Genomic DNA, 54741 nt, shown 5'->3' with positions numbered 1-54741 from the left:
CGGGCCCCGCGGCCCGCCCCCGACGGCTCAGTCGCCGAATCTCACGTTGCCGGAGGCCTCGAAGCGTTCGATGTCCTCGTCGTCGAACCCGGCTCGCCTCAGGACGTCGCGCGTGTCGTACCCGAGGGGAGGGGTAGGCCGCCAGAAGGCGCCGGGGTTGCGCGAGAACTTGGGGAAGGTGTTCAGGCCTCTGACCTTCCTGCCGTCCGCGTTCTCCCATTCGATGAAGCACTCTCGCTTGTCCACGTGGTCTTCGGCGAGGATGTCGGCGAACTCGTTGACGGCCTGGGCGGCGATCCTGTGGGCGGTGAAGTCGCGTTGCACGTCCGCCTTGTTCTGGGTGGCGAGGTACTCTTCAAGCTTCCGTTCGATCAGCTGGGCCTTGGGGCCGTCGAGCCACAGGGCGGAGGTGTCCTCCGGGTAGTCCTCGGTTCCCCACAGGTCGCCGAGCCCGATGGTCTCGAGCAGGTACTTGTTCTGCGGGACGCCGTAGACGCACAGCCCGATGTACCCGTCCTTGCACTTGTACTCGCCGATGGCGCACAGGTTCTGGTGCCTGGCTCCGGGGCGGGGGTAGAGGGTTCCCTCGTTGAGGTAGTCCATCATGTAGTAGGTGCCCACTCGCAGGAGGGTCTCGTACATCGCCAAGTCGATGCTCTCCCCTCTCCCGGTGGCCTTGGCCTTGTGGAGGGCCGCCAGCGCCGAGGAGACGATCATGAGGGAGTTGAAGTAGTCGCCGGAGTAGGGGGCGATGTTGGTGGGCTGTTCGGGGGTGCCGTTCTGCGCGATGATTCCCGCGTACGCCGCCACCGTCAGGTCGTAGGCGGCGCTGTTGACCCGTTCGGGGTCCCCCCATTGTCCGAACCCGGAGACGTGGACGATGACGAGCTTCGGATTCGCCTCCCACAGCATGTCGTCGGTGATGCCCTTGCGGGCGAACGTCGGGCCCTTCGAGGCCTCGATGAAGATGTCGGCGTCCCCGACGAGGCGCAGGAGGATCTCTTTGCCCTCGTCGGAGAAGGTGTTGATCGAGATCGAGCGCTGGTTGCGCCGCTCCATCTCCTTGGTCCACGTGGTGTCCCGCATCGAGTCGCCCGTCCACGTGTTCTCGATCCACGTGACGTCGGCTCCCCATTCGGCCATGATCTCCGCCGCGGTCGGGGCCGCGATCTCGACGGCCGAGTAGACGACCTTGACGTCGTCGAGGGGGCCGAACGACGGCTTCGTCGTTTCCATGTTCAGCCTTTCTGCTTTTCCGTTGTGGTTTGCTCTTCGCTTCCGGGCGCCGCAGCGCGCAGGGCCCGCCCGTTCGCCGGCTCGGGCCGCCTCGCGCCCCGGGCCGGCGGATCGCGCCTCAGCGGTACTCCTTGAGGGCCGCGCGTCCCGCGGTCAGGAGCATCACCTCGTCGGTTCCCCCCGACACCCGGTCCACGCGCAGGTCGCGGTAGAAGCGCTGGACGCGGTGCTCGCCGGTGATGCCGATGCCCGCGAGGACTTGGAGCGCGTCGTCGACGACGTCGAAGGCGGCGTGGGAGCAGTAGTACTTGGCCATGGAGCAGTCGCCCCGGCCGAGCCGGTCGTTGTCGGCCTTCCAGGCGATCTCGAAGAGCATGTTGCGCATGTTGGTCAGGCGGACCTTCATGTTCGCGAACTTCTCCTGGATGAGCTGATGCCGGGCGATCGCCTTGCCCCCCTGGACGCGCTGGTTGGCGTAGACGGCGGCGTCCTCGAAGGCGCAGTAGGCCTGTCCGTAGTTGGTCAGGGCCACCAGGAAGCGCTCCAGGTCGAAGTCCTTGACCCCGCGCATAAAGCCGTTGCCCTCGGTGCCGAAGAGGTCGGATTCGTCGAGCTCGACGTCGTCGAAGTAGATCTCCGCGCAGGAGTCCATTCGCAGCCCGAGCTTGTGGAGGGGCTCCTTGGTGATCCCGGATTTGGACATGTCGACGAACCACTCGGAGTACACGCTCATGTCGTCGGCGTTCCTGGCCATGACGACCATGTAGGGGACCCTCATGCCCGACGTCTGGAAGGTCTTGTGCCCGTTGAGGTAGACCTTGCCGTCGCGGCGCGTGTAGGTCGTGCGCATGTCGTCCCACGAGGATCCGGCGCTGGGCTCGGTCATCGCGTAGTTGAGGACCTGCTCGCCGGTGCCCACGTAGGCGAGGACGGCCTTCTTCTGCTCTTCGGTGCCCTCGCGGAGCACGGTGTCGAAGCACGGCAGCTGGTAGAGGACGTAGGTCGGGCCTCCCATGCGGCCGAGCACTTCGTAGGCGGCGGCGAGCGTCGACCAGTCCAGTCCGAGCCCGTCGTGCTCTTCGGGCAGGAGGATCCGGTCGAATCCGATCTCGCAGACGGCCTTGACCCATTCGACGGGGTACTCCGACTTCTCGTCGCATTCGTGGAAGTACTTCTCCCACGGACGCGAGCGCATGACCTCGGCGAACCCCTCGACCATGAGGGCCTGGTCTTCGTTGAATGAAAAGTCCATTGAATTGGTTCCTCAATCCTTAATCGTTTGTCGTCGTAGTGGCGATCGCTCGGGCGTGCGATCGATGGAATTCCGCGGCGTGCGCGAGGGCCTCCCGCGCGGAGTCGAGCAGTCGGCTGTGGTGGAGGAAGCCATGGATCACCCCCGGGAACTCCTCGTAGCGCACGTCGACGCCGGCCAGCTTGAGCATAGTGGTCAGGGTGCGCGAATCGTCCCTGAGCGGGTCGAATTCGGCCGCCGCGACGTAGCAGGCGGGCACGCCGAGCGAGAAGTCGCCCGCGAGGAGATCGAAGTAGGGGCTGGACTGGTCGGCTTCGTTCTCGAAGTAGAGCCCCCTGTACCAGGCGTAGTCCTCCTCGGTCAGCCCGTCCCACGGTCCGCCCAGCAGGCGCATGGACGTCGAGTCCCTCATGCCGTAGGAGCCGTAGAAGAGCAGCAGGCAGGCGATGCCGTCGGCGGCCCTCTCCTCGTCGCGCAAGTGCAGGAACGCGCCCAGGGCCAGGTTGGCTCCCCCCGAGTCGCCCGCTATCGACACTCCTGCGGGGTCGATCCCCCACTCGTCGCAGGATTCCCGCAGTGCCCGGATCGCGTCGACGCACTCCTCGAGCGCCTGCGGGAAGCGGGCCTCCGGGGAGAGCGTGTAGTCGACGGCCAGGACGGCGGCCCCCGTCTCGGCGGCCAGGGTGCGGGTGATCCGGTCGTGGGTGTCGAGGTTGCCGAGCACCCACCCGCCGCCGTGGATGTAGACGATCACCGGCAGCCTGGGGGCGTCGCTCGGGCGGTGCATCCGCACGGGCACCCGCCCGTGGCGCGTGGGCAGCGTCCCGTTCCGGGTGGAGGCGGGAGCCGGCCCCCCTTCGTTCCAGAAGGCCCGCTCGCGGTTGTACGCCTCGCGCATCTGCGCGAAGCTCTGGTCGGTCGAGTAGGCGTCGGCCGCGAGCTCGCGCTGTTTGGCCACGGCCGCTCCCATCTGCTCCGACCAGAGGGCCGGCACGTCGAGTTTGCGGCCCATCACTTCTCCGATTCCGAGAACGGAGAGGAGGAGACGGCGGCCGCCTCGCGCTCTTCGGCGTCGGCCTCGGCCGGGATCGGGGCCGAGTCCGGCCCGTCCTCGGCTGTGGAGGGCCGGCGGCGCACGTACCACAGCAGGAGCATGGCGAAGGCGGCCGCGAGGATCGCCGAGACCGCGAGGATGATGAAGATCATCTTGTAGGCGCTGGCTCCCAGCTTGTCGCCTCCCCGCTTGGCGTCGTCGATCATGGCGCCGAACCACGTGGAGGAGAAGGTGTCGGGGAGGAATCCGACGACTGAGAGGATCCCCGTCGCCGTTCCGAAGATGGTCAGGGGCACCTTGCCTTCCGTCAGCTGGGAGGAGACCACGCCGAATACGCCGTTGGCGATGAATCCGAGCAGGACGATGATCGCCGCGGCGACGTAGACCATGAAGGCCTTCGTCGGCAGGACGGTGAACACGAGGAGGCCGCCGGCGGCCACGACCGAGCCGTAGAGGATGACCCGGGACGGCGAGCCGACCGTCTTGGCCAGGAAGCCGAAAGCCGGCCCGGACAGGAGCGTGATGCCGTAGGTGCGGACGATGGAGATGAAGGTGACGACGCCGAGCGCCGCGCCCATGACGTCGCTGAGGTACGGAGTCGTGTAGGCGACGCCCGTGTAGTAGAAGTAGACGCAGAACATGCAGGCGGCCGACATCCACACGACGGGGTTCTTCAGGGCCTCGATGAGCTCGGCGGGGCTGAAGGAGCTCTTGTCCTTGTCGATCTCCCCCTCGAACTTCGGGATGAACAAGAAGGACAGGATGGCGAGGGCCAGGATGAAGGTTCCCAGGAAGATGAGGAGCGCGCGCACGCCTCCCTCGATCGAGTCGGCGAAGAGCTTGATGATCCACAGGTTGATGAATCCGACCACGAGCCCCGCGGCTCCGTAGATCCCGTAGGAGACGCCGATGTTGCGCGGGTAGGACTCCTCATCGGAGACGAGTCTGACCAGCTTGTAGCGGATGCCCCACCATATGAGGATGGTGGTTATCCCCATCCCGACGAAGACGAACATGAGGGTGTTGAAGGACGGCAGCAGCGCGTAGACGTAGGTGAGGACGGCGGTCAGTCCGAAGCCGACCCACGAAAGGGTGCGCACCCTGATCTTGTCGGCCACGATCCCCGATGGAAGGTAGCAGATCGTGGCCGTCAGGGCGTAGGCGCCCAGCAGCTTTCCCAGCCCGGCGTTGTCCGTTCCGATGGCCTTCATCAGCGGATCGTAGAAAACGTTCTTCAGGTAGGCGGGCGTGTAGATGATCGACGAGCCCATGGAGACGAGCACCAGGAGGAACCACCGTTGGAACCCCGTCAAGTCGCTCGTGCGGCGTTCGCCGCGGGTTATAGAAGGCATGGACGTCCCTTTCGTCATTGAAGGAATACGCGGCCGCGCCCATTGCGTCCGCGAGTGAAAAATTGGACGGGCAGTGTCCAAAAATGAGGTTCTGAGCGGCTGGGATCCGCCCCCGGAGGCGGTGAGCGGCCGGCCGGAGCACTTTTCGTCGTCGAGTGCGCCGAGCGGCCTGCGCTTCGCGCCAGACCATAGCTGAAAGGTAGCAGCGCGGCACGCCCTTCCTGCGACCAAAGGTCCCGAGGGCCGCCTTCCTACACCAGTGTGCGCTCGCCTGCGGACTCGGCGCACGAATTCTCAGTTCCCATAGCTCACCCGGCGGCTCTCAATTCCCACAGCTCACTCGGCGGCGTCGGCGCGGCCGTCGATCGGCGGGGACATGCATTCGACGCCGTCCTCGGGGTCTGCGATCTCGGCCTCCCCCACTTCGGGCGGCCGGAGCACGAGCCATGCGGCGAAGGCTGCGGCGAAGGCGATCATGCCGACGCCGGTCCACAGGTCGAGGTTGGCCCCGCCGGCCTTGGCGAGGTCTTCGTCCGTGACGAAGCACAGGCCGTAGCAGGAGAGCATGAGCCCGAAGACGAGGAACATGGCGGCGACCCAGGCACGGAGGTCCATGAGCGCGACGCGGGAGAACCGCGGATACCGCCCGGCCCGGTTCCGCCCGGGGTCCGGGAGCGGCTTCGCCGCGTTCCGCCCGCCACCGTCCGGGGCGGTGCCGGCGCCGGCCTCCACCGCTTCGCGCGGGGCGGTCTCGGCGGGTTTGCGGGTGTCGTCGGGCATCGGATTCCTCCTCCGTCAGCCTACCGTGAGATTGAGAATGACGAGAACGGCCATGACGGCGATTCCGAGCGGCCACGGGTTCTCCCACCACGTCAGCGGGCGCCCTTCGGCGACCCGCTCCCGCTCGGCTTGGATCGCCGCACGGTGCAGATCGGGCGCGGGGTAGCTGCCTTTGACCGCCATCTTCGTACGGCCCCACACGAGCCCGTCGAGTTCTTCGACGGGCTTGGGCGCCGTCCTCAGGGTCACGAGGACGGATACGGCGACATCGAACACGAAGGCCATGCCGCTGCCGGTGAACGAGGCCGCCTGCTGGGAGTTGAACTCCCACAGCCCGTTCGAGTAGGCGATCTGGACGCCGGCCGCGCCCGCCGCGCCGGCGACCAGGCCCCACAGGCCGGCCGGGCCGCTCATGCGCTTCCAGAACATGCCGAGCACGAACGTGGCGAAGAGCGGCGCATTGAAGATCGACTGGAGGAGCTGGATGTAGTCCTGGATGTTCCGGAATTCGGCGGCGATGAAGGCCGCGCCGACGGCCACGAGCACTCCCCCGACGGTGAGCTTGCGCCCGATCCGCAGATAGTACGCGTCGCTGCGGCCCTTCTTGACGTAGGTCTGCCACAGGTCGTAGGTGACCACCGTGTTGAAGGAGGAGACGTTGGCGGCCATGCCCGCCATGAAGGCCGCGATGAGGGCCGCCAGGGCCAGCCCCACGAGGCCGGTGGGCATGACACGCCCGATCAGGGCGGGCAGGGCTTCGTTGTACTCGAGCTCGCCCTCGGCGAGCTCCGGGACGAGGACGGCGGCCACGAGCCCCGGCATGATGATGATGGCCGGCAGGAGCATCTTCGGGATCGCGGCGATGATGGGCGTGCGCCGCGCCGCGGACATGTCTTTGGCCGACAGGGCGCGCTGGACCTCGGTGAAGTTGGTGGTCCAGTATCCGAAGGAGTTGACGAAGCCCATGCCCAGCAGCAGGGCGATCCAGTTGCCGTAGGGATTGGTGGTGTTCCTCAGCCCGGTTCCGCCCCACACCGACAGGCCGTTCTCCCCCAGAACGGCGTTGGTCCGCAGGGCCTCCAGCAGTCCGTCGATCCCGCCGACGCGGATGAGCCCGCCGACCGTGAGCGGGACGAGGAAGGCGACGATGATGAAGAACTGCAGCACCTCGTTGTACATGGTGGCGGTCAGGCCGCCCATCGTCGTGTAGAGGAGCACGACCCCGGCGGCCGCGATGATGGAGGCCCACAGGGGCCAGCCGATGAGCACGTTGATGAGGAGGGCGAGGGCGAACAGGTTGATCCCGGCCACGAGGATCGTCGCGACGGCGAAGACGACCGACTGGTACATGTGCGTGGGCCGGTTGAACCTCAGGCGGAGGTATTCGGGCACCGACCGGACCTTCGAGCCGTAATAGAAGGGCATCATGATCAGGCCGAGGAAGACCATCGCGGGCACGGCGCCGATCCAGTAGTAGTGGACCGTCGCCAGTCCGTACTGGGATCCGTTGGCCGCCATGCCGATCAGCTCGGTGGCGCCGATGTTGGCTGAGAGGAAGGCCAAGGCGCAGATCCAGGCGGGCAGGGAGCGCCCGGAGAGGAAGTAGTCCTCGCTCGTGAGCACCTTCCGCTTCGTCACGACTCCGATCGCGATGACGAAAAACAGGTAGACGACGACGAACGAGTAGTCGAACACCGTCGCGTCGAGCCGTAGATCCATCGGTAGATTCCCTTTCGGTGCGTGCCGTCGTGGAACGCACGCGCTACAGGCTACCAGCGCCGAGCGGCGCCGAGCCACCAAAGCGCAGGCTCGCAGGCCGAAGGCTAGGAGACGCGGACAGGCCGGCCCTCGCGCAGGGACGTCCCGCAGGCGATGGCGATGCGCAGGGATGCGAGGGCGTCGTCGATCGTGGCCGGAACCGGGGCCCGCCCGGAGACGACGTCGAGGAAGGCGTCGAGTTCCCGCTCGTAGCAGTCGGCGAAGCGGGCGATGAAGTCCGCCCACGGCTCTTGCCGGGGGTAGGCGACGCCCGGCTCGAGGGAGCGCACCGGCAGCCGTTCGTCCATTCCGACCACGTCGGTCCCCTTCGTGCCGTGCAGCTCCATCCGCACGTCGTATCCGGCGCCGTTGAAGCGGGACGAGTGCGCGGTGGCGAGCACGCCGCCGGTGAGCCTGAGGAGGACGACGGCCTCCGCCGCGTCTGCGAAGTCCGCGAAGTCGGGCAACCCGAGATCGGTGCCGTAGACGACGACCTCTTCGACCTCCAGGCCGGTCACCCAGCGCAGGGCGTCGAAGTCGTGGATGAGGCAGTCCTTGAAGATCCCGCCGCTGGCGGCGAGGAATTCGCGGGCGGCGGGCGCCTGGTCGAGCGTGCCCATGTGGACGCGGCGCAGGTCGCCGATCTCCCCTTCGGCCAGCCGCTCGCGCGCCGCGGAGTAGGCGGCGTCGAAACGACGCTGGAAGCCGACGTGGACGGGGATGTTCGCTTCCTTCGCGGCGGCGTTCGCGCGCCGGGTGGATTCGACGTCGAGGGCCACGGGCTTCTCGCAGAAGATCGGCACTCCCAGCCGAGCGGCTTCGCAGAGGAGGCCGGCGTGGGTGTCGGTCGGAGTGGCGAGGACGAGTCCGTCCAGATCCTCGGAGGCGAGCATGCCCTCGGGGGAGCGCACTTCGGCACCGTGCAGCTCCGCGACTCGCCGGGCGCGCCAGGAGGCTGGGTCGGCCACCACCAGCTTGCCCGCCTTCTTCGCGAGGATGCCCGCGTGCATGGCTCCGATGCGTCCCGCCCCGAGGAGGCCTATCGTCTTCCCTGACATGGTGTGCTCCTTTCCCAGAGGAAGCATGCACCGGAATCGAGCCGTGCGGCAACCGGTAGGGGCCCTCTCCACTGCTCGCATTCGTCGCATCGGCGCGGCTTTTCCCGATTCACCGCACCGGCATGCGTTTTCCCAGAATTTCGACGAAAGACAAAAGGGCTACGCTCCCCAGCCAACCGTTCGCCGACGCCGCCCCGCTCCCGTTAACCTTTGAAAGACCATTCCAGCGATTCACAGAAGGGGGACTTCGTGGCAGGCGAAGTGCGTTTCGACCGCGACGCGGTCGGCATCAAGGCCCAAGCGGCCTGGACGGACAACCAGATGTTCATCAATATCGCCGATGGAATCGGCGAACTCTCCTCGGATGCGGGAAACGACGTCACAACGCTGCCGATCGACACAGTCGGTGGCGAAGGGCGTACCGACAACGACGGCACCGCAACGCTCAAGGAAAGGGCCAAACTCCTCGTCAACACCATGAAATCGGTGACTCTCGAGCTTTCCGACGCATGCTCGACTCTGGGCTCGGGGGCGGAAACCGCTATCGGAAACATGGACGCCGCGGAATCGCAGGTCACACAGGATTTCGCGTTCATGATGTCCTCGAAGCCTCAGTAGAATCATTATTAATGCTTAAATGCAATTAAACGAAATGGATTGGAAAATATAATGGTTTATGATGTATCCGGCTCCAGCGCCTTACCACAGCCTGCTAAAGACACAACAATCGATCAGGTCGCAAACGCCTTACGCAACGCCGGTAGCGCAATGAGTGACACTCAGGTTATATCCCAAACAGCAGTAGTTGAAGGTTGGGTCGGCGAAAGCGCAAATCAATACGTCAGCGATGTAAACGAAATAAAAACAGCTGTCGAAGGTGCACAAACTTCAATTGAAAGCTCAGCGCAAGCATTAGTTACCTATCAAACGGAATTCACTAACCTAAAAGCGAAAATCACTGCTCATCAAACCACATGGGATGATGATTTGAAAACTTATAAAGAGGCTGTGGCGGCGCAGGAAGCTGATAGGGAAAATGCTCGCAATGAGTCTGCTCAGAATGACCCCGGAGGGACATTCGATTCGTCTTCGTGGGACAATGAAATCTCCAAACTCAAAACAAATATAGAGAATAAGCAGAAAGAGACTGCGAAGCTATACAATGCAGACGTCGAAGCGGTGGACAGCGCCGCTTCGACCGCCGCCAATTCGATCAACGCCGCACTCGAAGTCTATATCCCAGGCATCTCTTCGGGAGAGGCCGCCGCTGTCACACCGAACCGATCAGATTTGGGAGTGACGATGTTCGGAGGAGGCACTGGGCTACTCGCCGCGCAGACGAAGTGGGAAGATGCCATGACGGATGCGCCTCAAGCGGCGAGACTGCTCAATCAAACGGATCCAGATACAGGACTCCCCACAGAAGCTGCCCTCAAAAAATTCAACGAAAAATACGGCAACCGTTTAGCCAGCGATCCATATTTCGCTTCTGCTCTTCTGAACAAGATCGGTGCGGAGAAACTCTATTCGATTGCTGGAAAATCGACTGACCAAAACATCCCCGCATCTTATGTTTCCGCCTTGAAATCCTTCACCGAAAATGTCGGAGCTGGAATCATCCTCGCTACCGGAGGAAACTCAACTCAAAATACTGAAGCAATATCGAACTTCAATTCTGTGGATAAAGCGTTGAGCATTGACGGAAAAACCAGCGTAGAAAGTTGGCGATCCAAATTCCAAGGTGATCTCATTTCAAATGGCCAAAAGAAATATAGTCATGACGGAGAGGTCATCACAGAAAATCGTACGCAAATATCATATCTTGGATATGAGTTATTGGGTCAGTACATTGGACATGGCGCAAAAGCACACCCCGAGCTTTCCCTAGGCGACGACTTCCTCAACGGAGTCAACGGAGAGAATGCGGTGGGCAAGGCCATGGTGAAATGGGATGCCGAACACCCGAGAAACTTTGATCTCATAAATGCAAGCGCTGGTTCCGGTCCTTCTGGAACAGCAGAACTTAAATACGGAAAAAATGGAATGTTTAGAGATGGTCTTTCATGGGATTATCTACAAAACATGTATGAAGCCATGGATAATAATCCCGATGATACACCGGCGCAGAAATTTATGAATTCCACTTTGAAATGGGATGATGATCATAATGGCGATACTCCTGATAAAGAAATGAACATGACCCGTTATCTTGTGGGTAATCGAACTCAAGTAGGAAAGCCGGGCGATCTTACACTTTATTGGCCTGATGATAAAGGCGAAGCTCTTGGAAGGCTCATTAACGAAATATCCGGCGATAGATCGAATAAAGACTCAGTCAACATCGCTTCTAACTTTCTTGAAGGATATAATGATGGTATATCTAGAAACTATGACGACGATTGGGGATTCGGCAACCAAGATAAGGTCGAAGCACAAGACATATTCGGATACCGCAATTCTAATATGCGAAATTGGGCCGGGCAAATACTTTCACCGTATGCAGATGATATAGCACAATATTTGGATGATCCTTCTAATAAAAATGGTGTTCATTTACCTGAAAATTCAAATAGGTATCAACTTATGTTTGACAGTAAAATGCAATCGAGTTTACTCGCAAAAGATGGAATTATAGCCGATTTAGCTTGGGATAAAGGTGTCGATGGCCGTGCTCCAGCCCGGGAAGTGCTTCTAGCATCAACAATGGTGAAGTCTGATCAAGCATTTAGTGAGGGATTTGCATCTAACTCGCCTACTAAATACACCGATTTACGTGATAAAATTCAAAATTATAGCAAATTGTATGAAGCACTATATGAAGTTCCTGGAGCAAATGAAACAGCTTTGCATAATCATATTGCTGAGCGGAATAAAAATATACAAACTGTTATTAATGCAGGAGTTGGAATGATTCCTTGGGGTGACGTTATTACGGATAAGGGCGCTGAATATGTCTTCAATCAAGTCAAGGCAAACGGATTGTCACCTGCTTTAAATGAAGCATTTCCAACCAAGATAAAAGAATATGATCCCTCAAATGCAAATAACAGTGTAGAAAACTTAATGAGAGATCAATTGGAACGTATACGTTATGAAAATTATCAACACAGTCACCCCGAAGCTACTCCATGGAATGAGCTTTCAGCAGATGAAAGAGAATATTTCAAACAAGGAGCGACGAATCCTGAATCTAAATATTATGAAAATGGAACATATTCACAGTATAAATCAGAAATATGGAATAATTTAACAGGAGATATCAATGACGCTAAAGAAGAAAATGCCGAGGCAGGAAAATAACATTTGATAATACAATGTCTGAAATGTAAATAGAACACTCAAGGAATGGTTTTTAAACTTTTCCAAAATGCTCTAATGATAGCCGCGGATGAGTTCTATTCGATCTACTCCCACGGGCTCGTGCGGGTCGCGGCCTGCACGCTGCCCGTGGCCCCGGCGAACCCGATGGACAACGCCCGGCGCACGGCCGAGCTCATACGGGAATGCGACCTGGAAGGCGTCGCCGGCCGCATCCCCCGAGCCCGGCCGTGCGCTGAAGCGGCCGGGCTCGGGGGCGGACACCCGCTTTATCGTCCATCCGCTTCCTCTGGCAGACTGGTTTCCATGGATGAGTTCTATTCGATCTACTCCCACGGGCTCGTGCGGGTCGCGGCCTGCACGCTGCCCGTGGCCCCGGCGAACCCGATGGACAACGCCCGGCGCACGGCCGAGCTCATACGGGAATGCGACCTGGAAGGCGTCGCCCTGGCCGCATTCCCCGAGCTCGGCCTAACCGGCTACTCCATCGACGACCTCCTGCTCCAGGACGCCCTCCTGGACGCCGCCCTCCAGGCCATCGAGCACGTTCGCCAGGCCACCGTTGAACTCCAGCCCATCGTCGTCGTCGGAGCGCCGCTGGCGCACGCGAACCGCCTCTACAACTGCGCTGTGGTTATCCACGCCGGGCGGATCCTGGGGGTCGTCCCCAAGTCCTATCTGCCCAACTACCGCGAATTCTACGAAAAACGCCACTTCGCCCCCGGGGACGGGCTCGCCGGCGCCGCCATCCGCCTGCCCGGGGTCGCACTGCGCCCCGAGGCGCCCAGCACGCGTCGAGCCTCCCACCGGGTCGACGCCTTCGCCAACTACGGGGTCGCCCCCGACACCGTGCCCTTCGGCCCGGATCTCCTTTTCGACGCCAAAGACGTGCCCGGATTCACCTTCCACGTCGAAGTGTGCGAGGACATGTGGGTGCCGATCCCCCCGTCGGCGCGCGCAGCGCTCGCCGGGGCGACCGTGCTCGTCAACCTCTCCAGCTCGCCCATCACGGTCGGGCGCGCGGCCGATCGGGCGCTCATGGTCCAGTCGGCCTCGGCCCGCTGCAACGCGGCCTACGTCTACACCGCCTCGGGAGAGGGCGAATCCTCCACCGACCTGTCCTGGGACGGCCAGTCGATGGTCTACGAACTGGGGGTCAAACTCGCCGAATCCGAGCGCTTCGCCAGCGGGCGGCACGCCACCATCGCCGACGTGGACGTCGACGCCCTGCGCCAGGAGCGCCTGCGCCAAGGGTCCTTCGACGACAACCGCACCGCCTTCGGCGTCACCGCCTCACCCGCCGGTGCGCCCCCCGCATCGGTCGGGGGAGGCGCCGACGTCTTCCGCACCGTCACCCTCACGCTCAATCCCGACGCGGGAGGGGCCGTGGGCCTGCGCCGTCCGCTGGACCGCTTCCCCTTCGTCCCCGACGACGAGGCCCAGCTCAACCAGGACTGCTATGAGGCCTACAACATCCAGGTGTACGCAATCGCACAGCGGCTCAAGGCGATCGGCGACCCGAAAATCGTCATCGGCGTCTCGGGCGGGCTCGACTCCACCCACGCGCTCATCGTCGCCGCCAAGGCCATGGATCGGCTGGGGCGCCCGCGCACCGACGTGCTCGCCTACACGATGCCCGGCTTCGCCACCTCCGAGCGCACGAAGAAAAACGCCGAGGAGCTCTGCGAGAGGCTCGGCGTGACCTTCAGAGAGATCGACATCCAGCCCGCGGCCAGGCAGATCCTCGAAGACATCGACCACCCCTTCGCCCGGGGCGAGGAGACCTACGACGTGACCTTCGAGAACGTCCAGGCCGGCCTGCGCACCGACTTCCTGTTCCGCCTGGCGAACGCGAACGGGGGGATCGTGCTGGGAACCGGCGACCTCTCCGAACTCGCGCTCGGCTGGTGCACCTTCGGGGTGGGCGACCAGATGAGCCACTACAACGTCAATCCCGGCGTCCCCAAAACGCTCATGCAGCACCTCATCCGCTGGGTGATCTCCTCCGGGCAGTTCGACGAGCAGGTGAACCAGACACTCCGCTCGATCCTGGACACGGAGATCTCCCCCGAGCTCATCCCGGCCGCGAACGGGGAGGACATGCAGTCGACCCAGGAGAAGGTGGGGCCGTACGAACTGCAGGACTTCACGCTGTACTACCTGCTGCGCCGCGGACTGCGCCCTTCGAAGATCGCCTTCTACACCTGGCACGCCTGGAGCGACCGCGAGTCGGGGACGTGGCCGGCGGGTTTTCCCGAGGCCGAGCGCAACCAGTACACGATCGGCGAGATCCGCTCGTGGATGGAGCTCTTCTACAAGCGCTTCTTCGCCAATCAGTTCAAGCGCTCCACGCTGCCCAACGGGCCGAAGGTACTCGCGGGCGGGACGCTCTCGCCGCGCGGAGACTGGCGGATGCCCTCCGACGTCCCTGCTTCGGCGTGGCTCGACGAAATGTCTCGGATTCCTCGCGAATAGGGTGTACAGTCAGATGCGACGTGGCTCCATTCCGGAGCTGATCTGACCCCCCGAAAGGATCAAAGTGTCCGTTGAGATAGTGCGCGAATCCGGTGACGATCTTCTCGAAGCGATCAATGCGCTCGTCCCTCAACTGTCCTCCTCGACGCCTCCCCTGGCCGCCGAGGATCTCAACGGCCTCCTATCCCAGCAGGGCACGGTCCTGTTCGTCTATCGCGACGAAGGAAGCGGCGCCGTCCTGGGCATGCTCACCCTCGCGACATTCGACATCCCCACGGGAAAGCGCGCCTGGATCGAAGACGTCGTGGTGGATGGTGCGGCACGAGGGCAGGGCGCCGGGTACAAGCTCGTCGAGGCGGCAGTCCAGCACGCACTGGCCCTCGGCTGCAAGACGGTCGACCTGACGTCGCGGCCATCGCGCGAGACCGCCAACAGACTGTACCGGCGGGCCGGGTTCCAGCTTCGCGAAACAAACGTTTACCGCTACGTCGGATGACACCCCCGACGAAAGGACAATTGTGCGTTTCCGTCAATCGGTCATTGCGGGCCTCACCTGTCTGACGATGGTGGGATGCTCGGCATCGTCATCGGAGGCATCGGGCTCCGTGACGAAAACCCCGGCCATCGCCGCGGCAGAGGTCAAATGGCCCGAGCTGCCCGGCGCCTCGAGCGTCCAAGGCCTTCTCGTCGACAAGGGAAAAGCGGCCGGCAGCGCCAACACCTCGGTCATCAGCGTGAAGAACCCCCCGACGCTCGCCGAGGCCGTCAAGCCCTGGGTCGACAGGCAGAGCCAGGCCTTCGCCGCCGCAGTCAAGAAAACCCCCAACTCCGGCCAGCAGTCCCTGGCGATGGAATCGTCCGTATGCGGGGCCTCGGGCACGGTCCTGTGCTTCCTCGTCAACTCGACCTCGGCGGTGGGAAGCCAATCGAGGGAGACCAGCCAGTCGTGGTTCGTCGACTCGTCGGACAACTCGGTGACCCGCGGCGAGGAACTCTTCACCAAGGAGGGCGCGGCCCGGGTGCACAGCCTGGTCTCCTCCACGGTGAGGAAGGCCGAAGGCGGGTCTCCGTCGAGCCAGGCGAGCGCGACCAAGAGGAACTCGGCCAAGGCCGCGACCGGGACGCAGCGCGAATCGAGCGGCAAGGACTCACCGAGCGGGGGCGCCCAAGGCAAGAAGACGAAGAACGCGAAGAGCGCCAAGCCAACCGTCCCCGATAACGACTACCTCCACGGAGCCTACTTCGATACGGACGGTTCCCTCATACTCCTCGTGACGGACCCGTATTCGTCGGGGAACGCGAGCCTGTCCGCCTACCGGGTCAAGGGGAAGAAACTGGACGGCTTCCTGACCGATCGGGCGCGCAAGCTCCGCTCGACGATCATGGCGGGAACCGCGCCCAGCCCCCTGCCGACGCCGAGTCCCTCGGTCCAGGCCAACCCCAGCGGTTCGGGCGTGGACTGCTCGAAGGCGTCCTGCGTGGCGCTCACCTTCGACGACGGACCCGGACCGCAGACCCCCCAGCTCCTCGACACGCTCAAGGCCAAGGGCGTTCGAGCGACCTTCTTCACCATCGGCCCGCACGTACGGTCCTATCCGCACGTCGTGGCGCGCGCCGTGCAGGAAGGGCACGTCGTGGGCAACCACACGTGGAACCATCCGGTGCTCTCGAAGCTGGCCCCCCAGCAGGTCGCCAACGAGTTGACGAGCACGAACAACGAAATCGTCGCGGCGGGAGCCCCCTCCCCCATTCTCGTACGCCCTCCGTACGGCGCGAAGAACCCGAGCGTCATGTCCGTCATCGGACAGCACGGCATGGTCGCGGTCATATGGGACGTGGACACCGAAGACTGGAAGAACCGCAATTCCTCCATCTCCACGCAGCGGGCGCTGGCCGGAGTCAAGCGGGGGTCCATCATCCTCATGCACGACATCCATCCGTCGACCATCGCCGCCGCGGGCGGCCTGATCGACCAGCTCAAGGCCCGCGGCTACACGCTCGTGACCGTCCCCGAGCTGCTCGGCAACAACCCGTCCGGGTACGTCGGACGCGAAGTGTATACGCAGACGACCATCAGATAGACGCGTTGCGGTTGGCATGAGGTGCCCCCGGCGGATCGCCGGGGGCACCTCATCGTTCGGAGAGTCAGCGGAGCCGTCGCGCCCGCGGAAGGGCGCTCGCCCCGGGCTTACGCAGGGCACGGCAGCGCCTGGGATCATCGAGCACTGGCAGGCATGCGCCGTGTCCTTCTCGACAGACTGGGCGGAGACGGGGAAACCGACCGGGTCCGAGCATGCGTCGGGAGGATGGGAACGCGCTTCAGGCAGCTCGCGTTGCGCGAGCGGGAGTCAATCCGCGATGACCAGTTCGGCCCGTTGGAACTCCTTGATGTCCGTGTAGCCGTTGGCGGCCATGGCGTGGCGGAGGGCCCCCATGAAGTTCACGCGGCCCGCGGCCTCGCGTGAGGGGCCGTGAAGGATCTCTTCGAGCGTTCCGGCCGTCTCCACCCGCACCCGCTCGCCTCGCGGAAGGCTCGCGTGATGGGCCTCCTGCCCCCAGTGCCATCCGCTTCCGGGTGCCTCGGCGGCTCTGGCCAGGGCCGTTCCGAGCATGACGGCGTCCGCGCCGCACGCGATCGCCTTGACGAGGTCGCCCGTCGTGGACACCGAACCGTCGGCTATGACGTGCACGTACCGGCCACCCGACTCGTCGAGGTAGTCGCGGCGGGCGGCGGCGATGTCGGCGATCGTCGTCGCCATGGGCGCGGCGATGCCGACGGTGCGCCGAGTCGCCGAGGCGGCGCCGCCCCCGTAGCCCGCCAGAACCCCGGCGGCGCCGGTGCGCATGAGGTGGAGCGCGCCCGTGTAGGTCACGGCGCCCCCGACGATGACGGGCACGTCGAGTTCGTAGATGAAGCGTTTGAGGTTGAGCGGCTCCCGCGAACCCGAGACGTGTTCGGCGGACACCGTCGTGCCGCGGATGACGAAGAGGTCGACGCCCGCGTCGACGACCGTCTTCCACAGATCTTGGGTCCGCCCGGGCGACAGCGCTCCGGCCACCGGCACGCCCGCGGCGCGGATCCACTCCAGCCGCGCCGTGATGAGTTCGGGGATGATCGGGGCCGCGTAGATCTCCTGGAGGCGACGAGTCGCCCCCCTGCCTTCCAGTTCGGCTATCTCGCCGAACTGCGGCGAGGGATCCTCGTATCTGGTCCACAGCCCTTCCAAGTCCAGGACCCCGACGCCGCCCAGCCGGCCGATGGCGACGGCCGTCTGAGGAGAGCTCACGGAGTCCATCGGCGCGGAGAGCACCGGGATGTCGAGGTGGTAGGCGTCGAACTGCCACGAGGTCGAGACTTCGTCGGCATCCCGGGTTCGCCGGCGCGGCACCACCGCGATGTCGTCCAGTGTGTAGGCGCGCCGCGCCCTCTTGCCCCGTCCGATCTCGACTTCGCTCACGCCTCAAGCCTACCGTGCGGGCCCTCGCGTCCGACCGTGGGCGGTCAGGCGTGCCACGGCTCCCCGACGGCGGGACGGCAGGCAAAGTCACGGGACGGCGCGGGCGCGAGTCGAGCCGGCAGGGGTGTGGGACGGACGCGCGGCCCGTCGAACGCCGGAGCCACCGGATAGGGTGGAGACGTCCGGGATCCGGGCGGCCGGACCGCGTTCGGCCAGGCCCAGCGAACGCCGCCCGGCGAACCCATCGAAACCGCCGTTCAGCGAGGAGCCCCATGTGGAGTGAAGAGAGCATCATCGGATTCGATACGGAGACCACCGGGATCCGCCCCAAGAAGGACAGGCTCGTGACGTGCTCGATCGTCCTGGTCAGCCCGGAGGGCGTGGACAAGCACTACTGGCTCGCCGATCCGGGCGTGGAGATCCCCGAGCGCGCGTCGGCGATCCACGGGATCACCACCGCCCAGGCGCGCTCCCAGGGGCGGCCCATCGGCGAGGTACTGGAGGAGATCGCGACGACGCTGGCGGAGCACATGGCCGCCGGGCGGCCCGCCGTCGCCTTCAACGCGACCTACGACTTCACCCTGCTGGAGGCGGAGCTGGGACGCCACGGGCTCCAACCGCTGGTCGAACGGCTGGGCGGCGAGGTGTTCCCCGTCGTCGACCCGTACCTGCTCGACCGCTCGGTGGACCGCTATCGCAAAGGCAAGCGGCGCTTGGAAGACCTCTGCCGGCATTACGGCGTCCTGGCCGCAGACGACTTCCACAACGCCGAGGCGGACGTTCTGGCCACGCTGCGTGTCCTGGCGGCGATTCTGCGCGCCCACCCCGAACTCGCCGAGGCGGACCTGGAGGAGGTCCAGATGCGCGAATGCGACACCCACGCCGAGTCGATGCGGTGGTTCAAGAAGAAGGCCGAGGAAAGGGGACGGGCCTTCACCGACTCCTTCGAGTGGCCGATCGCCGACTGACCGGACGCGATCCGATCCGGACAGGCCGGGCGGACGGCTCGCCGAGGCCGCCCTCGCGGGCCGGGCGGCCGCTTCGCCCCATTCGGCTTATCCGCTGCCGACTGTCCGCGCTGCCGACCGGGGCCGTCTACGGGCCCGCCCGAGACGTCCGGCCGCCGTCCTCTCAGCGACCGGAGTAGTTCGGCGCCTCGACCGTCATCTGCACGTCGTGCGGATGGGACTCCCGCAGGCCCGCGGAGGTCATGCGCACGAACCGCCCGCGTTCCTTCAGCTCGGCGATCGTCCTGGCCCCCGTGTAGAACATGGTCTGGTGCAGACCGCCGACCAGTTCGTACAGGACCGAGGAGAGGAGACCGCGGAAGGGCACCTGGCCTTCGATCCCCTCGGGGACGATCTTATCGTCGGAGGAGACGTCGCTCTGGAAGTAGCGATCCTTCGAATAGGAGCGCCTCCCCCGCGAGGACATGGCGCTGAGCGACCCCATGCCGCGGTAGTGCTTGAACTGCTTGCCGTTGACGAAGACCAAGTCCCCCGGCGTCTCCTCGCAGCCGGCCAGGAGCGAACCGAGCATCACGGTGTCGGCCCCCGCGACGAGCGCCTTGCCGATGTCGCCGGAGTACTGCAGGCCGCCGTCGGCGACGAGCGGGATCCCGGCCGCCTGGCAGGCCTTGGAGGCTTCGTAGATCGCCGTTATCTGGGGGACCCCGACGCCGGCGACGACGCGCGTCGTGCATATCGAGCCGGGCCCCACGCCGACTTTGACGGCGTCGGCCCCTGCCTCGGCGAGGGCCTTCGCCCCCGCTTCGGTGGCGACGTTCCCGCCGATGATCTGCACGCCGTCGAAACCGGAGTCGGAGCGCAGCCGGGAGACCATGTCGAGGGCGAGCCTGGCCTGGCCGTTCGCCGAGTCGATGACGATCACGTCCACCCCCGCCTCGGCGAGGGCGCACGCGCGCTCCCACGAGTCCGAGAGGTAGCCGACGCCCGCTCCGACGATCAGACGGCCCTCGGCGTCCTTGGAGGCCTGCGGGTACTGCTGGGTCTTGACGAAGTCCTTGACGGTGATGAGGCCGGTGAGGCGACCCTCACCGTCGATGAGGGGAAGCTTCTCGACCTTGTGACTGGCCAGCAGCCTGGCGGCCTCCTCGCGCGAGACCCCCTGCCCCGCGGTGACGAGCGGCATGGGCGTCATCGTCTCGCGCACGGTGCGGGAGGCGAACTGCTCCTCCGGGATGAAGCGGAGGTCTCGATTGGTGATGATGCCGAGGAGCTTGTTCCCCCCGTCGACGACGGGTAGCCCCGACACCCGGTATTTGGCGCAGAGATCGTCGAGTTCGGCGATCGTGGCGTCGGGGCCCACCGTGACCGGGTCCTGGAGCATTCCCGATTCGGATCGTTTGACCATATGCACCTGCTGGGCCTGCTCCTCGACGGACAGGTTGCGGTGGATGATGCCGATGCCGCCCTGCCGCGCCATGGCGATGGCCATCCTCGCCTCCGTGACGGTGTCCATCGCCGCGGACAGCAGCGGGGTCTTCAACGTGATGGCGTTCGTCAGCCGACTGCTCGTGTCGACTTCCGAGGGGATGACATCCGTCGCCTGCGGCACGAGCAGGACGTCGTCGTATGTCAAACCGAGGTAGTCAAAGGGATCGCGAGTGCTCATCCTTCAACTTTACTCAGGGTGTCAACGCGGCGCGCCGACGTCGGCCGGACTGCGACGCGGCGTGGCGATCCGCACCTGGGTGGCTTTGACCGAGCACCATGCCGCGTCGCCCACGCCCAGGCGCAGCGCCGCCCAGCCGGCCGCGGTGACGCGGACGTCGATCGCCGCTCCTCCGTCGAGCCGGGCGCGGACCGTGACGAGCCCCGCGTCCGCGTCCGCGGCCTCGACCGTGCACTGGACCACTCCGCGAGGGGAGCCCGACGGCGGATCGGCGTGCAGTGCGACGGCCTCGGGCGGGAACATGAGCGTGACGGGGTCTCCGCTCCGCATCCCCTCCCCCGGTGCGGCGGATGCGAGCCGTCCCCTCTCCCCCACCGCGATCCCCGGCAGGCCGTCGGGGCCGAACGAGGCCGGCCCGGTCAGGACGTTCAGGCCCGCCAGGCTCGCGGCGAACAGGCTCGTCGGGGCGGCGAGGACGCCGGCGGGCTCTCCCTGCTCGACTACGCGGCCGCCTTCCAGGATGACCAGGCGCGCGGCGAGCTCGACCGCTTCGGCCACGTCGTGTGTGACGAGGACCGTGGTGGTCCGGTCGTGTTTGAGCCGGGAAGAGAGGATCCGGCTGACGTGGGCGGTCGCCTCGACGTCCAAGGCGGCGGTGGGCTCGTCCAGGATGAGGAGGCGCGGGTGGAAGACGAGCGCCCGCGCCAAGGCCACGCGCGCCGCCTGCCCCCCGGAGAGTTCGTCGCCCCGGCGCGAGGCGAGGCGCTCGCAGCCGACGGCGCGCAGCTGCCGGCGAGCCGCCGCCTTCGCCCGGGAGCGCGGCCATCTCCGGCATCGCAGGGGGAAGGCGACGTTGGCTAAGACGCTCATGTGCCCGAAGATCCTCGGATCCTGGCTGACGACTGCGACCCGCCTGGCGCGCGAGGGGACGAACGCGTCCGGACCGTCCACGACGACGTCTCCGAAGCGGACCTCTCCCGAATCGAGGGCGAGCCGGCCGGCCAAGAGCTCGGCCAAGGTGGACTTGCCAGCTCCGTTGTGCCCCATGACCGCCACGACCTCTCCCGGTTCGACGTCGAGGCCGACGTCCCATCCGCGCGCCTCGATCCGGCCGGAGACGGAGATCCGGGCGGACTCGGCTTCGTCGGCGGAGAAGGCCCCTTCGCCGTCTTCTCCGGTCTCCTGGACGGCGGGGGACGGGTGGGCGGAACGGTCGCCGTACCGGTCGGCGTCGTCGTACCGGCGCGCGCGACGCGCCGGCCATTCCGTCAAGGCGACCACGCACGCCGAGGCGAGGACGAGCACGACGCCGACGGCTAGGGCGCTGTCGGAGTCGCTGACGCGGACGAGGTAGATGCGCAGAGGCATCGTCTCGGTGATCCCCTGGGCCGAGCCTGCGAAGGTGATGGTGGCGCCGAACTCGCCCAGGCAGCGCGCCAGGGCCAGAGCCGTCCCCCTCGCGAGGCCGGGCACGGCCATGGGAAGGGTCACGCACCATAGGACGCGCGAGGGGCCGGCGCCCAGGGCCGCCGCGGTCTCCTCCAATCCACGGGAGCGCGTGCGCAGAGCGGCCTCGAGTGTGATGACGAGGAAGGGGAGGGAGACGAAGACCTGGGCCATGACGACGGCCGCGGTCGAGAAGGCGACGGAGATCCCCATGGCCTCCATGTGGGCGCCGAGCACGCCTTTGCGCCCGAAGGCCGTCAGGAGCGCCAGGCCGGCCACGACCGGCGGCAGCGAGAGGGGCAGCGCGACGAGGATCCGCGCCGCCCGCACGCCTCGCCACTCGCGGGACAGCAGGATCGCCAGGGGGACCCCCACCAGAACGTCGACGACGACGGCCGCCAGGCACGTCCTCAGGCTGAGCTCCATCGCGGCGACGGTGGACTCGTTCGAGACGATCCCGGGCAGATCGGACCAGGGGACGCGCATCCCCATGAAGACGAGGGGGAGGACGAGGTAGAGGACGCCCGCGCAGGCGACGGCGGGAAGCCACCACGGAACGGGCGACGCCCCGCGCCTGCCGCGCGAACGCCGCGCGCGCCCGACGGCCCGGGGTCGGGACGCCGTCGCGAATCGGGACGCCGTCGCGTCCGCAGGCCTCTTCCCCTCGTCCATGCGCCAGACGTCCTCCCCGTGCCGCACCGCCGACCGCCGGGCGCCGCGAGACTCACACCCGATTCGCGGCCGCGGCCAGCCCGTCACTTGACCGAGCCGAAACCGTACTTCTTCAACGACTTCTGCCCCTCAGCCGACATGACGTAGTCGACGAACTCCTTCGCCTCCGCCGCGTGCTCAGACGCCTTGACGGGAGCGATCGGATAGGTGTTGACGATCTGGTCGGCGCCCGGGATCTCGATGGTGTCGACCTTCTTGCCGGAGGCGACGGCGTCGGTGCGGTAGACGATGCCCGCATCGGCCTCGCCCGCCTCCACCTTTCCGCGCACATCGGTGACCTTCTGCTCCTCGGACACCGGCTTGAGGGTCACGCCGAGCTTCTGGGCGAGCTTGTGGGTGGCGGTTCCGCAGGGGACTTTCTCTTTCTTCGCGCAGATGACGAGCTTCGCCCCGCCGAGGGAGGAGTCCAGGCCCTTCACTCCGGCGGGGTTGCCCTTGGGCGTGATGAGGACCAGGGTGTTGGAGGCGAACTTCCTCTGTTCGCCCGCGAGGCCCTCCTTCGCGGCCTTCTCCATCGTCGGCTCGTCCGCGGTGGCCAGGACGTCTCCGGAGGCCCCGTTGGACAGCTGGTCGACGAGGTCCTGGGAGCCCGCGAAGGTGTAGACGATCTTGACGTTGGGGTGAGCGGCCTCGTAGGACTTCTTGATCTCACCGAACGATTCGGTCAGGGAGGCGGCGGCGTAGACCTTCAGGGTGACCTTCGCGGCCCCGCCCGAAGAGGCGCCGCCCTTGGATCCGGACGATCCCCCGCACGACGAGAGGGACGCGGCCACGGCCAGAGCGCTGAGCACCGCGGCGAGTCGGCGTAAGCGTGACATGCTGTCTCCTTTACGAGTCGAGCAATTCCACGGGGTGGATTCGAGTAAAATCCTCAGGGCCGGGAAGGCCCTGCGCATCACTGCGATTGTGGCACATTCCGGCGGGTTTCCCGAATCCGGGGAACGGCATGCCATAATTTAAACGGACGAGTTAGAGTTTAATGGGTGTCCGACCCGGGAGGTTTGGAGAATGACCGTCATGTCGAGCATCGTCGTCGTCAGCGACCGCATCCTCGCCGGAGAGCGTCCCAACGCGGCGGCCCGCCAGTGCGCCGAGAGGATGGCCGCCGAGGGACTGGCCGAACCGGCCGTCCGAGTCGTGCGCGAGGCCCGCGAGGCCGTCGAGGAGGCCATCCGCCAGGCGTTGGACGCCGGGCATCGCCTGGTCCTCGTCCTGGGCGGATCGGGCTTCCGGGCCGGCAACGACGCCCCCGAGGCGGCCAGGGCCTTCATCGACGTCGAACTGCCGGGAGTCGCGGAGAGCATCCGCGCCCACGGCCTGTCGCACACCCTCACCGCGTCCCTCTCCCGGGCAGTCGCGGGGCTCACTGCGCGCGATCGCACCGGCGCCCTCATCGTGACGTCTCCGGGGTCCAAGGGCGGGGCGAGCGATACGCTCGACGTCCTCCTCCCTCTGGTCGACAGGATCTTCGCCCAGCTCGACGAGGTCTAGGACGCCGAGCCGCCGAGCCGAGGCCCAAGGCATGCGGGGCCGGGAACGCAGACGGGATCCGCGGAAGCCGTGCGGCAATCCCGGGTCCGCGGGGTCCGCTGCGCCCCGACGCGGCGGACGGCCGTCGGCTCAGCCCGGCGGATGGCCTCAGCCGTCGGGCGCGGCGTCTGCGTCCGCTGAGGCCGCGAACCGCCCGCGCCAGAATTCGAGGTCGCCGGGGGTGTCGAGGTCACGGCAGAGGCCGGCGCGCACCGGGACCTCGACGAGCCGCATGCCGCCCAACGTGCGCCCGACCGCCCGGCCGCGGAGTGCGCCCGCACCCTCGAGCGCGGAACGCAGGGCGTCGCACCGGTAGACGGCCTGGAGATACTGCCGGAACGGCCGAGGCTCGCCGCCCAGGATGAGGGCTCCGTCGGCGCGCCGCCCCTGTGCGGGCGCGCTCTGCGGACCGGGGCCGGACCCCGCATGGAACGCCGGACCGCGAGGCGGGGTTCCGTCCCAGCCGGGGGCGGGCTCCTCCCTTCGGGCCTCCGCCCGGTCCATGGCCGCCACTAGGAGACGGGCGAGCCGCGCGACTCCTGGAGTGTCGACGGAGACGACGAGGACCCGCTCGTCAGCCGCCGACGCGGAGCCCGCGACGGCGCCCAACGCGTCCATGCCCGCGCCGATTCCGGCCAACGGCCCCCCGTGCGGTGGATCCTCGAGGGTGCGGAGGACCCCGCGGGGGACGCGGACGCTCGGCGGAGCGACGACGACGCGCAAGCCGTCGACGACCCCGTCCAGGCCCGTCAGCACCCGCTCCAACAGGCGGCGCCCGGCGATGTCGAGGTCCGCTTTCGACGCCCCTCCCAGACGCCGACCGCCGCCGCCGGCCAAGACGATCGCGTGAAGGCGATGGGCACCCATGGCGGCATCCTCGCCGATGCAGCCCGCCGGGACAAGCCGCATCGCGGATGCGTCCGCCGCCCCGGCGATATTCGCAAGACTTTACTCACGTAATTATTCGGATTCGGCCCCTGTAAAGTTCCGTCCCCGCCGTCGCCCCCGAGAATTGGGGAGAGTCCGTATTCGATCGACGGCAGCGCCGCCCGGAGGCCGCCGATTCGCGAACGCGGCAGCGATTATCTTTGGTAGCATCCCTTCTAAAGAGTCAGCAACGGATTGCCGACAGTCGGCGCGATCCCCCAGCCTTCGAGGAGTGCCATGAGCGCATCCCCACGAGTCCTGACCGATTGGAATCCCGAGAACCGCGAGACCTGGAGGCCGGCGATCGCCTGGGGAACGCTTGCCATCACCACCTACTCGATGGTCATGGCCTTCTGCGTGTGGTTCCTCGTCAGCGCGATCGCCCCCAAGCTCAACGACATCGGCTTCCACCTGTCGAAGGGCCAGCAGTACTGGCTGGTGGCCATGCCCGGGCTGTCCTGCGGCCTCATCCGCCTCGTCTACATGTTCCTGCCGCCCATCGTCGGGACGCGCAGGCTCATCGGGTACAGCTCGCTGCTCTACGCCCTTCCGATGATCGGATGGTTCTTCGCCGTCCAGAGCACCCAGACCAGCTATGCGGTTCTCCTCGGACTGGCCTTCGCCTGCGGGATCGGCGGCGGCTCCTTCTCCGGCTACATGCCCTCGACCGGCTATTTCTTCCCCAGGCGCCTCCAGGGAACGGCCCTCGGCATCCAGGCGGGCATCGGCAACCTGGGCATGTCGATCATCCAACTCGTCGGCCCTCTGCTCATGGGCTTCGGCCTATTCGGGATGACGTGGGCGGCCCCGCAGAGGCAGGCGTCGGGACCGATCTGGGTCCACAACGCGGCCGTCTTCTTCGTCCCCTGGACCCTCCTCGCCGCCCTCCTGGCCTTCACCCTCCTCAAAGACGTGCCGGTCAAGGCGAACGTCCGCCAGCAGCTCGACATCTTCTCGAATCCGGACACCTGGATCATGACGCTCATGTACGTCATGACCTTCGGGGTCTTCTCCGGGTTCTCCGCCCAGTTCGCCCTGATCATCAACACCTCCTACGGCAAGGACAGCGCCTTCAAGGGCATGGAGGGCCTGCCCGCGGGCGCCGGATACGCCTTCCTGGGCCCGCTCATCGGCTCGCTCGTCCGCTTCGCCTGGGGGCCTCTGTGCGACAGGTTCGGGGGCGCCCTGTGGACCTTGGTCTCGGGCGTCGGCATGGCCGTCACGCTGGGTTGGGCAGCGCTCTTCCTCGACCCGACCCACCCCGACCAGTTCCCGGTCTTCCTGACGGCGATGCTCCTCATGTTCTTCTTCACGGGCGTCGGCAACGCCGGGACCTTCAAGCAGATGCCGATGATCATGCCCAGACGCCAGGCCGGAGGGGCCATCGGATTCACCGCGGCGGTGGCCAGCCTCGGCCCGTTCATCGTCGGCGTCGCCCTGTCGAGCATGGACGCCAGCCTGTGGTTCTGGCTGTGCGCGGCCTACTGCCTGGCGTGCGCGGCGATCTGCTGGTTCCGCTACGCGCGCCCGGGAGCGCCCTTCCCCGGTTGACCGCCCCTCAGACAGAAGGAATCGATGACACGCCAAGCCTCCAGACACACCTCCAGCGACGCCTCCGGATCCCCGCTCTTCCGGATGGGGTCGTGGCTCCGTCGCGGCAAGGCCGGCGACGACGCCCGCCAGATCTTCCTGGAAGGGGGGCGCGAAGCCGACGTCTTCTATCGGCAGCGCTACAGCTACGACAAGGTCGTCCGGTCGACCCACGGGGTCAACTGCACCGGCTCCTGCTCGTGGAAGGTGTACGTCAAGGACGGGATCATCACCTGGGAGTCCCAGCAGACCGACTACCCCACCACCGGGCCGGACATGCCCGAATACGAGCCGCGGGGCTGCCCCCGCGGCGCCGCCTTCAGCTGGTACGAGTACTCCCCCACCCGGATCAGGCACCCCTACGTCCGCTCGGCCCTCGTCGACCTCTACCGCGAGGCCCGCGCACGCCTGGGCGACCCGGTGCTGGCCTGGGGGGAGATCGTCTCCGATCCCGAGAAGTCGCGCGCCTACAAAGCCCAGCGGGGACGCGGCGGCATGATCCGCGTGAGCTGGGAGGAGGCCACCGAGATCATCGCGGCCGCCTACGTTCACACGCTGAAGGCCTTCGGCCCCGACCGATGCGCGGGATTCTCCGTCATCCCCGCGATGTCGATGATCTCCTACGGCGCGGGATCGCGCTTCCACGCCCTGATCGGGGCGCCGCTGCTCTCCTTCTACGACTGGTACGCCGACCTCCCCCCGGCCAGTCCGCAGGTCTTCGGCGACCAGACCGACGTTCCCGAATCCGGCGACTGGTTCAACTCCCAGTACCTGATCATGTGGGGCTCCAACGTCCCCCTCACCCGGACCCCCGACGCGCATTTCATGGCCGAGGCGCGCTACCACGGCCAGAAAGTCGTGGTGGTCTCCCCCGACTTCGCCGACAACACGAAGTTCGCCGACGACTGGCTGCGGGTCCACCCCGGCACGGACGGAGCGCTCGCCCAGGCCATGGGGCACGTGATCCTCAAGGAGTTCCACGTCGGCAGGCGCGAACCCTCCTTCCTCGACTACATGCGGCGCTATTCCGACTCGCCCTTCCTCGTCCGGCTCGACGCCCTCGGCCAGGACGACCTCGCGGGCGCGCCCGGCGGCCAGGCAGAGGCCGGCCAGGCGGCGCCGGTGTTCGCCCCGGGCAAGTTCCTCACGGCCGACCTCATGCCCGAGGGCACCACGCAGCGCACCGAGCACAATGACTTCCGCCCCCTCGTCATGGAGGCCGATGGAACCGTCAAGGACCCCGGGGGGACTCTGGCCGACCACTACGGCCAGGAGGGCATGGGGCACTGGAACCTCGCCCTGAAGGGCGTGGACCCGGTGATGAGCGTCATGGACACCGACGAATGGCACGGCGCCCTGGTGGCCCTGCCGCGCTTCGACCTGCCCGCCGAGGCCGGGCAGGAGAGCGTGGGGGCCGGCGTCGTCCTGCGCGGGGTGCCGGCCCGCCGGGTCGACGGCCACCTTGTCACCACGGTCTACGACCTGCTGCTGGCCCAATACGCGGTGGGCCGCGACGGACTGCCCGGCCAGTGGCCCACCGGATACGACGACCCGTCGACGCCCGGCACCCCGGCCTGGCAGGAGGAGATCACGGGCGTCGGCGCGGGGGCCGCCGTCAGGATCGGACGCGAATTCGCCCTCAACGCCCTGGAATCCGGCGGACGCTCCATGATCCTCATGGGAGCCGGAACCAACCACTACTACCATTCCGACCAGATCTACCGGACGTTCCTCGCCCTGACCACCATGTGCGCCACCCAAGGGGTCAACGGCGGCGGCTGGGCGCACTACGTCGGCCAGGAGAAGGTCCGCCCGATCACGGGCTGGGCGAACTACGCCTTCGCCCTGGACTGGCAGCGGCCGGCGCGTCAGATGATCGCCACGGGCTGGTACTACCTGACCACCGACCAGTGGCGCTACGACGGCGCCCGCGCGGAGGCCATGGCCAACCCCCTGGGGCCGGGAAGGCTTCGGGGCAAGACGATCGCGGACTGCCTAGTCGAATCCGCCCAGCGCGGATGGACGCCGAGCTATCCGACCTTCGACCGCAACCCCCTGGAACTGGGGCGCGCGGCCCGGGAGGCGGGCGTGCCGCCGGCCGAGTACGTCGCCGGAGAGCTGGCCGCCGGACGCCTCCGCTTCGCCGCCGAGGACCCCGACGCCGAGGAGAACCGGCCGCGCATCCTGGCCAACTGGCGCACCAACCTGCTCGGCTCCTCCGCCAAGGGCACCGAATACTTCATGCGTCACATGCTGGGCACGCTCAACGACGTCAACGCCGAAGAGCTGCCGGAGGGCAGCCGCCCGGCGACCATGGCGTGGAGGGAGGAAGCCGCCTCCGGCAAGCTCGACCTCATGTGGACGGCGGACTTCCGGAACACATCGACCACCCTGCACTCCGACGTCGTGCTGCCCGCCGCCACCTGGTACGAGAAACACGACCTGTCGTCGACGGACATGCACCCCTTCATGCACTCCTTCAACGCGGCCGTCGACCCGCCGTGGGAGGCCCGGACCGACTTCGAGACCTACCGGGCGCTCGCCCACCTCGTCTCCGAGATGGCCCACGGGCATCTCGACGCCCAGCTCGACGTCCTGGCGGCCCCGCTCTCCCACGACTCCCCCGACGAATACGCCACTCCCTCCGGCCGCGTGGGCGAACGGACCGGGTGGAGGCCGGGCGTGGACATGCCCAAGATCGTCGGAGTCGAACGCGACTACAGGCTCGTCGGGCACGAATTCGACACGCTCGGCCCCCTCGTCGACACGGCGGGAATGGCCACCAAGGGGGTGCTCATGATGCCCGACCGGGAAGTGGCCCACCTCGCACGCCTCAACGGAACCGCAGCGGTCGGCTCGGGGCCGGGAGAGGGCCGCCCCCTGCTCGACACCGACGTCAAAGCCGCCGACATGGTCCTGCTCTTCTCGGGCACGACCAACGGACGCCTGGCCTTCGAGGGGTTCCGGACGCTGGAGAGGCGCACCGGCACGCACATGGCGGACATGGCCGAAGGGGACGAGGAGAAGCGGATCAGCTTCGAGGACACCCGCATCCAACCGCGTTCGGTCATCACCTCCCCCGAATGGTCGGGCTCCGAACACGGCGGCAGGCGGTATTCGGCCTTCGTCCAGAACGTCGAGCGGAACAAACCGTGGCATACCCTGACCGGACGGCCACAGTTCTACATCGACCACGACTGGATGCAGGACATGGGCGAGGCGCTGCCCGTCTTCCGCCCGCCCCTGGACCTCGCGCACATGTACGGCGAGGTCCCCGTCGGCCACGTGGGGCGGTCCCCGGAGGGGACGGCCGAGGTGGCCGTGCGCTACCTCACGCCTCACAACAAGTGGGCGATCCATTCCCAGTACTTCGACAATCCCCATATGCTCACGCTGGGCCGCGGCGGGCAGACGATCTGGATGAGCCCCCGGGACGCGGAGAAGATCGGGGTCCGCGACAACGAGTGGGTCGAAGCCTACAACCGCAACGGCATCGTGACCGCCCGCGCCGTCGTCTCCCACCGCATGCCCGAAGGCACGGTGTACATGCACCACGCACAGGAACGCGTGGCCGGGACTCCGCTCACGGAGCGCTCCGGCAAGCGCGGCGGCATCCACAACTCCCTGACGCGCATCGCCATCAAACCGACCCATTTAGTCGGCGGATACGCACAGCTGTCCTACGCGTTCAACTACTACGGCCCGACCGGCAATCAGCGCGACGAGGTCACGATGATCCGCCGTCGCGGCCAGGAGGTGCAGTTCTGATGAAGGTCATGGCGCAGATCGCGATGGTGATGAACCTCGACAAGTGCATCGGGTGCCACACGTGCTCGGTGACCTGCAAGCAGGCGTGGACGAACCGGGAGGGCGCCGAGTACATGTGGTTCAACAACGTCGAGACGCGGCCGGGCGTCGGCTATCCGCGCACCTGGGAGGACCAGGATAAGTGGAAGGGCGGCTGGAGGCGCACCGTGTCCGGGAGGCTCGTTCCGCGGCAGGGCGGCAGGGCGGCCTCGCTCGCCAGGATCTTCTCCAATCCGACGCTGCCGGTCATGGACGACTACTACGAACCATGGACCTACGAGTACGACAAGCTCCTCTCAGCGCCGGCGAACTCCCGCAACGTCCCGGTGGCGCGCCCCAAGTCGCGCATCACGGGAGAGGCCATCGACACGATCGCCTGGGGCCCGAACTGGGACGACGATCTGGGCGGGTCGATGGAGACCCTCGACGCGGACCCCGTCCTCGGCCGGATGAACCTCCAGGTGGCCAAGACGATCGAAGAGTCCTTCATGTTCTACCTGCCGCGCATCTGCGAGCACTGCCTGAACCCGACGTGCGTCTCGGCCTGCCCATCGGGCGCGATGTACAAGCGCACGGAGGACGGAGTCGTCCTGGTCGACCAGGACGCCTGCCGCGGCTGGCGCATGTGCGTCTCGGCCTGCCCGTACAAGAAGGTCTATTTCAACCACGCGACGGGCAAGGCCGAGAAGTGCACGCTGTGCTATCCCCGCCTGGAGGCGGGCCAGCCGACGGTCTGCTCGGAGACCTGCGTCGGGCGTCTGCGCTACCTCGGGGTCCTCCTCTACGACGCCGACCGCGTCACCTGGGCGGCCTCCCAGAAGGACGAACGCAACCTGTACCGCGCCCACCGGGAGATCCTCCTGGATCCGCACGACCCCGACGCGGTGGCGGCGGCGCGGGCGAACGGAGTCCCCCACTCGTGGATCGTCGCGGCGCAGGAGTCGCCCGTCTGGAAGCTCATCGCCGCCTACGAGGTCGCGCTCCCCCTGCACCCCGAATTCCGCACGCTCCCCATGGTGTGGTACGTCCCGCCCTTGAGTCCGGTCGTCGACGCCGTGACGGCTTCCGGCAGCGACGGAGAGGACCACAAGGTGCTCCTCTCGGCGCTGTCGCAGATGCGGATTCCGCTGGAGTACCTCGCGGGGCTCTTCACCGCGGGCGACCCGGCCCCGGTCGAGCGCTCGCTCCGCCGCCTGGCCGCCATGCGCTCCTACATGCGGGACGTCTACAACGGAGGCCCGGGCGAGGAGGGCATCGCCCGGGCGGTGGGAATGGACGGCGAGACGATCCGGGACATGTACCGGCTCCTCGCGATCGCCAAGTACGACGACCGCTACGCGGTGCCCACGGCCCAGACGGAGCTCCCCCGCGGCATCTCGGAGCTCGAAGGCTGCCCGGTGGCCTACGACGTCGAGGCCTTCCACGGCGCCGGGGTCGAGACCCACGCCCGGCCCGAGGGCCGCAGGATGCTCCCTCTGGAGGTCATCCGATGAGCACCTACATCGGCATCCCCCGGATCCCGACGACGCGGCGAGCCGGCGTCACCGACGGGCAGGCGAGGATCCTGCGCATGGCTTGCTCGCTGCTCCTCGACTACCCCGACGAGGGGCTCGCCGACAAGCTCGCCGCCGTGCGATCCGAGACGCCGCTTCTCCCGGCCGAGATCGCCGGCCGGCTCGAGGCGTTCTGCGCCGTCGCCGACGAGTGGGGCGTCCGCGGCCTCCAGGAGCACTACGTGGAGACGTTCGATCAGCGGCGCCGCTGCGCGCTGTCGCTGACCTACTACTCGCACGGGGACACGCGATCGCGCGGGATCGCGATCCTCGCCTTCAAGGAGGTCATGCGGCGTCGGGGATTCGAGGCCGCCCGCGACGAGCTCCCCGACCACCTGCCGGTGGTGCTCGAATTCTGCGCACTGGACGAATCGGACATCGGCGGGCAGATGCTGGCGGCCAACCGGGAGGGCCTGGAGGTGCTCCGCACCGCGCTGCGCAGCGCGGGCTCGCCCTACTCCCACCTCCTGGAGGCGCTGGTCCTCACCCTGCCCGAGCCCGACGAGAGGACCCTGGCGGGCTATCGGCGCCTCGTCAGCCAGGGCCCGCCCACCGAGCTCGTCGGCGCAGGCGACCTCGACGCCACCCCGTTCCCCGTACCGGAGAGGTGAGACGATGACGACTCTCGACACCTTCCTGTGGGTCATCCTCCCCTATCTGTCCATCGCGATCATGGCCGTCGGGCTCGTGTGGCGCTACCGGACCGACCAGTTCGGCTGGACGAGCCGCTCCTCGGAGTGGAACGAGAATCGCATCCTGCGCTGGTCCTCTCCCCTCTTCCACATCGGGATCCTCTGTGTGGCGGGCGGGCACGTCGTGGGCCTGGCCGTGCCCAAGTCCTGGACGCAGGCCGCCGGCGTCTCCCAGCACATGTACCACCTGGGGGCGACCGGTCTGGGGTCCCTGGCCGCCTTGGCGACGATCACCGGGCTCGCGGGCCTCATCTGGCGGCGCGTCGTGGTCAAGTCCGTACGCCTGGCCACGAGCCGCATGGACATCGTCACCTACGCGATGCTGTGCCTGCCCATCGGGCTGGGGACATGGGCGACCGTGAGCTCGCAGGTCCTGGGAGGGCACGAAGGGTACGACTATCGCGAGACCGTCTCGGTGTGGTTCCGCTCGATTCCGGCGCTGCACCCGCGCCCCGAACTCATGCTCGACGTTCCCATGCCGTTCAAGCTGCACATCGTGGCGGGCATGCTCCTGTTCTGCATCTGGCCTTTCACGCGTCTCGTCCACGCCGTGTCGGCGCCCGTCGGCTACGTCACCCGCCCGCACATCGTCTACCGGTCGCGCGACCGCAGGAAGCCGACGTCCAAACCCCGCGGCTGGTGAGACGGCGGTGCGCGGCCTTCGCGCCTCCTTCGACGCGTGCGCATCGTCCGCGGACCGCGGCCGTCCGACCGGGCCGTCGGCTTCCGCGGAGCATCGGGCGAAGCCCGGCGCACGGCAGGCAGTACAATCGTTCGTCGTACAGACGCGCGTCTGACTCTGAGGAGGTGAGCGCATGCAGCGGGGGCATCCGGGGGATCTGCAATCGGTTCTGACGACGGTCGCCTCGCTGACATCCGCCCAGCATGCGCTGCTCAGCCAGATCTCCCGGCACTCCTCGCCCGTGACCGTCACGGAGCTAGCCGAGGAGAACGGGCATCACGTCTCCTCCGTCCGCGAGACGCTGGAGGCCCTGTACGCCTTGGGGCTCGTCACCCGCGAGCAGATGCCGATCAGCGGCCGCGGACGCCCCGCGCACGGGTACATCACGTACACGCCGACGGATCCGGCCTTTCCCGCCCGAATGCTCGAACAGGCCACGCAGGCGGTCTTCTCCTGGCTGCGCGAATCGGCCGACGACCCGAAGGCGGCCGCCTTCGGGATCGGTGCGCACTGGGCCGACGCCGCCTTGAAGATGAACCGCGTCCCCGACCATGCGACGAGCGCCTTCCGCCCCGGCTTCCGCCTGGTCGACCACATGGACAAGATCCGGCTCTTCCTGACCGCCATGGGCTTCGCCGCGGCGGCCCACCCCGAGGAGGCGACATCCCTCGTCCTGGGAGCCTGCCCCTACACGGACCCCGACGACCCCGATCCGCTCGCGCTGGAGCTGCGGCGCGGCGTCGTCGAGCGGATCCTGGAGCGCACGTCGGCCGGAAAGGCGGACGTCGCCTACCTCCCCGATCCGGCGAACCCCGTGCGCGTCCTCGTCAGACTCACCGAGCGGGACGAGCCGGGGAGGCGTCCGCGGCCCACGCGCGTGCGGTTCTTCGGCGGCGCCGAGGAGGCCGCGGAGGCCGCCGTGATCGACGTCGACCCAGACGAGACTCCCGCCACGCTCGGCGAGCTCCTCGCCGAGCTCTCCGCGCGGCGTCCACGGCTGGCCGCGGTACTCGACGTCTCGAGCTTCATCGTCGACCACAGGACGGCGACCCGTCGCACGCCGCTGCACGCGGGCGCCGACGTCGAAGTGCTGCCGCCTTTCTCAGGAGGGTAGATGATCAACGTCGTCCACACGGGCATCGTGTCCGCACCTCTCGACGCGGCCGCCATCCACGCCGCGGTCCACGACGAGCGGTGCGGCGCCACCGCCGTATTCCTCGGGACGATCCGCGAACGGACCGGCTCGGTCCCCGTCGTCGCCCTCGAGTACACCGCGCATCCCAGCGCCCCGAACATCCTGCGCGACATCGCCGAGGGCCTGACCAGGCGGCAGGGCGTTCACCGGATCGAGGCCTGGCACCGGACGGGCCGCCTCCAAGTCGGCGAAGTGGCCATGATCGTGGCCGTCGCCGCCGAACACCGATCGCAGGCCTTCGCCGCCGCGCAGGCCCTGGTCGACGAAGTCAAGGCCCGCCTGCCCGTGTGGAAGAAGCAGATCCACGCGGACGGGACCCACAGCTGGTCGGGCTTGGAGAATGCTCGCTAGAAGACGCGTCGGCCGCAGGGGGCGCATTGATAGAATCGGGCGGCCCAACCCTCGTCACCCGACGGCAAGGAGCGCAACATGTCCCCGTCTTTGAGCCCCGACGAACACCGGAGACTGGTCGAATCCCTCGGACGCACGCTCGCCCCCCGCGCCGTCCCGCTGTCGCGAGCGCTCGGATGCGTCCTGGCCGAACCGCTCGCAGCGCGGCTTCCCGTTCCCCCCTTCACGAACTCGGCGATGGACGGCTTCGCCGTGCACGCGTCCGATCTCGCCGAGCTTCCGGCGACGCTCCCCGTCGCAGGGGACATCCCGGCCGGCGACGCGGGCGGACACGCGGTGGCTCCGGGAACCGCGTGGAGGATCATGACGGGCGCGCCCATGCCCTCCGGCGCGGACACCGTCGTCAAGGTGGAGATGACCGACCATGCGCCGCACGTGACCGAGCCGCCCGGCCGGGTGACGATCCGTCGGGCGCCCGCTCCGGGGGCGAACGTCCGCCACGCCGGCGAGGACGTCGAGCCGGGAGCGCCCGTTCTCCCCGCGGGGGTCGTGCTCGGCGCCGCCGCTCTGTCGGCGGCCGCGTCCGTCGGCTACTCGCTGCTGCCGGTCGTCCCCCGTCCGCGAGTCGGGATCGTCACGGCGGGCTCCGAGCTCGCCGATCCCGGGGCCCGCCTCGGCGACGGCGAGATCCCCGACTCGAACTCGGTCCTCCTTTGCGGCCTCGTCGAGGCCGCCGGGGGGATCGTCGCAGCTCGCGTCCGATCCGCCGACGCCCCGGAGGCCCTCTTGGCGTCGCTGGCCGGTTGGCCGGAACTGGACGTCGTCATCACCGCGGGCGGGATCTCCGCGGGAGCCTACGAGGTCGTGCGGCAGGCCCTCGCCTCTGCCGCGATGCGCTTCCACCGCGTCGCCCAGCAGCCGGGCGGCCCGCAGGGCGTGGGAACCGTGTCCCTGCGCGGCCGAGGCGTCCCCGCCCTGTGCCTTCCGGGCAATCCGGTCAGCGTCTTCGTCAGCTTCCACGTCTACGCCGCCGGGCTGCTCGCGATGCTGGCGGGGAAGGCGTCCTGTGCGGCGCCGAGACGGCTCGAGGCCGTCGCAGGCGTAGGCTGGGCGTCACCGGCCGGGAAGGCGCAGTTCATGCCGGTGGTTTACGACGGAGGATCCGTCCGTCCCGTCCATCGGCTCGGGTCGAGTTCGCACTTGGCGGCGTCCGTCGCCCTCGCCGATGGCCTGGCCGTCGTCGACGCCGACGTCACGCGGGTCGCCCCCGGAGACCGCGTCGGCTTCCTGCCGACCCGCCTCGACCGTTGACCTCCGTCCCTCGGCGTCTGCGACGAGCCTCCGGGAGGCGTTCCGCCCTCACACGGGAGAATCCATGGATCTGACTCATCTGCGCTCCGACGGCACCGCGTTCATGGTGGACGTGACGGCCAAAGAGCCCACGGTCCGCCAGGCGACGGCCGTCGGCCGCGTCGACTGCTCGCCGAATGTCCTGCGATGCCTGCGGGAGGGGACCGTGCCGAAGGGCGACGTGCTGGCGGTGGCGCGGATCGCGGGGATCCAGGCCGCCAAGCGGACCCCCGACCTGCTGCCGCTCGCCCATGTCGTCGGCGTTCACGGCTGCGAGGTGGACGTGGAGGCGAAGGCCGACCACGTCGCGATTCGCGCGACGGTTCGCACGGCCGACCGCACCGGCGTCGAGATGGAGGCGTTGACGGCGGTGACCGTGGCGGCGCTGGCCGTCGTGGACATGGTCAAGGGCGTCGACCGGTCCGCCGTCATCCGAGAGGCGATGATCGTGCGGAAGTCCGGCGGACGCTCCGGCGTCTGGGTCCGGGGGGACGGAGGAGACCGGGAAGGCCAGAAGCCGGGCGACGCCGGCTGACCCGCACCGCCCGGCATGCGGACGCCGAAGGCGGCGCACAGGGAGGGCTGTCTGGAACGACGCGCGCCCGCGCAGGCTGGGCTCCGAGCGTGGGAGACACGGACGCAGGCCTCCGGTGCGGACCTCGCGCGATGCGGGCACGGGACGCGCGAACCCGGCCGGCAATGCGGACCGGACCTTGTGCGAAGAGAAGGGGGGGCTTGTGCGAAGAGGGGCCGTGAGCAGCCCAGGGCCGCGTCAGCCATGACACCGCCCTCCAGCGGGGTGGCGAGAGCAGCCCTCGGGGCCGGGCCGCGCATGCGGGAAGAGGGGCGGCGTCCCATCGTGGGACGCCGCCCCTCTCCGCGTACTCCGGCGGGTCGCTTTACCTCGCCGTCACTTCTCGACGACCGCGAGAACGTCGCGCGAGGACAGGATAATGTACTCGTCCGCCCCGTACTTGATCTCGGTGCCGCCGTACTTGGAGTAGATGACGACGTCGCCGACCTTGACGTCGACCGGGACGCGGCTGCCGTTGTCGTCAACGCGGCCCGGACCGACGGCGAGCACCTTGCCCTCCTGCGGCTTCTCCTTCGCGGTGTCCGGCAGGACAAGGCCGGAGGCCGTCGTGGTTTCTGCTTCCAGCTGCTGGATCACGATGCGATCCTCAAGCGGCTTGATGGAGACCGACACTGCGGATCCCCCTTCTTCAACTCGTGCTGTAGTGATGGAACGCCTGGCCGCGGGACCCGCCGTCGCGGGGGCCGGGCCCGAACCGGGCACGCGCAGCTTTCGCTGCGTCTGACAAGAGATTAGCACTCGCAGGGTTCGAGTGCCAGCTCTACGCTGAGGGCGTGACGGACGGCGAGTCGTGTGAGACTTGGTGCATGGACACCGCCGATTCCCCGGGCTTCGACGCCGAGTCGAGGGAGCTCGCCGTCGCGCGCTGGCTGATCGGCGCCGGCGGGCGGGCCGTCGTCGACGCGCTTCCCCGGTACCGCCGCGAAGAGGCTCTCGCTCTCGCGGCGAGGCTGCGCGCGGAGGGGCTCGACGCGGATCGAACGGCCGCCGCGCTCACTCTGTCGCGGCTGCGAACCCGGGCCACGGCCACATTCGGCGAGCGCGCGGGCTCGATGTTCTTCACCGCCGCCGGCTACGAACAGGCCACGCGGCTGAGCGTGGGCGCCCTGCACGCGGAGCGCTTCCTCGCCGCGGGCGCGAGGCGGATCGTGGATTTCGGCTGCGGAGTCGGCGCGAACTCGCTCGCCTTCTGCCTCGCGGGCCTGGACGTGACGGCGATCGAAGTCGACCCCGTCGCCGCCCTCTACGCCGCGGCGAACGCGCCCCGGGCGGCGGTCGTCTGCGTGGACGGCCTGGCGACCCGGCTCCCCGAGGCGGACGGGATATGGCTCGATCCGTCCAGGCGGACCGGGGACGGCCGCCGGATAGCCTCCCCGGAGGGCTGGGCCCCGCCGCTGTCCCGCGCCCTGAGCATAGCCGGGGGCTTCCCCGTGGCGGGGATCAAGGCGGCGCCGGGCATTGCGCACGACGCGCTCCCAGCCGGCGCCCTCGTCGAATGGGTCAGCGAGGCCGGCCAGCTGCTCGAGGCGGTCGTCTGGCTCGGCGTGGGCGCGGGAAGGGCGGCGGTGGTCGACGGCGAGGCGTTCGACTCCGGCGCCAGCGCGGCGGACGAGCCGGTCTCCTTCGTCAAGCCGCGCGAGATCGGCCCGATCCTCCTGGAGCCGGACCCCGCCGTCATCCGCTCGGGCGGAATCGCCAGACTGTGCGAGCGCTACGGCGTGGCGCCCGTCTCCGGCGGCGTCGCCTACCTGTCGGGCGAGGCGACGCCGCCGCATTGTTCGGCCTTCGAGGTCCTCGACGTCCTCATCCCGGAGGTCAAGCGGATCAAGCGGGCCTTGGCCGCGCGAGGGATCGGGCGAGTGGAGGTCAAGAAACGCGGAACGGAGGTCGACGTCGCGGCGATGGCGAAGAAGCTCTCGCGCCGCGGCGGGGATCCCGGCGTCGTCGTGTTCTCGCCGGTCCTGGGCCGCGGCAGGGCGATCGTCGCGCGGCGAGTCGACGCCCCGAACGGCCCGCCGCGACGGGCCTGAGCACCGTGACGAAGCGGCGATCGCGCAATCGAGCCGCGTCTGCCGACGGGCCGGCCGCCTGGCGCACGGGCGTCACATGACGACGCGGTTCAAGTCCATTCCGGTGTCGACCGTGATGTCCAGGCCGGAGGGGGCGACGCCGCTTCGCACGAGCTCCCAGCCGAGTGAGGCGATCATCGCCCCGTTGTCGGTGCAGTACCGGATGGGGGGGATCCTGAGGGCCACGCCGGCCTTCGCGGCGCGCTCCGCGGCGAGCTCGCGCAGGCGCGAGTTGGCGGAGAAACCGCCGCCGATCACCAGGGCGTCGCAGTCGAACGCCTCGCAGGCGGCCAGGGCCTTGGCCGTCAGGACGTCGCAGATCGCCTCGGAGAAGCTCGCGGCCACGTCCTCCCCGTTCAGATCCTCGCCGCGTTCGGCCACGCCCTCGACGTAGCGCGCGACGGCCGTCTTCAGGCCCGAGAAGGAGAAGTCGTAGGGGTGGCGGGCCTTGTCCTTGCCCTGGGAGAGCCCGCGCGGGAACCGGATCGCCCGGCGATCGCCCGACCTCGCCAAGCGGTCGACGTGCGGGCCGCCGGGGTAGGGCAGCCCGAGCAGGCGTCCGACCTTGTCGAAGGCCTCGCCGGCGGCGTCGTCGAGGGTCCCGCCCAGTTCTTCGACGTCGGTCGCGATGTCCTCGACGCGAAGGATCGACGAGTGCCCTCCGGAGACGACGAGTCCGATGAAGCGGTCCGGGAAGGGCCCGTCGACGAGCTCGTCCACGCACAGGTGGCCGATGATGTGGTTGACGCCGTAGAGCGGCTTGCCCGCGGCGAGCGCGAGGGCCTTCGCGGCCGACACGCCGACGGTCAGGGAGCCGATCAGGCCGGGCCCTGCGGTGACGGCGATCGCATCGACGTCCTCCAGCGCGACGTCGGCGCGTTCGAGCGCCTCGTCCAGGGTGGGGACGAAGGCCTCCAGGTGGGCACGCGAGGCTATCTCGGGGATGATCCCGCCGTAGCGGGCGAATTCGTCCATCGACGTCGCGGTGACGTCCGCCAGGAGCTCCCCGTCGCGGACCACGGCGACGCCCGTCTCGTCACACGACGTCTCGATGCCCAGAACCGTAATGCTCACGTCCCACGAGTCTAGTCGACGGGAAAGCGCGACAGGGGCCCCGACGGGCGGAGGCTCCGGCCCTCGGCGGCGTCGACGCAAAGGACCTGCGTCCTAAGGCCTCGGCGCGATGCGGCGCTAGGTTTTGTACTGTTGAGTTAATTCCTTCCCCCTCTCGACAAGCCGCACGCATCGGCTCGAGACACCCGCCTTTCCGCGTACTTCCGCATACGCGGCCGATGCTCGACGCACCATCAAAGGAGATGCAGATGACCACCGAAAAGCCACGGTCCGACGAAGAATTCCAGCGCTATCTCATGGAGATCCGCGAACTCGCGCAGGGTCCCTTCGACGAGATGCAAGTGGAGATCGAGGTGACGAACAAGTTCCCCCAGGAGTTCTTCGACCTCGCCAACGAGCACAACCTCTACCGCTTCTATCTTCCCGAGAAGTACGGCGGCTGGGGCATGTCGACCCTTCAGATCATGAAGGTCCAGGAGGAGTTCTCCCGCGGTCCGGGCGGCATGCGGATGCACCTGCACCACGCCGCCGGCCTGAACTGGCGCATCATGGACGACTTCGCCCAGCCCGAGCTCAAGGAGTGGGCGATGCCCCGCTTCCAGGACAAGACCCTCTACGTCAACTTCGCGCTGACTGAGAAGGAGGCCGGCTCCGGCGCGGATATCAAGACCAACGCGGTGCGCGACGGCGGCGACTGGGTGATCAACGGAGAGAAGACCCTGATCTCCCACACCGACTGCTCCGACGGCACCTACCTCATCACTCTCACCGACCCCGAAGCCGAGAAGTCGAAGCGGCTGACGGCCTTCTTCGTGCCCGTGGACACCCCCGGATACGAAATTGTCGACATGCCCCACATGATGGGCTGCCGCGGCGCCGGCCACGCGGGCCTGCGCTTCACCGACTGCCGCGTCCCCGACGCCTACCGCCTGGGCGAAGTGGGCGAGGGCCTCCACGTGGCCATGTACTCCCTGGGCCTGTCCCGCGTGCACATCGCCGATTCGAACCTGGGAATGGCTCAGCGCATGCTGGAGATCTCCATCGCGCGCGCGAAGGACCGCGTCACCTTCGGCAAGCCGCTCGTCAGCCGCCAGGCCATCCAGACGATGATCGCCGAATCGGGCAAGTGGGTCTACATGCTGCGCTCGATGATCCACGACACCGCCGCGCGCTACGACGCCGGCGAGGACCCGATGACCCAGGCCTCCCTGTGCAAGCTCGCGTCCATCGACGGCGTCAAGGTCGTCTCCGACAATATGCTGGAGATCCTCGGCGGCATCGGATACTTCGAGGAATGCGAGTACGGGCCCGCCGAGAGGCTCTATCGCGATTGCCGCGCCATGTGGCTGGAGGAAGGCCCGCCGACCGTCCAGCGCACCACCGCATCGCGCGGGCTCATCGCCACGGGCGGGGACCTCTGGAACTCCTGACATTCCGCTCGGCCCCGGATTCCGGGGCCGAGCCCGCACCGCGAAGGAGCAGTGAAACATGAACCCCCTCAACGGCATCAAAGTCGTGGACATGACGGCCTTCCTGGCCGCCCCCACAGTGGCCCGCATCCTCGGGGAATGGGGCGCCGACGTCGTCAAAGTCGAGGCCCCCAAAGGGGATCCCGGGCGCAGGCAGGGCGCGGTGTTCGGAACGCCCTACACGGACGACGAGAACCTCGGCTTCGACATGTCGAACATGAACAAGCGCTTCGTCACGCTCGACCTGAGAGTCGATTCCGGGCGCGAGGTCATGGACCGCCTCTTGGCGGAGGCCGACGTCTTCTTGACGTCCACCCGCGTGAAGTCCCTGAAGAAGCTCGGCTACGACTTCGATTCCCTCCACGAGAAGTTCCCCCGCCTGGTCATGGCACAAGTCCTCGGGTTCGGGGCGAAGGGCCCCCTCAAGGACGCCGCCGGATTCGACATGACGGCATGCATGTCCCGCGGCGGCGTGCTGGGAACCACGGTCAACCGCGGCAGCCTTCCGATGATCCCGCCGAACGGCTACGGAGACTTCCAGGTCTCCTTCGTTTTGGCCTCGGGCATCCTCGCCGCGCTCGTGGCACGCGAGAAGAGCGGGAAAGGCGACTACGTGACGACGTCCCTCTTCCACTCCGGCGTGTTCATGCTCAACACCGCCATGGTGGCCGCGCAGTACGGAAGCGTCTACCCCAAGGACCGCCGGGAGGTCATCAACCCGTTCAACAACACCTACGTGGCCGGCGACGGGCTCATCATGACCCTGTGCGCGCCCGAGTACGACCGCGACTTCGACAAGGTGATGACCCTGATCGAACGCGAGGACCTCGTGGGCGACACGCGGTACAACGTCTGCGACGACATCAACGCCGAGGGTCTCAACGGGGAAGTCGTCGACATCCTCGACGAGGCCTTCGCCGAGCGCGACCGCAAGCACTGGCTCGACCTCTTCCGCGCCAACGACGTGCCGATCGAGGCGTGTCAGCTGCCCGCCGACGTCTACGAGGACGAACAAGCCTGGGCCAACGACGTCCTGAGGAAGGTCGCCTGCGCCTCGGGGGCGGAGCGGATGATCCCGACCAACCCCGTGCGCTTCCAGTCTCAGGGGGATCCCGAGCTGCGCCTGATCCGCGCCCAGGGATCGGACACCGAGGCCGTCCTCTCCGAACTCGGCTATCCGCCCGAACGCATCGAGGCCATCCTCTCCTCCGGCGGCGCCATCGCCGCCGCGCCGAGGAACTGACCCGATCCGCAATCCTCCGCGTCGGCCCCACGCAGGCGCCGTCGCGGAGGAACCGTACCAACCCACGCCGCGCGGTTCGACGCCGTTCCGCGCGACCACCCCCCTGGAGAGAACCATGCCTCCCCTCGCTTCCACGCAGTCCCAATCCGCGCCCGCGTCCTCCCGAAAGTACTGGACGACCGCGGGCCTGCTCTATCTGTCATACTTCGTCCTCGGCTTCTCGCTCTTCGCGCAAGCCCAGTTCAAACCCGCTCTGGCCGACCAATGGGGCACGAACACCGAAGGCGTCGCCAGCGCGATCGCATGGATGATGGTCGGCCGGCTTCTGGCCTATCCCTTCGCCGGCCCGATCGCCGACCGCGTCTCGCGCCGGGTGGGCGCCGTCATCGGAGCCTGCCTGCTGGCGGTGTCCTTCGTCGGAATCGTCTACGTCGGCGGTGCGGCCCTCGGCACGGTCATGTGCGTGGTCGCGGGCCTGGGCAACGGCTTCCTCGACCCGGCCGTCTACCCCGCGCTCTCGGAGATCTTCCCCAAGAAGGCCCACATCGCCAATCTGTTCCTCAAGTTCGCCATCCTCGTGGCGCAGTTCCTCCTCCCCCTGCTGATGAAGTGGACGGGAGGGGCCGACCGCGACGGCGGCTTCCGCGTCATCTACCTCGGCTTCACCGTGCTCGTGGTCGTCACGGTCGTCGGGCTCTTCTTCGCGCCCTTCCCGCCGAACGACTCCAAGGGGAAAGCGGACGGGCGCAAGCTCGCGCGAGTTCGAATCGACTCGACGATGATCATGCTCATGGTCCTCGGGGCGACGACGATCACGACCTTCACGCTGTGGGGCAACACGAACCAGGAGCTCGGCAAGTCCTACCACATGGCGGACCCGGCGATCACCCAGAGCTGGTACGCCGCAGGCGCCATGGTGGCCGTGCTCGTCTCCACCGGTCTGCTCACGCGGGTGCGAGCCACCCAGATCATCATCTTCTACCCGCTGATCTCGGCCGTGACCCTCCTGGCCGTCTTCTTCGTCCACCAGGCCTGGATCGTGCCGGTCGCCGGATTCATCATCGGATGGACGGCGGCGGGAGGGGTTCTGCAGCTGGTCGCCTCCACAGCCAACTCCCTCTTCCCGCAGGCCCGCGGGCTCATGACCTCGCTCGTCATGATCGCATCGGCCGTGGGCGGATTCGGCTTCCAACAGGCCGCCGCCGGATGGGTCAAGAGCGCACCGGGCAACGTCCTGCTGCTGAACGCCGCGGTCACGCTGGTCGGCGTCGTCCTCGCCGTCTTCGTCGACCGCTCCGAGAAAGCCCGGACCGACGCGTCAACCGACTGATCCACGGTCCCGGAGCGGACGACGCGCTCCGGGACACCCCACGGAGGTGATGCGCATGGCCGAACGAGACGGCCTCGCATGGGAGTCCTCGAACCAGGAGGCGGGGCGCAAGGCGGCGCTGTCGGGCGCACTCGGCTCGATGCTCGAGTTCTACGACTTCTTCATCTACACGCAGGCGGCGGCGCTCGTCTTCCCCACCGTCTTCTTCCCGGCGGACAATCGCACCCTGGCCATCGCCGCATCGCTCGGCACCTACGGCGTGGGATACGTCGCCCGACCCGTAGGGGCCTTCGTCCTCGGCGCGATCGGAGACCGCGCCGGAAGGCGATTCACGCTGATCCTGACGATGAGCCTCATGAGCGTCTCGACCTTCATCCTGGGTCTTCTGCCCGGATACGCGCAGATCGGCGCCGCCGCGCCCATCCTGCTGGTCGCGTGCCGGCTCGTGCAGGGGTTCGCCGTAGCCGGGGAGATATCCGGCTCGTCGACTCTCATCATCGAGCAGACCCCCGTGGGCATCCGCGGCCGGCGAGCCTCCGTCATCCTGCAGGGCACCCAATTCGGTCAGATCATCGCCGCGCTGATCTTCATCCCCCTGTCCGCCGTCCTGTCGACGAGGGACTTCCAGGCCTGGGGATGGCGCCTGCCCTTCCTCCTGTCGGCCGTCCTCGCCGCGGCCGGGTTCACAGCCCGCTTGGCCACGATCGAGTCCAAGCCGAAGGACTCGAAGGACATCGCCACGATCCGCGAAGTCTTCCGCACGACTCCCGGAACCGTCGCCCGCGTCTTCCTCATGGCGCTCATGAACATCATCCCGGTGACGACGACCGTCTTCGGGGCGACGCTGGCGACTCAGGAATCCTACGGGGTCGGCTGGTCGGCCAGAGACTACCTGTGGATTCCGGTCCTCGGCAACGTCGCGGCAGTGGCCGTCATCCCCTTCGCGGCGAACCTCTCCGACCGATTCGGGCGCCGGCCCCTCATGATCTGGGGCTCGCTGACCTCGGGGCTGCTGTCCTTCGCCTACCTGTGGGCAGTGACCACGGGGAGCACCTGGTTGGCGCTCGCCGTCAGCCTGATCATGTGGGGCTCCCTCTTCCAGGGGTACAACGCGGTCTTCCCCTCCTACTTCCCCGAGCTCTTCCCCGCCTCGACCCGGGTGACGGGCACGGCCATCGGGCAGAACATCGGCACGGCCGCCTCGTCGCTGATGGCGATGGTCTTCGTCGCCCTGTGCCCTCCCGGGACGTCGTCCACGGCCATCGTCCTGGTGGTCGGAAGCCTGACTCTGGCCATCACAGCCGTCTCCGCAGCGGCCGCGTGGCTCTCCCCCGAAACCTTCCGCATGCGTCCGAGCGATTTCGGAGACCCGCACGCATCCGCCATACCCGAGGAGGAGTATCGCACGATCCGCGACGAAAACCTCCGCTCGGCGTCGAAGGCGCGGCGAATGCGCAAAAACGCACCCCCTAACCACACGAGAATGCAGAGGAAACCGCAATGAACCCTTTTCTCACTGATGAACAGCAGCTCCTGCTCGACTCCGTCAGAGAGTTCGCCGAAAACGAGATCGCTCCGGGCCTGGCCCAAAGGGACAGAGACAGCCAGTGCGAGATCGAGGATTTCGCCCCGGCCTTCGAACTGGGACTCCACCTGCTGGAGCTGCCCGAAGAGTACGGCGGCTCCGGAATAGACTACAGAACCGGCGCGATGGTCTTCGAAGAGCTCGGCAAGGCCGACGCCGGGTATGCGATCACCCTCGTCTCGACCTTCGTCGCCTTCCGCAACGTCCTGCTCGCGGGAACGAAGGAGCAGGCTCGCCTCTTCGCCGACGCGATCGCCGACGGCGGCCTGGGCTGCTTCGCCATCACCGAGCCCGGCGCCGGCTCCGACGCCGCCGGAATCACCACGACAGCCGTGCGCGACGGCGACGAATACGTCCTCAACGGCCAGAAATGCTGGATCACCAACGGCGGCATCGCCGACATCTACCTGATCTCGGCGAAGACCGATCCGGATGCCGGGCACCGCGGGATCTCCACCTTCCTCGTCGAAGCCGACCGCGAAGGCCTCACCCACGGCAACCACGAGGACAAGATGGGACTGCGCACGTCCAACACCTGCGATCTGAGGCTGAACGGCGTGCGCGTCCCGGCCGACCACCTCGTGGGCGAGGAAGGGGACGGCTTCCGCATCGCGATGTCGGGGCTGGACGTCTCGCGCCCCTTCATGGCCACCATCGCCGTCGGGATGATGCAGAGGGCGCTCGACGAGGCCAGCGTCTACGCCCTGCAGCGCAAGCAGTTCGGCAAGCCCATCTTCGACTTCCAGTTGGTGCAGGACCTCCTGGCCCGCATGTCCGCCAAGACGGTGGCCTGCCGGGCGCTCGTCCAGCACACCATGGCCCTCGTCGACGCGGGGGCCAACGTCCAGAAGGAAGGCGCGATCACCAAGCAGTTCGTCACCGACGCGCTCCAAGAGGTCGTCTCCGACGCCATCCAGGTCATGGGCGGGAACGGGTACACCAAGCAGTATCCCGTCGAGAAGATCATGCGCGACGCCAAGGTCTTCCAGATCATGGAGGGCACGAACCAGATCCAGTCGATCGTCATCGCCAAGCAGCTCAGGAAAGAGTACGCGAGGTCGCTGTGACCGGAATCGACGCGCAGAGCGCCGGGCGCGAGGTCTGGCGGGAGAGGGGCCTGACCTCCGCCCCGCCAGACCTCCGGGCGCGCTTCCGATCCGAGGGGCGATGGGGCGATCACTGCCTGCTCGACTGGTGGGACCTCGCCGTGCGCGCCTGCCCGGACGAATGCGCCGTCGTCGACCGCAGCGGCGTCCGCTTCACCTACGCGGAAGCGGACGAGGCATCCTCCAGGCTCGCCGCGTGGATGCGGGGCAAGGGAATCGACCCCGGCGAGACGGTCGCCCTGCAGCTGCCGAACTGGGCGGAGTTCCTCCCCTTCCTCATCGCCGTGACGAAGCTCGGCGCCGTCGTCAATCCCCTCTCGCCCAACCTCAGACGGACCGAACTCGCCCACGCGATCGCCTCGTGCAGAACCCGCCTGGCCGTCATGCCCGCCCGCCACCGCGACACCGATTTCCATCGGCTCGCCGACGGCCTCCTCTCCGACGGCGATTGGCTGGAGACGGCGCTCCTCGTCCCCGACCGGGCCGACGGCGAACCGGGCGCCCACGCGGTTGAGACCGGCCGTTCCACCCGGGCCAGCTCTCCCGTTCAAACGGATGGACCCGCTCAAGCGGGCGGGTCCACGCAGGCCGGCCTTTCCGCCGAGGACGGGCGGCCCCGTCAGCCCGACCGTTTCGGCGGGACATCGAGGATCGAGCGCCTGCTCGAATCCCAGCCCCCGCTCCCCCGATCGCGATGGGTCCGATCCTCGGGAGACGACGTCGCGGCCGTCCTGTTCACCTCCGGCTCGGAGGCCCAGGCCAAGGGCGTCATGCTGACCCACAACAACCTCATCGCCTCCGAGTCGGCCTTCGCCCAGTCCCTCGGCATCGGGCCCGGCGACAGGATGCTCATGCCCGCTCCCCTCGGCCACGCCACCGGCTTCATGCACGGCGTCGTCATGCCGATGCTCACGAGGACGACGTCCATCCTGTGCGACACCCCCAGGCCGGGAGCCATGGCCGAGCTCGTCGCCCGCCATGGAGCGACGTGCGGCATGTCGGTCCCCTCCGTGATCGACGCGCTCCTGTGCGCGTGCGAGGGCGACCGCGGACGCCTGGCCACCGTGCGCCTCCTGTGCTGCGGCGGGTCGCCGGTGCCCCGCCGTCTCATGGAGCGCGCGAGGGGCCTGGGGGTCAGACTCCATTCCGTGTACGGGTCCACGGAGTCCGCGCCGCACACGATGACCACCGTCCTCGATTCCGACGAGAGGGTGCTGACGACCGACGGCCGCGCCTGCCCCGGGACGGAGATCCGCATCGTCGACCCCGCGACGCGCCGAACCCTGCCGCCGGGCGTCGAAGGAGAGGAGGCGTCCCGCGGGCCGGCGGTATTCTCCGGATACCTCGGGCAGCCCGACCTCACCGCGCGCGTCCTGGACGAGGACGGGTGGTATTACAGCGGGGACCTCGCCGTCGCCGACGAAGAGGGATACATTCGGATCACCGGGCGGATGAAGGACCTCATCATCCGGGGAGGCGAGAACATCAGCCCCTCCGAGGTGGAGCGGGCCCTCATGGACCACCCCTCGATCGCCGCGGCGGCGGCGATCGCCATTCCCGACGACGTCATGGGGCAGCGGGTCTACGCCTACCTCGTCGCCCGCGACGGCGAGGCCCCTCTCGACGTCGCCGACCTGCGCGGGTGGTTCGTCTCCCGGGGGATGGCGAAGTTCAAGATCCCCGAATTCGTCGAGTACCTCGACGAGATGCCCCTGACGAGCTCGGGGAAGACCGACAAAGCGACGCTGCGCCGTCGGCTCAGAGCCAGCCATCCCGAACGCTGGGACGACGCCGCATCCCTCCCGCAGAACGCCGGGTAGGCCGTCGCTTCGACAAGCCGCCGCTCTGGGACAACAGGCCGCCGGGGTTTCCTCCATGATGGACGGACCGGGCGGCAGTGGGGCTCTCCTTCCGAAGCGCGACGACGGGTACGGGCCGCCTCCGGCGGACGGGTCGCACAGCCGCGACGCCGTCTCTGCAGCGATCAGCCGTCTTTGCAGCGGGCACGGCGGCGGGCCGCTGACAGCGGACGCCCCCGGCGCGCTATGCGTCGCCGTCGGGGTCTGCGAGGACCAGGCGCAGGACCGTACACTCGATGAGTGAGCGGATGTGCTTCTCCTGCCCCCTCCCGAGCATGTCGCGATCGAAGGCGACCCGGAATGTGTACCGGTTCGAGGCGCGGTTGAGGATCAGGGCGGAGAGCACCTGGTGGACGTCGAGGGCCCCGGGGGCGTCGGGCCCGCTGCGGAACGCTCCGGATTCGCGTCCGCGTCTGAGGATGTCCTCCAGCGTGTCCAGCGCGCTGCGGTTGAGCTTCTTGAAGCCCTCTATGGATTCGGCGATCCGCCCGTGCATGATGAGGTTCTCCACCCCGACGATGCGGGCGAGGTCGGGGTGGCGTTCGTAGTGCCCGAGGGTGGTGCGCACGAGGGTCTTCAGAGCGTCGACGGGTTCGAGCTCGGCGAGTTTGAGCCGAGTCTCCAGGGAGCGAATGCGCAGGTAGTTCTCGTGCAGAACCGCCTTGTACAGGTTTTCCTTCGATCCGAAGTAGTAGTAGATCATCCTCTTCGAGGTGTTCGTCCCCCGAGCGATGTCGTCCATGCGGGCGCCGTCGAGTCCGTGTTCGGCGAATTCCTTCGCTGCGGCGTCGAGGATCTCCCTCTGCGTCAGATGGGGATCGCGACGGGAGTTCCACACGCGTCCGTCCACGGCTCGTTCCTCCATGGCTGCCTCCTCGATGTCGATTCGGGATCGGGCGCGGTCGAAGGGAATCGGAGTGTTCGTGAGCTGACTCCTCGCCTACCGTCGCGGCCGCAGGCTTCCCAACGCTCCACATAGGATACAGCGAAGGGCCTCGGTGACGTCCGGTCGGCCTCCTCCCGCAAGGGGAATCGCCGTCGACTGCCCCGAGCCCCCCGCGGATGCGCAATTCCGGGGATCGGCGTCGCCGCCTCCCTGGGCCTCCCGTCCGGCGCCGGCCAGGTATTCCGTGAGCGCCGCGGCCGCACGCGCCCCGCGCCCGATCGACACCGTCGCCGTGCGCCGCACACGCCCATCGGTGTGGATCGGCTGCCTCCACAGCGTGCGATCGGCGACGAGGGCGATGCAGGTCGAGGCCCCCGCAGCCCACACGACGCCGTCGACGCAAGAGAGAACGTCCTCGATCCTGCGGACCGCTCTGCCGGTTTCGACGTGCACGCCTAAAGCGAGGATCCCGGCGATTTCGCCGTCGAGGATTCGCTTGGGCAGACGCTCTTCGGAAATGCCGCGGCGCAGCATGCCGCCCATCCGATGCTGGGCCTCCACCAGGCAGACGTCGTGCCCGGAGCGTGCGAGCTGGTAGGCGGCCGACAGCCCGCACGGTCCGGAGCCGACGACCATGACGCTCGTTCCCAGCCGCGACGCCGGCACGCGAACCCGCCACCCGCGCTCCAGCGCGAGGTCGCCGATCCTCCTCTCGAGCTCCTTGACGCCCAGAGCTCGGCCTCTGCGGCCGAGCACGCAGGCCTCCTCGCAAGCCGCGTAGCAGATCCGCCCCATGCAGGACGGCAGCGGGTTGGCCGCCACGATGGCCTCCCACGAGGCGCGGAGGGCGGCCTCCGTTCCACCCCCGGCGGAGTAGAGCCACTCCCTGACCGGTTCGTGGGCAGCGCAGGAGGCGGCGCAGGGAGCTGGAAGCGGAACGCGAGGTCGAGGGCGCGCCGCCGGCGGGGCTCCCCGCATCCGGTCACGAGGCTCGCCCGGGCTCGGCGTCGCGTTCGCGATGGCGTTCATGGCCGGGCTCTCCGCGTCGCGAACCGGAGACCCTTCGGTAAAGGCCGCCATGTCTTCGATCGTACCCACGAACCGCCCGCGAGGGAACCGGATGGCGCCACTGGGAGGAGCCCGGCGGCGTCGGGCTGAAAGCCCCGAGACGGCTATCTCTTGCGGGCTTTGTGCCCGTAGGACTTGATGAGCTCGCGATTGAGCAGGGAGATGAGTTCGAAGGGGATCTCCTTCGGGCACACGCTGGCGCACGCGCCGACGTTGGTGCAGCCGCCGAAGCCCTCGTCGTCCTGCTGGGAGAGCATGTTGACCACGCGATCGCGCCGTTCCGGGCTGCCCTGCGGGAGCAGTCCCAGGTGCATGACCTTGGCGGAGGTGAAGAGCATGGCGGAGCCGTTCGGGCAGGCCGCCACGCACGCGCCGCAGCCGATGCAGGCCGCCGCCTCGAACGCGCGTTCCGCCTTGTCCTTAGGCACGAGCTGTGAGTGCGCTTCGGGAGCCGCCCCCGTGTTGACCGAGATGTAGCCCCCGGCCTGGACGATCCGGTCGAAGGCGGAGCGGTCGACCACGAGGTCCTTGATCACGGGGAATCCCGTTGACCGCCAGGGTTCGAGGGTGATCGTGTCGCCGTCCTTGAAGGTGCGCATGTGAAGCTGGCACGTGGTCGTGCGCTTCGGGCCGTGGGGGTCTCCGTTGATGACGATCCCGCACTGGCCGCAGATGCCCTCGCGGCAGTCCGAGTCGAAGGCGAGAGGCTCCTTGCCCTCGTCGAAGAGCTCTTCGTTGAGGACGTCGAGCATTTCGAGGAACGAGGCGTGCTCGTCCACGTTGTCTAGCGTGTGCGTCTCGAAGTGTCCCTTGTCGCTCGGGCCGTTCTGACGCCAAAACTCCAGGTTGATTCTCACTTGTAACTCCGCTGCTTCATGTGGACGAATTCGTAGTTGAGGTCCTCCTTGTGGAGGACGGGGGGCCGGCCGTCGCCTGTGAACTCCCAGGCGCCGACGTAGGCGAACTTGTCGTCGTGGCGCAGTGCCTCGCCTTCCTCGGTCTGGGACTCGACGCGGAAGTGACCGCCGCAGGATTCCTCGCGATGGAGGGCGTCGATGCACATGAGCTCGCCGAGCTCCAGGAAGTCCGCCACCCGGCCCGCCTTCTCCAGGGAGACGTTGAGCTCCTCCGCTCTGCCCGGGACTTTGACGTTCTTCCAGAAGTCCTCCCGAAGGGCCCGGATGTCGCGGATCGCTTCGCGCAGACCCGCCGCCTCGCGGGCCATTCCGCACTTCTCCCACATGATCGAGCCGAGCTTCTTGTGATAGTAGTCCACGGAATGGGTGCCGTCGAGGCTCATGAAATGCCTGATCCGGCCCTCGACCGAGTCGCGGGCCTCGCGCACCGCGGGGTCGTCCTCGCCGAGGGGTTCGAAGGGGCCGTCGGCCAGGTAGTCGTTGATCGTGTCGGGGATGACGAAGTACCCGTCGGCCAGCCCCTGCATGAGCGCCGAGGCGCCCAGACGGTTCGCGCCGTGATCCGAGAAGTTGGCCTCTCCGGTCACGTACAGGCCCGGAATCGAGGACTGCAGGTCGTAGTCCACCCACAGGCCGCCCATCGTGTAGTGGACGGCCGGGTAGATGCGCATCGGCACTTCGTACGGGTCATCGTCGGTGATCTGCTTGTACATGTCGAACAGATTGCCGTATTTCGCCGAGACGGCGGCCTTGCCCATGCGTTGGATGGCGTCGGAGAAGTCGAGGTAGACGCCGCGGGCGACGCCGTCGATCTTCGGCCCCACTCCCCTGCCTTCGTCGCACATGTTCTTCGCCTGGCGGGAGGCGATGTCGCGGGGCACGAGGTTGCCGAAGGAGGGGTAGATGCGCTCCAGATAGTAGTCGCGGTCCTCCTCGGGGATGTCGCGCGGATCCTTCTCGCAGTCCTCGGCCCTCTTGGGCACCCAGATACGGCCGTCGTTGCGCAGCGACTCGGACATCAGCGTGAGCTTGGACTGGTAGTCGCCGTGCTGCGGGATGCACGTCGGATGGATCTGCGTGTAGCACGGATTGGCGAAGTAGGCGCCCTTGCGGTACGCCCGCCAGATGGCCGAGCCATTGCACCCCATCGCGTTGGTCGACAGGAAGAAGACGTTGCCGTACCCGCCGGTCGCCAGGACGACGGCGTCGGCGATGTGGGTTTCGACCTCGCCGGTGACCATGTCGCGCGCGATGATGCCCCGAGATTTGCCGTCCTTGACGATGAGCTCCATCATCTCGTGCCGGCTGTAGCTCTCGACCGTCCCGGCCGCGACCTGGCGCTGAAGCGCCTGATAGGCGCCGATGAGCAGCTGCTGGCCCGTCTGGCCGCGGGCGTAGAAGGTGCGGGAGACCTGCACGCCGCCGAAGGAGCGGTTGTCCAGGTATCCGCCGTACTCCCGGGCGAAGGGGACCCCCTGTGCCACGCACTGGTCGATGATGTTGGCGCTGACCTCGGCCAGGCGGTAGACGTTAGACTCCCGGGCGCGGAAGTCGCCGCCCTTGATCGTGTCGTAGAAGAGCCTGTAAGTCGAATCGTTGTCGTTCTTGTAGTTCTTCGCCGCGTTGATGCCGCCCTGAGCGGCGATCGAGTGGGCGCGGCGCGCGGAGTCCTGGTAGAAGAACGCCTTGACGTTGTACCCCATCTCGCCCAGTGAAGCGGCCGCCGCCCCTCCCGCGAGGCCGGTGCCGACGACGATGACGGACAGCTTGCGGCGGTTGGCCGGGTTGACGAGCCGGGCCTCGAACTTGCGCTTCTCCCACTTGCCTTCCAGCGGGCCTGCGGGGGTCTTGGTGTCGGCGATCTTCACGCCTTCGGTGTAGAGAATCTCAGTCATGTGCCTGTCCCCTTACGAGATGAATCCAAACGCGATGGCGTACGGTGGCGCCAGGAAGCCGATGAGGAGCGCGAGGCCGCACAAGGCCGCGAGGCCCCTGAGGAAGGGCTGGGCGCCTGTGCGGGCGGCCCCCAGCGTCGCCAGCGCTGAGAATGCGCCGTGCCACACGTGAAAGGAGAGGAAGGCCACCGCGGCCGTGTAGACGACGAGTGCGGCCACCGACGCCCAGTTGTCGGGGGTGAAGGAGACGATCATGCGTTCGTAGGGCGTCAGAGCGTGGTAGTCGCCGCCGATCTGGATCGCCAGGGCGGTGAAGTGCAGGATGTGGAAGACGATGAAGATGAGCAGGAAGATGCCGCCGATCTTCATCGTTCGGGAAGCCAAGGGCACCTTCTTCTTGCTCCCCTTCGTGACCTTGTACTGGGATCCGCGCGCCCTACGGTTGCGCAGGAAGAGGCAGGCGGCGGCGCCCGCGTGGCCGAGCAGGAAGAGGAGGAGGCAGATCCGGAAGATCCAGATGAACCAGCCGTGGGGCAGGATCGGGTAGAGCAGATCGTGTTTGAGCCACTCAGCGTAGTGGTTGTACGATTCGGCGCCGAAGAACATCTTCAGGTTGCCGTACATGTGGAATAAGACGAAGATGACCAGCACGATCCCGCTGAAGGCCATGACGACTTTGAACCCCACCGTCGTCTGGAGGCCCCGCTTCTGCTTGAGTGAAGTATCCACACTTCGACTTTACCCGCTACAATTCGCGGTTCCCCAACCCGCTGGAAATATGGGAATAGATCCTTGCGAAATTAAGCGTTCCGACGGGATTCGGGCTCATCCCCCTGCGCCCAACGTCCCAGATCGACCAGGGCTCTGGGCAGCGCGGAGCCCTGGAGGCAGGCGAGATCGAAGAGCGACGCTTCCGGGCTCCGTACGGCGCGGGGCCCGGCCGCGCGGGCTCCGCGGATGCGCGCTCACCGCCGCACGTCCCGGCGCATGACGAGGGCGTCGTCGTCGCGGTAGTAGCGGCGGCGCAGTCCGACGGGGACGAACCCCCTGCCTTCGTACAGGGCCCGGGCCCCCTCGCTGCGGGAGCGCACTTCCAGGAACACCGTCTCGGCCCCCTCCCGGACGGCCGCCGAGACGAGCTCGTCGAGCAGTCTGCCTCCCAGCCCCCTCCCCCGCCAGGACTCGGCCACGCCGATGGTCAGGATCTCCGCCTCGGGCCCCGGGCTCACTCCCCCCAAGGCCAGGATGCCCGGAACCGCGGAGGCGTGCGGGCCGTCGCCGTCGACGAAGGCGAGGTAGACGCCCGCGGCGCCGTCGGAGAGCTCATGCCTCCACACGCTGGCCGGCCAGGCGTCCGGACCGAACACCCGGGCGTCGAAGGCGGCGGCCGCGCCCGCCCAGCCCGCCGGCGGGCG

General features: G+C 67.4%; 43 protein-coding genes. 23 read left to right on the top strand and 20 right to left on the bottom strand.

Features of this window, described 5'->3' with window-relative positions:
• Positions 1–27: 27 nt before the first annotated feature.
• From caiB to HMPREF0043_RS02175, 7 genes are all read right to left on the bottom strand, one after another.
• Entirely contained in the window at positions 28–1236 is a 1209-nt protein-coding gene (gene caiB / locus HMPREF0043_RS02205; protein ID WP_021601188.1) for an L-carnitine CoA-transferase, read from the bottom strand.
• A 118-nt stretch (positions 1237–1354) separates the two neighbouring features.
• Entirely contained in the window at positions 1355–2488 is a 1134-nt protein-coding gene (caiA, locus tag HMPREF0043_RS02200; RefSeq protein WP_021601187.1) for a crotonobetainyl-CoA dehydrogenase, read from the bottom strand.
• Between the two features lie 19 nt (positions 2489–2507).
• A complete protein-coding gene (gene aes / locus HMPREF0043_RS02195) occupies positions 2508–3500 on the bottom strand; it encodes an acetyl esterase (RefSeq protein ID WP_021601186.1) in 993 nt (330 codons plus the stop codon).
• On the bottom strand, positions 3500–4912 hold the full coding sequence (locus HMPREF0043_RS02190) for an MFS transporter (protein WP_021601185.1): 1413 nt from the start codon (positions 4910–4912) through the stop codon (positions 3500–3502). The genes aes and HMPREF0043_RS02190 overlap by 1 nt, the downstream gene beginning before the upstream one ends.
• A 318-nt stretch (positions 4913–5230) precedes the next feature.
• Complete coding sequence (locus tag HMPREF0043_RS11375) at positions 5231–5674, bottom strand: hypothetical protein (RefSeq protein WP_021601184.1); 444 nt, start codon at positions 5672–5674, stop codon at positions 5231–5233.
• Between the two features lie 15 nt (positions 5675–5689).
• Positions 5690–7393, bottom strand: coding sequence for a sodium:solute symporter family protein (locus HMPREF0043_RS02180; RefSeq protein WP_021601183.1), 1704 nt, complete (start codon positions 7391–7393; stop codon positions 5690–5692).
• A gap of 104 nt (positions 7394–7497) precedes the next feature.
• Positions 7498–8490: a Gfo/Idh/MocA family protein gene (locus tag HMPREF0043_RS02175; RefSeq protein ID WP_040317651.1), complete on the bottom strand. Its 993-nt coding sequence runs from the start codon at positions 8488–8490 to the stop codon at positions 7498–7500.
• Positions 8491–8739: 249 nt separating this feature from the next.
• Here HMPREF0043_RS02175 and HMPREF0043_RS02170 point away from each other — a divergent pair, with 249 nt between their 5' ends.
• The 5 genes from HMPREF0043_RS02170 (at position 8740) to HMPREF0043_RS10080 (ending at position 16364) form a co-directional block, all read left to right on the top strand.
• Positions 8740–9108, top strand: a complete 369-nt coding sequence (locus HMPREF0043_RS02170; RefSeq protein WP_040317650.1) for a hypothetical protein — start codon at positions 8740–8742, stop codon at positions 9106–9108.
• Positions 9109–9159: 51 nt separating this feature from the next.
• On the top strand, positions 9160–11790 hold the full coding sequence (locus HMPREF0043_RS10945) for a hypothetical protein (protein WP_156897479.1): 2631 nt from the start codon (positions 9160–9162) through the stop codon (positions 11788–11790).
• Between the two features lie 324 nt (positions 11791–12114).
• Positions 12115–14283, top strand: coding sequence for an NAD(+) synthase (locus tag HMPREF0043_RS02165; protein ID WP_040317664.1), 2169 nt, complete (start codon positions 12115–12117; stop codon positions 14281–14283).
• A 64-nt stretch (positions 14284–14347) separates the two neighbouring features.
• Positions 14348–14779, top strand: coding sequence for a GNAT family N-acetyltransferase (locus tag HMPREF0043_RS02160; RefSeq protein ID WP_021601177.1), 432 nt, complete (start codon positions 14348–14350; stop codon positions 14777–14779).
• Between the two features lie 109 nt (positions 14780–14888).
• The gene (locus tag HMPREF0043_RS10080) at positions 14889–16364 is read left to right on the top strand and encodes a polysaccharide deacetylase family protein (protein ID WP_051317395.1); all 1476 of its coding nucleotides are present in this window, start codon (positions 14889–14891) and stop codon (positions 16362–16364) included.
• A 267-nt stretch (positions 16365–16631) separates the two neighbouring features.
• On the opposite strand, the gene HMPREF0043_RS02150 is transcribed toward HMPREF0043_RS10080, so the two are convergent.
• Positions 16632–17741 (bottom strand): GuaB3 family IMP dehydrogenase-related protein, encoded by a 1110-nt coding sequence (locus HMPREF0043_RS02150; RefSeq protein WP_021601173.1) that lies wholly within the window; start codon positions 17739–17741, stop codon positions 16632–16634.
• 272 nt (positions 17742–18013) lie between these two features.
• Between HMPREF0043_RS02150 and HMPREF0043_RS02145 the strand changes: the two genes are divergently transcribed.
• On the top strand, positions 18014–18709 hold the full coding sequence (locus tag HMPREF0043_RS02145) for an exonuclease domain-containing protein (protein ID WP_021601172.1): 696 nt from the start codon (positions 18014–18016) through the stop codon (positions 18707–18709).
• 163 nt (positions 18710–18872) lie between these two features.
• Here HMPREF0043_RS02145 and guaB read toward each other — a convergent pair whose 3' ends face one another.
• The 3 genes from guaB to modA all read right to left on the bottom strand — a co-directional run bounded on the left by guaB (position 18873) and on the right by modA (position 23371).
• On the bottom strand, positions 18873–20375 hold the full coding sequence (gene guaB, locus HMPREF0043_RS02140) for an IMP dehydrogenase (RefSeq protein WP_021601170.1): 1503 nt from the start codon (positions 20373–20375) through the stop codon (positions 18873–18875).
• Between the two features lie 21 nt (positions 20376–20396).
• Entirely contained in the window at positions 20397–22493 is a 2097-nt protein-coding gene (locus HMPREF0043_RS02135) for an ATP-binding cassette domain-containing protein (protein ID WP_084432043.1), read from the bottom strand.
• Positions 22494–22576: 83 nt separating this feature from the next.
• On the bottom strand, positions 22577–23371 hold the full coding sequence (gene modA / locus HMPREF0043_RS02130) for a molybdate ABC transporter substrate-binding protein (RefSeq protein WP_021601168.1): 795 nt from the start codon (positions 23369–23371) through the stop codon (positions 22577–22579).
• A 190-nt stretch (positions 23372–23561) separates the two neighbouring features.
• Between modA and HMPREF0043_RS02125 the strand changes: the two genes are divergently transcribed.
• Positions 23562–24044 (top strand): molybdopterin-binding protein, encoded by a 483-nt coding sequence (locus tag HMPREF0043_RS02125; protein WP_021601167.1) that lies wholly within the window; start codon positions 23562–23564, stop codon positions 24042–24044.
• Positions 24045–24191: 147 nt separating this feature from the next.
• Here the strand turns inward: HMPREF0043_RS02125 and mobA are convergent, their stop codons facing one another.
• The gene (gene mobA / locus HMPREF0043_RS02120; RefSeq protein WP_040317649.1) at positions 24192–24950 is read right to left on the bottom strand and encodes a molybdenum cofactor guanylyltransferase; all 759 of its coding nucleotides are present in this window, start codon (positions 24948–24950) and stop codon (positions 24192–24194) included.
• 297 nt (positions 24951–25247) lie between these two features.
• Here mobA and HMPREF0043_RS02115 point away from each other — a divergent pair, with 297 nt between their 5' ends.
• The 9 genes from HMPREF0043_RS02115 to moaC all read left to right on the top strand — a co-directional run bounded on the left by HMPREF0043_RS02115 (position 25248) and on the right by moaC (position 36765).
• The gene (locus tag HMPREF0043_RS02115; RefSeq protein ID WP_021601165.1) at positions 25248–26561 is read left to right on the top strand and encodes an MFS transporter; all 1314 of its coding nucleotides are present in this window, start codon (positions 25248–25250) and stop codon (positions 26559–26561) included.
• A gap of 24 nt (positions 26562–26585) precedes the next feature.
• Positions 26586–30368 (top strand): nitrate reductase subunit alpha, encoded by a 3783-nt coding sequence (locus tag HMPREF0043_RS02110; RefSeq protein ID WP_040317648.1) that lies wholly within the window; start codon positions 26586–26588, stop codon positions 30366–30368.
• Entirely contained in the window at positions 30368–31900 is a 1533-nt protein-coding gene (gene narH / locus HMPREF0043_RS02105; RefSeq protein WP_021601163.1) for a nitrate reductase subunit beta, read from the top strand. The genes HMPREF0043_RS02110 and narH overlap by 1 nt, the downstream gene beginning before the upstream one ends.
• Positions 31897–32571: a nitrate reductase molybdenum cofactor assembly chaperone gene (gene narJ / locus HMPREF0043_RS02100; protein WP_021601162.1), complete on the top strand. Its 675-nt coding sequence runs from the start codon at positions 31897–31899 to the stop codon at positions 32569–32571. The genes narH and narJ overlap by 4 nt, the downstream gene beginning before the upstream one ends.
• A gap of 4 nt (positions 32572–32575) precedes the next feature.
• Positions 32576–33295 carry a respiratory nitrate reductase subunit gamma gene (gene narI / locus HMPREF0043_RS02095; RefSeq protein ID WP_021601161.1) on the top strand — a complete coding sequence of 240 codons (720 nt, stop codon included), beginning with the start codon at positions 32576–32578 and terminating at the stop codon, positions 33293–33295.
• A 172-nt stretch (positions 33296–33467) separates the two neighbouring features.
• Positions 33468–34448 carry a MoaD/ThiS family protein gene (locus HMPREF0043_RS02090; protein WP_021601159.1) on the top strand — a complete coding sequence of 327 codons (981 nt, stop codon included), beginning with the start codon at positions 33468–33470 and terminating at the stop codon, positions 34446–34448.
• On the top strand, positions 34449–34880 hold the full coding sequence (locus tag HMPREF0043_RS02085; RefSeq protein WP_021601158.1) for a molybdenum cofactor biosynthesis protein MoaE: 432 nt from the start codon (positions 34449–34451) through the stop codon (positions 34878–34880).
• Positions 34881–34958: 78 nt separating this feature from the next.
• Positions 34959–36191, top strand: a complete 1233-nt coding sequence (locus tag HMPREF0043_RS02080; protein ID WP_040317647.1) for a molybdopterin molybdotransferase MoeA — start codon at positions 34959–34961, stop codon at positions 36189–36191.
• A gap of 64 nt (positions 36192–36255) precedes the next feature.
• Positions 36256–36765: a cyclic pyranopterin monophosphate synthase MoaC gene (gene moaC, locus HMPREF0043_RS02075; RefSeq protein ID WP_021601156.1), complete on the top strand. Its 510-nt coding sequence runs from the start codon at positions 36256–36258 to the stop codon at positions 36763–36765.
• Positions 36766–37140: 375 nt separating this feature from the next.
• Here moaC and groES read toward each other — a convergent pair whose 3' ends face one another.
• The gene (gene groES, locus HMPREF0043_RS02070) at positions 37141–37437 is read right to left on the bottom strand and encodes a co-chaperone GroES (protein ID WP_021601155.1); all 297 of its coding nucleotides are present in this window, start codon (positions 37435–37437) and stop codon (positions 37141–37143) included.
• 194 nt (positions 37438–37631) lie between these two features.
• Between groES and HMPREF0043_RS02065 the strand changes: the two genes are divergently transcribed.
• Positions 37632–38855, top strand: coding sequence for a class I SAM-dependent methyltransferase (locus HMPREF0043_RS02065; protein WP_021601154.1), 1224 nt, complete (start codon positions 37632–37634; stop codon positions 38853–38855).
• Between the two features lie 72 nt (positions 38856–38927).
• Here the strand turns inward: HMPREF0043_RS02065 and tsaD are convergent, their stop codons facing one another.
• Positions 38928–39968 carry a tRNA (adenosine(37)-N6)-threonylcarbamoyltransferase complex transferase subunit TsaD gene (gene tsaD, locus HMPREF0043_RS02060; RefSeq protein WP_021601153.1) on the bottom strand — a complete coding sequence of 347 codons (1041 nt, stop codon included), beginning with the start codon at positions 39966–39968 and terminating at the stop codon, positions 38928–38930.
• Positions 39969–40216: 248 nt separating this feature from the next.
• On the opposite strand from tsaD, the gene HMPREF0043_RS02055 reads away from it, so the two are divergent.
• The 6 genes from HMPREF0043_RS02055 (at position 40217) to HMPREF0043_RS02030 (ending at position 48521) form a co-directional block, all read left to right on the top strand.
• Entirely contained in the window at positions 40217–41398 is a 1182-nt protein-coding gene (locus HMPREF0043_RS02055; protein WP_040317646.1) for an acyl-CoA dehydrogenase family protein, read from the top strand.
• A 58-nt stretch (positions 41399–41456) separates the two neighbouring features.
• A complete protein-coding gene (locus HMPREF0043_RS02050; protein WP_021601151.1) occupies positions 41457–42680 on the top strand; it encodes a CaiB/BaiF CoA transferase family protein in 1224 nt (407 codons plus the stop codon).
• Positions 42681–42795: 115 nt separating this feature from the next.
• Positions 42796–44010, top strand: a complete 1215-nt coding sequence (locus HMPREF0043_RS02045; RefSeq protein WP_021601150.1) for an MFS transporter — start codon at positions 42796–42798, stop codon at positions 44008–44010.
• Positions 44011–44065: 55 nt separating this feature from the next.
• Complete coding sequence (locus HMPREF0043_RS02040; protein ID WP_051317397.1) at positions 44066–45514, top strand: MFS transporter; 1449 nt, start codon at positions 44066–44068, stop codon at positions 45512–45514.
• Positions 45511–46662: an acyl-CoA dehydrogenase family protein gene (locus tag HMPREF0043_RS02035; RefSeq protein WP_021601148.1), complete on the top strand. Its 1152-nt coding sequence runs from the start codon at positions 45511–45513 to the stop codon at positions 46660–46662. Before HMPREF0043_RS02040 ends, HMPREF0043_RS02035 begins: the two co-directional genes overlap by 4 nt.
• A complete protein-coding gene (locus HMPREF0043_RS02030; RefSeq protein ID WP_021601147.1) occupies positions 46659–48521 on the top strand; it encodes an AMP-binding protein in 1863 nt (620 codons plus the stop codon). Before HMPREF0043_RS02035 ends, HMPREF0043_RS02030 begins: the two co-directional genes overlap by 4 nt.
• 223 nt (positions 48522–48744) lie before the next feature.
• On the opposite strand, the gene HMPREF0043_RS02025 is transcribed toward HMPREF0043_RS02030, so the two are convergent.
• The 6 genes from HMPREF0043_RS02025 to HMPREF0043_RS02000 all read right to left on the bottom strand — a co-directional run.
• Positions 48745–49425 carry a TetR/AcrR family transcriptional regulator gene (locus HMPREF0043_RS02025; protein WP_021601146.1) on the bottom strand — a complete coding sequence of 227 codons (681 nt, stop codon included), beginning with the start codon at positions 49423–49425 and terminating at the stop codon, positions 48745–48747.
• A 75-nt stretch (positions 49426–49500) separates the two neighbouring features.
• Positions 49501–50526, bottom strand: a complete 1026-nt coding sequence (locus tag HMPREF0043_RS10075) for an FAD-dependent oxidoreductase (RefSeq protein WP_084432038.1) — start codon at positions 50524–50526, stop codon at positions 49501–49503.
• A gap of 92 nt (positions 50527–50618) precedes the next feature.
• Entirely contained in the window at positions 50619–51371 is a 753-nt protein-coding gene (locus HMPREF0043_RS02015) for a succinate dehydrogenase/fumarate reductase iron-sulfur subunit (RefSeq protein ID WP_021601144.1), read from the bottom strand.
• The gene (locus tag HMPREF0043_RS02010) at positions 51368–53326 is read right to left on the bottom strand and encodes a fumarate reductase/succinate dehydrogenase flavoprotein subunit (protein WP_021601143.1); all 1959 of its coding nucleotides are present in this window, start codon (positions 53324–53326) and stop codon (positions 51368–51370) included. Before HMPREF0043_RS02010 ends, HMPREF0043_RS02015 begins: the two co-directional genes overlap by 4 nt.
• Positions 53327–53338: 12 nt before the next feature.
• Entirely contained in the window at positions 53339–54055 is a 717-nt protein-coding gene (locus tag HMPREF0043_RS02005; protein ID WP_021601142.1) for a succinate dehydrogenase cytochrome b subunit, read from the bottom strand.
• Between the two features lie 236 nt (positions 54056–54291).
• Positions 54292–54741 (bottom strand): GNAT family N-acetyltransferase (locus HMPREF0043_RS02000; protein WP_021601141.1); only part of this gene is annotated, 450 nt, incomplete at its 5' end.

The sequence above is a fragment of the Actinobaculum sp. oral taxon 183 str. F0552 genome (genome assembly GCF_000466165.1).
GTDB lineage: Bacteria > Actinomycetota > Actinomycetes > Actinomycetales > Actinomycetaceae > Peptidiphaga.
The sequence above is the reverse complement of the archived record's forward strand: the minus strand, read 5'-3'. Positions and strand labels throughout refer to the sequence as shown.

Bases quoted from the DNA above. Each gene is read 5' to 3' on its own strand.
- aes (WP_021601186.1), bottom strand. From the start codon at position 3,500: ATGGGCCGCAAACTCGACGTGCCGGCCCTCTGGTCGGAGCAGATGGGA.
- guaB (WP_021601170.1), bottom strand. From the start codon at position 20,375: ATGAGCACTCGCGATCCCTTTGACTACCTCGGTTTGACATACGACGAC.
- HMPREF0043_RS02065 (WP_021601154.1), top strand. From the start codon at position 37,632: ATGGACACCGCCGATTCCCCGGGCTTCGACGCCGAGTCGAGGGAGCTC.
- HMPREF0043_RS02035 (WP_021601148.1), top strand. From the start codon at position 45,511: ATGAACCCTTTTCTCACTGATGAACAGCAGCTCCTGCTCGACTCCGTC.
- HMPREF0043_RS02010 (WP_021601143.1), bottom strand. From the start codon at position 53,326: ATGACTGAGATTCTCTACACCGAAGGCGTGAAGATCGCCGACACCAAG.
- caiA (WP_021601187.1), bottom strand. From the start codon at position 2,488: ATGGACTTTTCATTCAACGAAGACCAGGCCCTCATGGTCGAGGGGTTC.
- HMPREF0043_RS11375 (WP_021601184.1), bottom strand. From the start codon at position 5,674: ATGCCCGACGACACCCGCAAACCCGCCGAGACCGCCCCGCGCGAAGCG.
- HMPREF0043_RS02080 (WP_040317647.1), top strand. From the start codon at position 34,959: ATGTCCCCGTCTTTGAGCCCCGACGAACACCGGAGACTGGTCGAATCC.
- modA (WP_021601168.1), bottom strand. From the start codon at position 23,371: ATGTCACGCTTACGCCGACTCGCCGCGGTGCTCAGCGCTCTGGCCGTG.
- HMPREF0043_RS02180 (WP_021601183.1), bottom strand. From the start codon at position 7,393: ATGGATCTACGGCTCGACGCGACGGTGTTCGACTACTCGTTCGTCGTC.
- caiB (WP_021601188.1), bottom strand. From the start codon at position 1,236: ATGGAAACGACGAAGCCGTCGTTCGGCCCCCTCGACGACGTCAAGGTC.
- moaC (WP_021601156.1), top strand. From the start codon at position 36,256: ATGGATCTGACTCATCTGCGCTCCGACGGCACCGCGTTCATGGTGGAC.
- narH (WP_021601163.1), top strand. From the start codon at position 30,368: ATGAAGGTCATGGCGCAGATCGCGATGGTGATGAACCTCGACAAGTGC.
- HMPREF0043_RS02085 (WP_021601158.1), top strand. From the start codon at position 34,449: ATGATCAACGTCGTCCACACGGGCATCGTGTCCGCACCTCTCGACGCG.
- HMPREF0043_RS02165 (WP_040317664.1), top strand. From the start codon at position 12,115: ATGGATGAGTTCTATTCGATCTACTCCCACGGGCTCGTGCGGGTCGCG.
- HMPREF0043_RS02115 (WP_021601165.1), top strand. From the start codon at position 25,248: ATGAGCGCATCCCCACGAGTCCTGACCGATTGGAATCCCGAGAACCGC.
- HMPREF0043_RS02125 (WP_021601167.1), top strand. From the start codon at position 23,562: ATGACCGTCATGTCGAGCATCGTCGTCGTCAGCGACCGCATCCTCGCC.
- HMPREF0043_RS02175 (WP_040317651.1), bottom strand. From the start codon at position 8,490: ATGTCAGGGAAGACGATAGGCCTCCTCGGGGCGGGACGCATCGGAGCC.
- HMPREF0043_RS02025 (WP_021601146.1), bottom strand. From the start codon at position 49,425: ATGGAGGAACGAGCCGTGGACGGACGCGTGTGGAACTCCCGTCGCGAT.
- HMPREF0043_RS02055 (WP_040317646.1), top strand. From the start codon at position 40,217: ATGACCACCGAAAAGCCACGGTCCGACGAAGAATTCCAGCGCTATCTC.
- HMPREF0043_RS02110 (WP_040317648.1), top strand. From the start codon at position 26,586: ATGACACGCCAAGCCTCCAGACACACCTCCAGCGACGCCTCCGGATCC.
- narI (WP_021601161.1), top strand. From the start codon at position 32,576: ATGACGACTCTCGACACCTTCCTGTGGGTCATCCTCCCCTATCTGTCC.
- HMPREF0043_RS10075 (WP_084432038.1), bottom strand. From the start codon at position 50,526: ATGGCGGCCTTTACCGAAGGGTCTCCGGTTCGCGACGCGGAGAGCCCG.
- HMPREF0043_RS02145 (WP_021601172.1), top strand. From the start codon at position 18,014: ATGTGGAGTGAAGAGAGCATCATCGGATTCGATACGGAGACCACCGGG.
- narJ (WP_021601162.1), top strand. From the start codon at position 31,897: ATGAGCACCTACATCGGCATCCCCCGGATCCCGACGACGCGGCGAGCC.
- mobA (WP_040317649.1), bottom strand. From the start codon at position 24,950: ATGGGTGCCCATCGCCTTCACGCGATCGTCTTGGCCGGCGGCGGCGGT.
- HMPREF0043_RS02050 (WP_021601151.1), top strand. From the start codon at position 41,457: ATGAACCCCCTCAACGGCATCAAAGTCGTGGACATGACGGCCTTCCTG.
- HMPREF0043_RS02040 (WP_051317397.1), top strand. From the start codon at position 44,066: ATGGCCGAACGAGACGGCCTCGCATGGGAGTCCTCGAACCAGGAGGCG.
- HMPREF0043_RS02190 (WP_021601185.1), bottom strand. From the start codon at position 4,912: ATGACGAAAGGGACGTCCATGCCTTCTATAACCCGCGGCGAACGCCGC.
- HMPREF0043_RS02135 (WP_084432043.1), bottom strand. From the start codon at position 22,493: ATGGACGAGGGGAAGAGGCCTGCGGACGCGACGGCGTCCCGATTCGCG.
- HMPREF0043_RS10945 (WP_156897479.1), top strand. From the start codon at position 9,160: ATGGTTTATGATGTATCCGGCTCCAGCGCCTTACCACAGCCTGCTAAA.
- HMPREF0043_RS02045 (WP_021601150.1), top strand. From the start codon at position 42,796: ATGCCTCCCCTCGCTTCCACGCAGTCCCAATCCGCGCCCGCGTCCTCC.
- HMPREF0043_RS02090 (WP_021601159.1), top strand. From the start codon at position 33,468: ATGCAGCGGGGGCATCCGGGGGATCTGCAATCGGTTCTGACGACGGTC.